The sequence below is a fragment of the Marinobacter daqiaonensis genome (genome assembly GCF_900115285.1).
In the GTDB taxonomy this organism is placed as follows: Bacteria; Pseudomonadota; Gammaproteobacteria; order Pseudomonadales; family Oleiphilaceae; genus Marinobacter; species Marinobacter daqiaonensis.
On sequence record NZ_FOYW01000001.1, the window covers coordinates 1,771,272 to 1,828,942 of the forward strand.

Annotated in this window: 49 protein-coding genes and 1 other RNA gene (1 of these 50 only partly in view); 16 read left to right on the forward strand and 34 right to left on the reverse strand. The window is 59.6% G+C overall.

Annotation, left to right across the window (positions count from 1 at the left end; all coding sequences use genetic code 11):
- Window positions 1-105: 105 nt before the first annotated feature.
- The 4 genes from dapB to grpE all read right to left on the reverse strand — a co-directional run bounded on the left by dapB (window position 106) and on the right by grpE (window position 4,830).
- Window positions 106-912, reverse strand: a complete 807-nt coding sequence (gene dapB, locus BM346_RS08100) for a 4-hydroxy-tetrahydrodipicolinate reductase (protein WP_092010642.1) — start codon at window positions 910-912, stop codon at window positions 106-108.
- Window positions 913-920: 8 nt separating this feature from the next.
- Window positions 921-2,048 (reverse strand): molecular chaperone DnaJ, encoded by a 1,128-nt coding sequence (gene dnaJ / locus BM346_RS08105; RefSeq protein ID WP_092010645.1) that lies wholly within the window; start codon window positions 2,046-2,048, stop codon window positions 921-923.
- Window positions 2,049-2,182: 134 nt separating this feature from the next.
- Complete coding sequence (gene dnaK, locus BM346_RS08110; protein WP_092010648.1) at window positions 2,183-4,102, reverse strand: molecular chaperone DnaK; 1,920 nt, start codon at window positions 4,100-4,102, stop codon at window positions 2,183-2,185.
- A 125-nt stretch (window positions 4,103-4,227) separates the two neighbouring features.
- Window positions 4,228-4,830 (reverse strand): nucleotide exchange factor GrpE, encoded by a 603-nt coding sequence (gene grpE, locus BM346_RS08115; protein ID WP_092010651.1) that lies wholly within the window; start codon window positions 4,828-4,830, stop codon window positions 4,228-4,230.
- 209 nt (window positions 4,831-5,039) lie between these two features.
- On the opposite strand from grpE, the gene recN reads away from it, so the two are divergent.
- Window positions 5,040-6,716 carry a DNA repair protein RecN gene (gene recN / locus BM346_RS08120; RefSeq protein WP_092010655.1) on the forward strand — a complete coding sequence of 559 codons (1,677 nt, stop codon included), beginning with the start codon at window positions 5,040-5,042 and terminating at the stop codon, window positions 6,714-6,716.
- Window positions 6,717-6,861: 145 nt separating this feature from the next.
- On the opposite strand, the gene fur is transcribed toward recN, so the two are convergent.
- Window positions 6,862-7,275, reverse strand: a complete 414-nt coding sequence (gene fur, locus BM346_RS08125) for a ferric iron uptake transcriptional regulator (protein WP_092010658.1) — start codon at window positions 7,273-7,275, stop codon at window positions 6,862-6,864.
- A gap of 103 nt (window positions 7,276-7,378) precedes the next feature.
- Between fur and BM346_RS08130 the strand changes: the two genes are divergently transcribed.
- The gene (locus BM346_RS08130; protein ID WP_227662857.1) at window positions 7,379-7,714 is read left to right on the forward strand and encodes an outer membrane protein assembly factor BamE; all 336 of its coding nucleotides are present in this window, start codon (window positions 7,379-7,381) and stop codon (window positions 7,712-7,714) included.
- 8 nt (window positions 7,715-7,722) lie between these two features.
- Here BM346_RS08130 and BM346_RS08135 read toward each other — a convergent pair whose 3' ends face one another.
- The 3 genes from BM346_RS08135 to BM346_RS08145 all read right to left on the reverse strand — a co-directional run bounded on the left by BM346_RS08135 (window position 7,723) and on the right by BM346_RS08145 (window position 10,059).
- Window positions 7,723-8,004 (reverse strand): RnfH family protein, encoded by a 282-nt coding sequence (locus BM346_RS08135; protein ID WP_092010661.1) that lies wholly within the window; start codon window positions 8,002-8,004, stop codon window positions 7,723-7,725.
- Window positions 8,004-8,462, reverse strand: a complete 459-nt coding sequence (locus BM346_RS08140; RefSeq protein ID WP_092010664.1) for a type II toxin-antitoxin system RatA family toxin — start codon at window positions 8,460-8,462, stop codon at window positions 8,004-8,006. The genes BM346_RS08135 and BM346_RS08140 overlap by 1 nt, the downstream gene beginning before the upstream one ends.
- A 91-nt stretch (window positions 8,463-8,553) precedes the next feature.
- Window positions 8,554-10,059, reverse strand: coding sequence for a sodium-dependent transporter (locus BM346_RS08145; RefSeq protein ID WP_092010667.1), 1,506 nt, complete (start codon window positions 10,057-10,059; stop codon window positions 8,554-8,556).
- Window positions 10,060-10,215: 156 nt separating this feature from the next.
- Here BM346_RS08145 and smpB point away from each other — a divergent pair, with 156 nt between their 5' ends.
- The 5 genes from smpB to BM346_RS08170 all read left to right on the forward strand — a co-directional run bounded on the left by smpB (window position 10,216) and on the right by BM346_RS08170 (window position 15,758).
- Entirely contained in the window at window positions 10,216-10,698 is a 483-nt protein-coding gene (smpB, locus tag BM346_RS08150; RefSeq protein WP_092010670.1) for an SsrA-binding protein SmpB, read from the forward strand.
- Window positions 10,699-10,784: 86 nt separating this feature from the next.
- Window positions 10,785-11,142: a transfer-messenger RNA gene (gene ssrA / locus BM346_RS08155) on the forward strand.
- Window positions 11,143-11,617: 475 nt separating this feature from the next.
- A complete protein-coding gene (locus BM346_RS18260; protein WP_092010673.1) occupies window positions 11,618-12,451 on the forward strand; it encodes a VWA domain-containing protein in 834 nt (277 codons plus the stop codon).
- A gap of 192 nt (window positions 12,452-12,643) precedes the next feature.
- Window positions 12,644-14,533, forward strand: a complete 1,890-nt coding sequence (locus tag BM346_RS08165; protein ID WP_227662856.1) for a methyl-accepting chemotaxis protein — start codon at window positions 12,644-12,646, stop codon at window positions 14,531-14,533.
- A gap of 112 nt (window positions 14,534-14,645) precedes the next feature.
- Window positions 14,646-15,758, forward strand: coding sequence for an S-(hydroxymethyl)glutathione dehydrogenase/class III alcohol dehydrogenase (locus BM346_RS08170; protein WP_092010676.1), 1,113 nt, complete (start codon window positions 14,646-14,648; stop codon window positions 15,756-15,758).
- 29 nt (window positions 15,759-15,787) lie between these two features.
- Here BM346_RS08170 and BM346_RS08175 read toward each other — a convergent pair whose 3' ends face one another.
- From BM346_RS08175 to mqo, 3 genes are all read right to left on the reverse strand, one after another.
- Window positions 15,788-17,782 (reverse strand): hypothetical protein, encoded by a 1,995-nt coding sequence (locus BM346_RS08175; RefSeq protein WP_092013476.1) that lies wholly within the window; start codon window positions 17,780-17,782, stop codon window positions 15,788-15,790.
- A gap of 87 nt (window positions 17,783-17,869) precedes the next feature.
- Window positions 17,870-19,105, reverse strand: a complete 1,236-nt coding sequence (locus tag BM346_RS08180; protein WP_092010679.1) for an ATP-grasp domain-containing protein — start codon at window positions 19,103-19,105, stop codon at window positions 17,870-17,872.
- 231 nt (window positions 19,106-19,336) lie between these two features.
- A complete protein-coding gene (gene mqo, locus BM346_RS08185; RefSeq protein WP_092010682.1) occupies window positions 19,337-20,827 on the reverse strand; it encodes a malate dehydrogenase (quinone) in 1,491 nt (496 codons plus the stop codon).
- 388 nt (window positions 20,828-21,215) lie between these two features.
- Here mqo and BM346_RS08190 point away from each other — a divergent pair, with 388 nt between their 5' ends.
- Window positions 21,216-22,220 carry a calcium/sodium antiporter gene (locus tag BM346_RS08190; RefSeq protein ID WP_092010685.1) on the forward strand — a complete coding sequence of 335 codons (1,005 nt, stop codon included), beginning with the start codon at window positions 21,216-21,218 and terminating at the stop codon, window positions 22,218-22,220.
- A 43-nt stretch (window positions 22,221-22,263) separates the two neighbouring features.
- Here BM346_RS08190 and msrB read toward each other — a convergent pair whose 3' ends face one another.
- The 3 genes from msrB to chrA all read right to left on the reverse strand — a co-directional run bounded on the left by msrB (window position 22,264) and on the right by chrA (window position 24,733).
- Entirely contained in the window at window positions 22,264-22,686 is a 423-nt protein-coding gene (gene msrB / locus BM346_RS08195; RefSeq protein WP_092010688.1) for a peptide-methionine (R)-S-oxide reductase MsrB, read from the reverse strand.
- 70 nt (window positions 22,687-22,756) lie between these two features.
- Window positions 22,757-23,383, reverse strand: coding sequence for a peptide-methionine (S)-S-oxide reductase MsrA (msrA, locus tag BM346_RS08200; protein WP_092010691.1), 627 nt, complete (start codon window positions 23,381-23,383; stop codon window positions 22,757-22,759).
- A gap of 186 nt (window positions 23,384-23,569) precedes the next feature.
- Window positions 23,570-24,733, reverse strand: a complete 1,164-nt coding sequence (gene chrA, locus BM346_RS08205) for a chromate efflux transporter (RefSeq protein ID WP_227662854.1) — start codon at window positions 24,731-24,733, stop codon at window positions 23,570-23,572.
- Between the two features lie 127 nt (window positions 24,734-24,860).
- On the opposite strand from chrA, the gene BM346_RS08210 reads away from it, so the two are divergent.
- On the forward strand, window positions 24,861-25,832 hold the full coding sequence (locus BM346_RS08210) for a metallophosphoesterase (RefSeq protein ID WP_092010693.1): 972 nt from the start codon (window positions 24,861-24,863) through the stop codon (window positions 25,830-25,832).
- A 59-nt stretch (window positions 25,833-25,891) separates the two neighbouring features.
- Here the strand turns inward: BM346_RS08210 and BM346_RS08215 are convergent, their stop codons facing one another.
- From BM346_RS08215 to pqqA, 8 genes are all read right to left on the reverse strand, one after another.
- A complete protein-coding gene (locus tag BM346_RS08215) occupies window positions 25,892-27,676 on the reverse strand; it encodes a hybrid sensor histidine kinase/response regulator (RefSeq protein WP_092010695.1) in 1,785 nt (594 codons plus the stop codon).
- Window positions 27,660-28,823 carry an alcohol dehydrogenase-like regulatory protein ErcA gene (gene ercA, locus BM346_RS08220; protein ID WP_092010697.1) on the reverse strand — a complete coding sequence of 388 codons (1,164 nt, stop codon included), beginning with the start codon at window positions 28,821-28,823 and terminating at the stop codon, window positions 27,660-27,662. The genes BM346_RS08215 and ercA overlap by 17 nt, the downstream gene beginning before the upstream one ends.
- Window positions 28,824-28,923: 100 nt before the next feature.
- Window positions 28,924-30,690, reverse strand: a complete 1,767-nt coding sequence (locus tag BM346_RS08225) for an alpha/beta hydrolase family protein (RefSeq protein ID WP_092010700.1) — start codon at window positions 30,688-30,690, stop codon at window positions 28,924-28,926.
- A 64-nt stretch (window positions 30,691-30,754) separates the two neighbouring features.
- Window positions 30,755-31,897: a pyrroloquinoline quinone biosynthesis protein PqqE gene (pqqE, locus tag BM346_RS08230; RefSeq protein ID WP_092010702.1), complete on the reverse strand. Its 1,143-nt coding sequence runs from the start codon at window positions 31,895-31,897 to the stop codon at window positions 30,755-30,757.
- On the reverse strand, window positions 31,894-32,157 hold the full coding sequence (gene pqqD, locus BM346_RS08235; RefSeq protein WP_092010705.1) for a pyrroloquinoline quinone biosynthesis peptide chaperone PqqD: 264 nt from the start codon (window positions 32,155-32,157) through the stop codon (window positions 31,894-31,896). The genes pqqE and pqqD overlap by 4 nt, the downstream gene beginning before the upstream one ends.
- A complete protein-coding gene (gene pqqC, locus BM346_RS08240) occupies window positions 32,157-32,915 on the reverse strand; it encodes a pyrroloquinoline-quinone synthase PqqC (protein ID WP_092010708.1) in 759 nt (252 codons plus the stop codon). Before pqqC ends, pqqD begins: the two co-directional genes overlap by 1 nt.
- Window positions 32,912-33,841, reverse strand: a complete 930-nt coding sequence (gene pqqB, locus BM346_RS08245; protein ID WP_092010711.1) for a pyrroloquinoline quinone biosynthesis protein PqqB — start codon at window positions 33,839-33,841, stop codon at window positions 32,912-32,914. Before pqqB ends, pqqC begins: the two co-directional genes overlap by 4 nt.
- A 53-nt stretch (window positions 33,842-33,894) precedes the next feature.
- A complete protein-coding gene (pqqA, locus tag BM346_RS08250; RefSeq protein WP_072678119.1) occupies window positions 33,895-33,966 on the reverse strand; it encodes a pyrroloquinoline quinone precursor peptide PqqA in 72 nt (23 codons plus the stop codon).
- A 227-nt stretch (window positions 33,967-34,193) separates the two neighbouring features.
- Between pqqA and BM346_RS08255 the strand changes: the two genes are divergently transcribed.
- Complete coding sequence (locus BM346_RS08255; RefSeq protein ID WP_092010714.1) at window positions 34,194-36,314, forward strand: NosR/NirI family protein; 2,121 nt, start codon at window positions 34,194-34,196, stop codon at window positions 36,312-36,314.
- Between the two features lie 243 nt (window positions 36,315-36,557).
- Here BM346_RS08255 and exaC read toward each other — a convergent pair whose 3' ends face one another.
- From exaC to pedF, 4 genes are all read right to left on the reverse strand, one after another.
- Window positions 36,558-38,078 (reverse strand): acetaldehyde dehydrogenase ExaC, encoded by a 1,521-nt coding sequence (gene exaC / locus BM346_RS08260; RefSeq protein WP_092010717.1) that lies wholly within the window; start codon window positions 38,076-38,078, stop codon window positions 36,558-36,560.
- A gap of 314 nt (window positions 38,079-38,392) precedes the next feature.
- Window positions 38,393-40,171: a PQQ-dependent methanol/ethanol family dehydrogenase gene (locus BM346_RS08265; RefSeq protein ID WP_092010720.1), complete on the reverse strand. Its 1,779-nt coding sequence runs from the start codon at window positions 40,169-40,171 to the stop codon at window positions 38,393-38,395.
- Window positions 40,172-40,363: 192 nt separating this feature from the next.
- Window positions 40,364-41,320: a substrate-binding periplasmic protein gene (locus BM346_RS08270; protein ID WP_092010723.1), complete on the reverse strand. Its 957-nt coding sequence runs from the start codon at window positions 41,318-41,320 to the stop codon at window positions 40,364-40,366.
- Between the two features lie 74 nt (window positions 41,321-41,394).
- Window positions 41,395-41,823 carry a cytochrome c-550 PedF gene (gene pedF / locus BM346_RS08275; RefSeq protein WP_092010725.1) on the reverse strand — a complete coding sequence of 143 codons (429 nt, stop codon included), beginning with the start codon at window positions 41,821-41,823 and terminating at the stop codon, window positions 41,395-41,397.
- A gap of 262 nt (window positions 41,824-42,085) precedes the next feature.
- On the opposite strand from pedF, the gene BM346_RS08280 reads away from it, so the two are divergent.
- The 4 genes from BM346_RS08280 to BM346_RS08295 are packed head-to-tail and all read left to right on the forward strand — an operon-like array spanning window position 42,086 to window position 45,818.
- On the forward strand, window positions 42,086-43,258 hold the full coding sequence (locus BM346_RS08280; protein ID WP_092010728.1) for an ABC transporter substrate-binding protein: 1,173 nt from the start codon (window positions 42,086-42,088) through the stop codon (window positions 43,256-43,258).
- Between the two features lie 43 nt (window positions 43,259-43,301).
- The gene (locus BM346_RS08285; RefSeq protein ID WP_092010731.1) at window positions 43,302-44,270 is read left to right on the forward strand and encodes a YVTN family beta-propeller repeat protein; all 969 of its coding nucleotides are present in this window, start codon (window positions 43,302-43,304) and stop codon (window positions 44,268-44,270) included.
- Between the two features lie 13 nt (window positions 44,271-44,283).
- A complete protein-coding gene (locus BM346_RS08290) occupies window positions 44,284-45,012 on the forward strand; it encodes an ABC transporter ATP-binding protein (protein WP_092010734.1) in 729 nt (242 codons plus the stop codon).
- Window positions 45,009-45,818 carry an ABC transporter permease gene (locus tag BM346_RS08295; RefSeq protein ID WP_092010736.1) on the forward strand — a complete coding sequence of 270 codons (810 nt, stop codon included), beginning with the start codon at window positions 45,009-45,011 and terminating at the stop codon, window positions 45,816-45,818. Before BM346_RS08290 ends, BM346_RS08295 begins: the two co-directional genes overlap by 4 nt.
- A 77-nt stretch (window positions 45,819-45,895) precedes the next feature.
- On the opposite strand, the gene BM346_RS08300 is transcribed toward BM346_RS08295, so the two are convergent.
- The 3 genes from BM346_RS08300 to BM346_RS08310 are packed head-to-tail and all read right to left on the reverse strand — an operon-like array spanning window position 45,896 to window position 48,304.
- Window positions 45,896-46,555, reverse strand: coding sequence for an ABC transporter ATP-binding protein (locus BM346_RS08300; RefSeq protein ID WP_092010739.1), 660 nt, complete (start codon window positions 46,553-46,555; stop codon window positions 45,896-45,898).
- The gene (locus BM346_RS08305) at window positions 46,548-47,309 is read right to left on the reverse strand and encodes an ABC transporter permease (protein WP_092010742.1); all 762 of its coding nucleotides are present in this window, start codon (window positions 47,307-47,309) and stop codon (window positions 46,548-46,550) included. The genes BM346_RS08300 and BM346_RS08305 overlap by 8 nt, the downstream gene beginning before the upstream one ends.
- Window positions 47,306-48,304 carry an ABC transporter substrate-binding protein gene (locus BM346_RS08310; RefSeq protein WP_092010747.1) on the reverse strand — a complete coding sequence of 333 codons (999 nt, stop codon included), beginning with the start codon at window positions 48,302-48,304 and terminating at the stop codon, window positions 47,306-47,308. The genes BM346_RS08305 and BM346_RS08310 overlap by 4 nt, the downstream gene beginning before the upstream one ends.
- Before the next feature lie 375 nt (window positions 48,305-48,679).
- Here BM346_RS08310 and BM346_RS08315 point away from each other — a divergent pair, with 375 nt between their 5' ends.
- Window positions 48,680-49,354, forward strand: a complete 675-nt coding sequence (locus BM346_RS08315) for a response regulator (RefSeq protein ID WP_092010752.1) — start codon at window positions 48,680-48,682, stop codon at window positions 49,352-49,354.
- Window positions 49,355-49,411: 57 nt separating this feature from the next.
- Here BM346_RS08315 and BM346_RS08320 read toward each other — a convergent pair whose 3' ends face one another.
- The 5 genes from BM346_RS08320 to BM346_RS08340 form a co-directional block, all read right to left on the reverse strand.
- Window positions 49,412-52,027 (reverse strand): PAS domain-containing hybrid sensor histidine kinase/response regulator, encoded by a 2,616-nt coding sequence (locus BM346_RS08320; RefSeq protein WP_227662853.1) that lies wholly within the window; start codon window positions 52,025-52,027, stop codon window positions 49,412-49,414.
- Window positions 52,005-53,174 (reverse strand): nitric oxide-sensing protein NosP, encoded by a 1,170-nt coding sequence (nosP, locus tag BM346_RS08325; RefSeq protein WP_227662852.1) that lies wholly within the window; start codon window positions 53,172-53,174, stop codon window positions 52,005-52,007. The genes BM346_RS08320 and nosP overlap by 23 nt, the downstream gene beginning before the upstream one ends.
- A gap of 503 nt (window positions 53,175-53,677) precedes the next feature.
- On the reverse strand, window positions 53,678-54,157 hold the full coding sequence (locus BM346_RS08330; RefSeq protein ID WP_092010758.1) for a CDP-archaeol synthase: 480 nt from the start codon (window positions 54,155-54,157) through the stop codon (window positions 53,678-53,680).
- 15 nt (window positions 54,158-54,172) lie between these two features.
- Window positions 54,173-55,552, reverse strand: coding sequence for a class II fumarate hydratase (locus BM346_RS08335; protein ID WP_092010761.1), 1,380 nt, complete (start codon window positions 55,550-55,552; stop codon window positions 54,173-54,175).
- Between the two features lie 139 nt (window positions 55,553-55,691).
- Complete coding sequence (locus BM346_RS08340; protein WP_227662851.1) at window positions 55,692-57,122, reverse strand: WSD1 family O-acyltransferase; 1,431 nt, start codon at window positions 57,120-57,122, stop codon at window positions 55,692-55,694.
- A 254-nt stretch (window positions 57,123-57,376) separates the two neighbouring features.
- On the opposite strand from BM346_RS08340, the gene BM346_RS08345 reads away from it, so the two are divergent.
- A protein-coding gene (locus BM346_RS08345; RefSeq protein ID WP_092010764.1) for an alpha/beta hydrolase crosses the window boundary here: on the forward strand, window positions 57,377-57,671 show its beginning. Its footprint extends 635 nt past the window's final position; only the first 295 of its 930 coding nucleotides appear in the window; it begins with the start codon at window positions 57,377-57,379; the stop codon falls past the right edge of the window.

Consider the following 57,671-nt stretch of genomic DNA (forward strand, 5'->3'; position numbering starts at 1 on the left):
CGTGCCCGCCAGAGCCGAGGCGGCCTCTTCGCTGGCAGGCCAGCTCCTACAGCGGAACGCCGGGAAAATGGGGTCTTTTCCTTCCGTGGATTCCGTGGCAAAAATTCAATCTTTCAGAGACAGCACATCCTGCATATCGTAAAGCCCGGCCGGCTTGCCCTGGAGCCAGCGGGCGGCGCGGACGGCGCCCTTGGCGAAGGTCATGCGGCTGCTGGCCTTGTGGGTGATCTCGATGCGCTCGCCCATGGTGGCGAAAAGCACCGTGTGGTCGCCCACCACATCGCCGGCACGGATGGTCTCGAAGCCAATTTCCTTGCCGGAGCGTTCGCCGGTGAAGCCCTCGCGGCCGTACACCGCGCACTCCTTCAGGTCGCGGCCAAGGGCATCGGCCACCACCTCGCCCATGCGCAGCGCCGTTCCCGAGGGGGCATCCTTCTTGTGACGGTGATGGGCTTCTATGATTTCCACGTCGTAGTCGTCTCCCAGAACCGCAGCGGCGGTCTTGAGCAGATTGAGGACCACGTTGACGCCGACGCTCATGTTCGGGGCAAAAACAACGGGTATTCTCTCCCCCACCATGGCCACCTGCTCTTTCTCGGCGTCTGTCATGCCGGTGGTGCCGATGATTACCGCCTTGCCGGCGCGACCGCAGAATTCCAGGTTCTCCAGGGTCAGATCCGGAAACGTGAAATCAATCAGCACATCGAAGGCGTCCCTGACGTCGGCTATATTACCGGCCATGGCCACTCCGTTCTTGCCTATACCCGCCATCTCGCCGGCATCAACCCCGATCAGAGAGCTTTCAGGGTGGACGATGGCCGCACCGAGAGTGAGATCGTCGGCCTCGTCGATGGCCTCAATCAGCACCTTGCCCATACGTCCGGCAGCGCCGGTTACTGCAATCCTTGTCATGACAGACCTCAGAATTTCATTTCGTCAAAAAAGTTCTTAACGCCTTCAAACCAGGAGGTTTTCCGGGGTCCGTGGTTGTTGCCGTTGCTGTTGTCCAGGGTTTCCTGGAACTCCTCCAGCAGTTCTTTCTGCCTCTTGGTGAGGTTGACCGGCGTTTCCACGATCACCCGGCAAAGCAGATCCCCCGCAGGGCCACCACGCACCGGGGAAACCCCTTTGTTACGCAGGCGGAACAGCTTTCCGGTCTGGGTCTCGGCAGGAATCTTCAGCTTCACCCGACCATCCAGGGTGGGCACTTCCAGTTCGCCCCCGAGGGCCGCGTCCACGATACTGATGGGCACTTCGCAATAAAGGTTGCGGCCGTCCCGCGTGAAGATGGAGTGCTCGCGAACCGCCACCTGGACATAAAGATCCCCGGCCGGTCCTCCGTCAATTCCCATTTCTCCTTCGCCGGAGAGACGGATGCGGTCGCCGGTATCAACACCTGGCGGAACCTTGACCGAGAGAGTCTTTTCTTCCTGCAGGCGGCCAGCGCCGTGGCACTTGCTACAGGGGTTGCTGATAACCTGACCGCTGCCACGGCAGGTCGGACAGGCCTGCTGGACGGTGAAGAAACCCTGTTGCATGCGCACCTGGCCCATGCCTTTACAGGTACCGCAGGTTTCTGGCCTGGACCCCTTCGCAGCCCCGCTGCCCTCACAGAGGTCACATTCCACGTGACCTGGCACGCGGATCTTGACGGTGGTGCCGTGCACGGCCTCTTCCAGGTCCAGCTCCAGGGTGTAGCGAAGGTCGGCGCCGCGATTGCTGCGACCGCGCGGTCCTCCGCCGAAAATATCACCGAACACATCGCCAAATATGTCGGAGAAGCTGGCGCCACCTCCGCCAAAGCCTCCGCCGCCGGCCTGGCCATCCACACCGGCGTGACCGAACTGGTCGTATGCGGCACGCTTGTTGACGTCCATCAGGACGTCGTAGGCTTCCGTGGCCTCCTTGAACTTGCTTTCGGCTTCAGCATCGTCCGGGTTACGGTCCGGATGGTACTTCATCGCGAGCTTGCGATAAGCCCGTTTGATTTCCTTCTCGTCCGTATCCCGGGCTACCCCGAGAACCTCATAGTAGTCACGTCTGGCCATACTGGAAAACCCTGTGTAAAAACCTGTCTGTACCTTTCGGTCCGGGACATTACGAAGGCAAAACCCGGTGTACTTAAACGCAGAAAACGCGGAGGCCGGAACCTCCGCGTTTTGGCTGCGCTATCTTCTCACAATTAGCGCTTGTCTTCGTCCTTCACTTCCTCGAACTCGGCGTCAACCGCGTCATCGGAACGGCTGCTGGCCTGCTCCTCGCCACCGGCCTGGGCCTCTTCACCCTGCTCGGCGTACATCTTCTGGGCCAGCTCGCCGGAAACTTCGGTCAGTTTCTGGGTCTTGGCCTCGATGTCTTCCTTGTTGGAGCCCTCCAGCGCTTCCTCGAGATCCTTGATGGCAGCTTCGATGTTTTCCTTTTCGCTGTCGGTGACCTTGTCGCCCGCTTCCTTCAGGGTCTTGCGCACGGTATGAACCATGGCATCACCCTGGTTGCGAACCTGCACAAGTTCTTCGAACTTGCGATCCTCCTCGGCATTGGCCTCGGCATCGTTCACCATCTTTTCGATCTCATCATCACTGAGGCCGGAAGAAGCCTTGATGACGATGGACTGCTCCTTGCCGGTAGCCTTGTCTTTGGCCGAGACGTTGAGGATACCGTTGGCATCGATGTCGAAAGTCACCTCGACCTGAGGAACGCCGCGGGGTGCCGGCGGAATGTCCGCCAGGTCGAACCGGCCCAGCGATTTGTTCTGGGACGCCTGCTTGCGCTCGCCCTGCACCACGTGAATGGTAACCGCGGTCTGGTTGTCTTCGGCAGTCGAGAAGGTCTGCGACTTCTTGGTCGGAATCGTAGTGTTCTTCTCGATCAGCGGTGTCGCCACGCCGCCCATGGTTTCGATACCCAGGGTCAGCGGAGTAACGTCCAGCAGCAGAACGTCTTTCACGTCACCGGACAGTACCGCGCCCTGAATGGCGGCACCGATTGCAACCGCCTCATCCGGGTTGACGTCCTTGCGGGCCTCTTTGCCGAAGAAGTTCTTCACTTTCTCCTGCACCAGGGGCATCCGGGTCTGGCCGCCCACCAGGATAACCTCGTCAATCTCGTTCGATGACAGGCCGGCATCCTTCATCGCCACCTTACAGGGTTCAAGACTGCGGTCGATCAGCTCTTCCACCAGGGACTCGAGCTTGGCCCGGGTCAGCTTCACGTTCATGTGCTTCGGACCGCTCTGATCCGCCGTGATGTACGGCAGGTTCACGTCGGTCTGCTGGCTGCTGGACAGCTCGATCTTGGCCTTCTCGGCGGCTTCCCTCAGGCGCTGCATGGCCAGGGAGTCGCCACGCAGATCAATGCCGCTGTCTTTCTTGAACTGGTCTGCCAGGTATTCGATGACCTTCAGGTCAAAGTCTTCACCACCCAGGAAGGTGTCACCGTTGGTGGCCAGAACCTCGAACTGGTGCTCGCCATCCACATCGGCAATTTCGATGATGGACAGGTCAAACGTACCACCACCCAGGTCGTAGACAGCTACGGTTCGGTCACCGCTCTGCTTGTCCATGCCGTAGGCCAGTGCGGCGGCGGTCGGCTCGTTGATGATCCGCTTCACTTCGAGACCGGCGATCTTGCCGGCATCCTTGGTGGCCTGACGCTGGCTGTCGTTGAAGTAGGCCGGAACGGTGATGACCGCCTCGGTGACCTTCTCACCCAGGTAATCTTCCGCGGTCTTCTTCATTTTCTTCAGCACTTCGGCGGACACCTGGGGTGGTGCCATTTTCTCGCCCTTCACTTCCACCCAGGCGTCACCGTTGTCGGCCTTGGTGATCTTGTACGGCACCATCTTGATGTCTTTCTGTACCACGTCGTCTTCAAAGCGACGGCCGATCAGACGCTTGATGGCATGAAGCGTGTTGTGGGGGTTGGTGACCGCCTGGCGTTTCGCGGACTGACCAACCAGGGTCTCGCCGTCGTCGGTGTAGGCGATAATGGACGGCGTGGTGCGATCACCTTCGGCGTTTTCGATAACCTTGACCTTGTCACCGTCCATGATGGCGACGCAGGAGTTGGTTGTGCCCAGGTCGATACCGATAATCTTGCTCATGTATACACTCCAGTTATCTGTTCAGACCGGATACTCTCGGATCCGGATTTGCTGATTCATGACCGGCCTGCTGTCGGGCCAGTGCTTGACGGTTACCTGCCTATATTGGCGCCGGCGTTTACTTTTCAAGCCTGCTCGTCAATTTTTGGTCCGCCTTCAGCCTTGGCGACCACGACCATGGCAGGACGCACCAGACGCTCGTTAAGGGTGTAGCCCTTCTGGACCACCGCAACCACGGAGTTGGGCTCTGCATCAGGTGCAGGCACCATGGACATAGCCTCATGCACCTGCGGATCGAACGGCTCGCCGACCGGATTGAGCTGCCGGACGTTGAACTTCTCGAGACTCTTCAGGAACAGGTCCAGAGTCATCTCGACTCCTTCCCGGATGGAAACCACGAGCTCATCCCGGCTTTCCTGACTCTCGGTGCTTTCTACCGCCTTCTCAAGGCTGTCCGCCACAGGCAGCAGCTCCCGGACGAATTTTTCGAGGGCAAACTTGTGAGCCTTCTCTACATCGATTTCGGCCCGGCGGCGGACATTCTGCATTTCCGCCTGGTTTCGCAGCAGCTGATCTTTCAGCTCCTGCATGCGGGCTTCCATGGAGTCGGGATCCCGCTCAGGAGAGGAGGTTTCACCGGGCTGCTCCTCGGTAACCGGTTCACCGGCCCGCTCTTCCGCCTTCAGCTCTTCGTCGACTTTCTCGTTGCGATTCTCGTCAGCGCTCATCTGCTACTCCCGCTTGTCTCTGGCTGCGCGGCAAGCCGCGCCACATCTGGGTAAGAAAACTTGCCAACGGATATGGGGCCCGAATCGGCACTTTCAACCATGCAGGGTTCACACAAATCCGCGAAAGGGGTTTGCATCCGGAAAAATCACTGTATATATTCACATGTACTGTATACCTTAACAGTGTTTGCGACTCAGGGAGACGCCACATGCTGACTCAACTCACAGTTTCCAATTACGCCATTGCCGAAAGGGTGGAACTTCAGTTCCAGAAGGGGATGACCGCCCTGACCGGAGAAACCGGCGCCGGCAAATCCATCGTGCTTGATGCGCTTGGCCTGGCCATGGGAGGCCGTGGCGATGCCGGAGCTGTACGACACGGCGCGAAGCGGGCGGACATTACCGCGTCCTTTGATATCTCCCGCATCCCTGACGCCCGGCAATGGCTGGAGGATCAGGATCTGGATGACGGCAACGACTGCATCCTGCGACGGGTCATCAGTCGCGATGGCCGCTCCCGGGCCTATATCAACGGCCAGCCCTGCCCCCTGAACCAGCTCAAGGAACTGGGCGCCTCGCTGATGGACATCCACAGCCAGCACCAGCACCAGTCGCTACTCAAGAAGGAAACCCACCGCCGGCTGCTGGATGAATTCTCCGGAGCGGAGGATCTGGCCATCAAAGCCCGCCTTGCCTGGAAACAGTGGCACCAGGCCCGCGAACGCCTGACAAGCCGGCAGCAGAACGCGGATGAGTCCGAGGCCCGCCTGCAGCTGCTCCGCTATCAGGTAGAAGAGCTCGACCGACTCGCCCTTGAGGCAGGAGAACAGGAGCGGCTGGAGCAGGAACAGGAGCAGCTGAGCCATGCGGAGACCGTCCGCCAGCACAGCCATCATGCAGCCATGCTGTGCTCCGAGGGCGAGACCAGCGCCGCCGACCTGGTGCGCCAGGCACTGCAACAACTGGAGCAGCTGCCGGTGGAAGTGCCGGCACTTGCGGATACGCTGCAGATGCTGAACGAGGCTCAGATCCAGCTCACCGAAGCCGGCAGCAACCTGCGCCATTTTGTCGAGGATTATGAAGCGGATCCGGAACGGCTTCAGGAAGTGGAAGAACGGCTCAGCGCCATCTATCAGCTGGCCAGGAAACATCGCATTCAGCCGGAGGAACTGCCGGATCTGCATCAGACCCTGGACAGGGAACTGGCGGGACTCGATGGCAGTGAGGGCAGCCTCGAACAACTGGAAGCGGACGTGGAAAGCTACCGCAAGGCCTATCAGGCAGTGGCCGACAAACTTTCCGAAGCCCGCCGCCTCGGCGCAGTGGCGCTCGACGAGCGGGTTGGCGCCGAGCTGGCGGAGCTGGGCATGCCCACAATGCGCTTTATTACCCAGCTGGACACCAGTGACAGCGAGCCAAGCCCTGCAGGCAACGAAGAAATTGAATTCCTGATCAGCGCCAACCCTGGCCAGCCGGCGCGTCCGCTGGCCAAGGTGGCCTCCGGTGGCGAACTGTCGCGGATCAGCCTGGCCATTCAGGTTGTGGTCGCCCAGACATCAACCACCCCGACCCTGGTGTTTGATGAGGTGGATGTGGGCATCGGCGGGGGCACGGCGGAAGTGGTCGGGCGCCTGCTTCGGTCCCTGGGGGAAAGTGGCCAGATTATCTGTGTGACCCATCTGCCGCAGGTGGCGGCCCAGAGCCATCAGCACCTGTTCGTCAGCAAGTTCACTGAAGCGGAGGCCACGTTTTCCCGGATTGAAACCCTGAATGATCAGGGACGCATCAGTGAAGTGGCACGGATGCTGGGCGGTCTGGATATGACCGAACAGACTCTGGCTCACGCCCGGGAAATGTACACCAAAGGTCAGGCAACCCATCACTGACCGTTAACTGACGCGAAAAAGGTTTTTGCTCTCGTCGAACTCCCTTCTCACCTGAGAGCCTCGGAGCGCCATTGCGGCGCTCTTTTTTTTGGCATTGATTGCCCAGGGCAGCCATCCCCGGGCGCACACCCCTGAACCTGGGGGATCAGGACTTCTTCAGCGGCTTCACGTAAAGGATGAGGCTGTGGTCGACAATCTCGTAGCCGTGTTCCTTGGCGATCTTCTGTTGCCGCTCTTCGATCACATCGTCCACGAACTCGATCACCTCGCCGGTCTGGGTGCATACCATGTGGTCGTGATGATCGTCGCCCGCCATTTCAAAAACCGCGTGACCACCCTCGAAATTATGGCGGAGAACCAGTCCGGCCGCCTCGAATTGGGTAAGCACCCGATAGACCGTCGCCAGGCCAACATCGTCACCCTGATCGAGGAGCTTTTTGTAGACATCCTCCGCGCTCAGGTGATGCTCCTTGGCACTCTCCAGGATGTTAAAGATCTTCACCCGGGGCAACGTAACTTTCAGGCCAACCTTGCGCAGTTCGGCGTTTTCAGATGACATAATGCTCTTCGCTCTTTGGTGTATTCAGTGCTTCCGGTATTATAGCGCCTAATTTCCTGTCATAAACCGTTTCATTCCCGGCCAAAAAGGACGTCTGTCCCTGATGCACCCGATTCGAAAGCTTGTTCCCGCCCTCCTGCTGCTTACTCTGACAGGCTGCGTGTTCCCCGGCGTTTATAAAATCAATATCCAGCAGGGCAATATCGTTACCGAAGAAGAGCTGGCGCAACTGGAGCCCGGCATGACCCGGGCCCAGGTCCACTCCGCCCTGGGGACTCCACTGGTACTCAACCCGGCCGACACTTCGGTGGAATATTACGTTTACACCTTCCAGGAAGCAGGCGGCGAGATACGGGAGCAGAAGGTGATCGTCCACTACGACAACGACACCTATTCCCATTCAGAAAAGCAGCTGCTGGATGATCTGCCGGCTTACTAGTCTGCAGACTAGCCCTGCTTCTTTTTGGCCCGGTTCAACCGGGCCTGCTTGGGATCGATCTTGAGGGGCCGGTAAAGCTCAACCCGGTCTCCCTCCCGCAGAACATGATCGGCAGGGGATTTCACGACTTTGCCGAAAATCCCCATGTCCGCGACATCCGGATCAAGACCGGGAAACAACTCTTCAATGCGGGACAGGCGGACCGCCTCCAGCATCGTCGCTCCCTCCTCCACGAGCACCGGCACGATCTCCTGTTTCTCCGGTGTTGCGTACGCCACCTCCACCCGCATCAGCGCTTCTCCGAACCCGAAGACCTGGGGTAGACCTCATCAGCACGACGGCAGAAAGCCTCGACCATGGTGTTGGCGGCCTGACTGAAAACCGGGCCGAAGGTCATCCGCGACAAGGGCCCGGAGAAATCGAATTCCAGCTGAAGGATAACCTTGCAGGCGACTTCATCCAATGGCTTGAAATGCCAGTGGCCCTTGAGATTCCGGAAAGGACCGTCAACCAGTTGCATGTCGATCCGCTCCGGGGTCATCCGGAGGTTCCGGGTGGTCAGGCGATGGCGCATCCCCCCTTTGGCGACCTCAAGGGAGGCAATCACCTCGGCCTCGGTGCGCTCGTGAACCTCGGCACCCGCACACCACGGGAGGAACTGTGGATAGCTGCCAACGTCGTCGACCAGGAAAAACATCCGCTCTGCCGAATGCAGGACCAGTGCGCTTTTATCAATCTGATGGGGCATGAAACTCCCGATTCTTTTCCTAACCAGAAACCCATGATATCGGATTTCAGATATTTTTTCGGCCCGGCACTGATCCGCCAGTCTCCAGGTATCAGTATTCCGCGGCCTTGCCAGGGCCGGGGCGACTGTTCGGACCAGGACTCCTTTCACTCCCTGTCATTCCCTGAGCCCCCACCTCATGGGCCGAAGGCGCACACCACCCCAGGTCGCCGTTCTGGCAAAGCAACTGCAGGGAAACGACTGAATAACTCAACCCCACGGCCGCCACCACCAAGGGTAAAAGGTATCGCAAAATCAGGTGCCAGAGCATGACAAGCCATTCAGGGGCATCGCCGAGCAGCCTGACCAGATACCCCGGTGGACCTCTCCAGCCAAGGAAAATGGCCAGAGCCACCGTTACCGCTGGAATAAGGAGGCCGCTGGTCACCAGTTCGATCCAGCGGAATGGAGTCAGCCCTGCCAGTTCGACACTGGACCAGATATTGAACGAGAAAAGAGTGACCAGGCCCACCAGCCAGGCGGACACCAGCACAAGCAGGACGGAAGCCCACCTGGGAGCCACCACCCACTCCCGGAGCCAGCCAACCACCGATTCGCTCAGGGCAAGGGCCGAGGTCCAGGCGACCAGCGTAATGACCGTGAACAGGGCTGTAGCCATGAACTGGTGCCCTGGTTGCTCCCCCAGACCCACGGGCAAAGCCACGAACACCAGACCGAATCCCTGGGCACTGCTTGCCCCGATGGCCGTTGAAGCAAGGCCATAGATTACAGCGCCGGCACACACACCAACCAGGGTATCCATCAGGGTAACTGCGATAACAGAGCGCTTGAGAGGGGTGCCAGGCGCCATCATGGCCCCGAAAACAGCCCACACGCCAAGACCGAGGCCCAGTGTATAAAAGGCATGGGATAACGCCAGCCAGACACTCTGGAGTGAAACATCCTCTGCTCGCAGGGCCGTCACTGAGGCCAGCGCCTGCGCTCCCCGTCCCTCACGAAAGACCCACCAAAGCAAGCCGGCAAGGACCAGAAGGATTATCGGCATCACTAACCGGAACGCGCGCTCCACAACGTTTCCGCGAATGGCCACCGCGCCCACGAGGATGATGAAAAACAGATGCCAGGCCATGAAACCGCGATACTCATGGGTGTCTTCCACAAGCTGGCTCAATAAATGCGTCATGGCGGCCGTGCTGGCGTTGTCGAAATGACCCAGGGCCCCGTAGAACACATAGGCCAGACAGATCGAGCCGATCACCAGGGTCATCGAAAGCACCAGGAAACCGGCCAGGATGCTGAGCCGGCCCACCCAGCGCCAGCGAGGCGACTGCCGGATGGCAGCGGCCTCTGCCGCCATCGCCAATACCATGCTGTGCCTTGAATGACGGCCAAGGGCTGTCTCGGCAAGCATCAGGGGTAGCGTGACCAGCAACAGGGAGCCCAGGTAAAGCAGAACGAAATAGCCGCCGCCGAACTGGTTCGCCAGCCAGGGAAATTGCCACAGGTTCCCCAGACCGATGGTTGCGGCCGTGGCTGCCCAGAAAAACGTGGATCGATTTGCCCAAAGGCCAAGGGTCGCGTTAGGAAGTACCGACATCCAGATCCCTGCTTACAATGAATCCGCCATTCTAGCGGAAATGCCACGTTCGTCGCCCGTTTCGTGACCCCTAACGGGACCTGCGTTACAATCCGACCCTTGTCTGTGGCCGGATCAGCCCCATTACAGACCCTGAATATCCAACGGAACCAGCGAATGAGCAAGAAAAAACCGGCAAACTCCGGGGGCACCATTGCCCTCAACAAAAAGGCGCGCCACGAGTATCACATCGAGGAGCGCCTCGAGGCAGGCGTCCAGCTTCTGGGCTGGGAGGTCAAATCGCTGCGTGCCGGCAAGGGCCAGATCACTGAGGCCTACGTCCTGTTCCGGGAGGGCGAGGCCTTTCTTTTCAACGCCCAGATTACGCCCCTTAACACGGCCTCCACCCATGTCATCGCCGATCCGACACGCACGCGCAAACTTCTGCTGCATGCCAAGGAAATTGCCAGACTCATGGGCAAGGTAGACCAGGCGGGCCATACTTGCGTACCCCTGGCGCTCTACTGGAAGAAGAACAAGGTGAAGTGCGAGATTGCTCTGGTGAAAGGCAAGAAGCTGTTCGACAAGCGGGCCACCGAGAAAGAGCGGGACTGGAACCGCCAGAAGCAGCGCATCATGCGGGAAGGTAACGCAGGCTGAATACGTGGGCATGGGTGTAACTACCGACCCGGGTTTCACGAAAACCCTTGAAGTCCCGGACTTCGGACCCATATACTTGATCAAGAGGGGACGACATGGCTTCGACGCTGGTGACGAACCCTTGAGTGCATGTCGAGATGGCAGCGAATCTCGTTAATCCAAAGCTGCAAGCAATAGTCGCAAACGACGACAACTACGCACTGGCGGCGTAAGCCGCTGGTTGTCCTGACCCGGGTGCCTGTAAACGGGTATTTCAGGACATCATAGCTAACAGGCTGCTCCTTTAACCAGAGCTCACTGGTTGAAGGATAAGATTCAAAGAGCTCGCCTCTTGCACCCTGGCTCTCGGGTCGCTTGAGGTTAAACGAATAGAGAGACGCTAAACATGTAGAGCTCAAGGCAGAGTACTGGCGGACGCGGGTTCAATTCCCGCCGTCTCCACCAAACTCTCAGAGAAAAGCCCCTGATTTCAGGGGCTTTTTTTTTGCCTGCGAATCTTAAAATCTGAAAGCACCCTTCGCCATGCAAGGCATCTGTCAATTTTTTTTACAGTATTTCAAAAATACTGCCGATCTCCGCTGGATGGACTTAAATTATTGATATGCATAAGGTCCCAGCGTGTCCTTCTCGACAGAGTCTGCGCTATCTCCAGTACTCTCAGATCTGAATCCCGACTCTGGCACCGCTTTATTTCCCCTCTCCCGTGCACAGCGTCGAGTCCATTTACATCTGCAGCTGGAACAGCCTGGCCAAAACCGAACGGACCCGTCTAGTCGCCTGATTTTAGCGTTTAAAAAGGTAATGGTCTGGATTGTGCTTTTACGTGAGGTGGTGGGGAACAGGTCCATTCGATGTACGGATCTGCTCCTTCGAGGATGAACCACACTTCTTGTGCAACTTGGAGACTGGAGGTCTCGTTATGATTCTTAAAAAAATAGGTACTGCGCTGACGCTGTGTGGCGCGCTTATCGCGGCGCCACTGAACGCCGCCCCTATCCTCAGCGACCTTGTGTTCGTCGTGGATGAGTCCGGCTCCATGGGCAATGTGCAGGCCAACCTGCGCGATAACATTGGCCTGTTCGCAAGCATCCTCACTGGTACCGGCCAGGTGAATGCCCAGTACGGCCTGGTGGGCTACGGCAGTGGCAACCCTGCCCCACGGATGATTACGGACCTGACCAATGACACCGCTTTCGCCAGTGCCGCCCAGAACCTGGTCGCCAGCGGTGGTACCGAACCCGGCTACACGGCCACGGCTTTCGCTCTGAACGCATTGGACAATCAGTCACCCACGTTCTCGTTCCGCTCCAACGCGATCAAGAACATTATCATCCTGACGGACGAACCCAGCAACGGCGACCGGACCTTCTTCGGCACGGTTGGTGGCCAGGCGGTTTCAGAAACCATCCTGGACGGCGTGCTGACCAACAACAACGCGCTCTATAATGGCGTACTGGCTGGCTCGAGCACCATTTCGTCCTACCAGTCGCTCATCACCTCTCATGGTGGCTCGGTGTTTGATCTGAACCAGTTCAACAGCACGGACACCTCCGTTGTTCAGGGCTTCGTAACTGCGTTCGCAAACGCCAAACTTCAGGAAACTCTGGATTTCTGTCAGCTCAATCCCAATGATCCGGCCTGTGGCGGCAACGGCGGAACCCCGGTACCCGAGCCCGGCTCCCTGGCACTCCTTGGCCTGGGTCTGACCGGCCTGGTGGCCATACGCCGTCGCAAGATGGCGGTCGAGGCCTGAGGCCGACAACGGCCGGTGACGTCGAGTCACCTCATCCCTGTCCGGCCAGATTCAACTGGCCGGACAATTCCTCCCTCCCCTGACCCGCCATTGCACTACATCCGGCAACAAACCGTTTCAAGAAAAAATCCGTTCAGCCGATAGTCTTCATTATAGTGACGTGTCTGCAGATATTGATGAGGAGCATCGGCCGTGGGGCTTTTTTCCCTTTCCTGGAAACAGAAATTCTGGCTTTTGATCGCCGCGACGTTTGTCGGTCTGGTGCTGTTGGCAATGGCCGCCCTGAGGGGCCTCGAACAGGTCTCGGACTCCTACGAGGCCCGCTCCGACGCCAGAGCCTATCAGGCCGCTTCCCTCTCCCTGTTCTCGGACTGGCTCAAGGTGGAGAGCCGCAGCTCTAACCTGGGGCCCGAGACCGTCGCTCCCTATCAAGGGTCGCTGGCTCAGCTCCAACAGCAGGCCGACGAGCTCATAGTGCTGGCCGGCGCCCTGACCGCAAAGGAGGTTGCCGAAACCGCGGGCACCATCGAGGGCATGGTCGACCAATATGTCCAGCTCCGGCAGACCTGGCTTGAGCTGCAACAGACCCTTGGCCTGAACAATTCCGACGGCCTTCGCGGTGAACTGGCCACGGCCATGGATGATGGCTTGCGGCAAATCAGCATCTCGATTCTCAATGACGACATTGAGCTGGCCAGAACCGCCTATCCGGATTACCTCGCCACCTACAACTCAGAGTCGGCGTCCATCGCGTATGAAGCCATTGAAGGGATGCAGAATGTGGTTTCCGACATGGGCTGGGAGGATAACGAGCTGGGCCAGTCGGTTCAGGCCTTCGCCAATGCCTTTCGACAGGCGAACCAGCAGATTGAAGTCATCGTGGAGACCGAGCAGCGTCTGGAGCGTCTCGGCGAGGAACTGGAAACCTTTATCGAGGATCAGAACCAGTCCCTGCGCACCGGCCTGATCGAGGAGACCCGCGCACAGGCCGAGCAGGCCAAAGAGTCATCCACCTGGCTGATTATCGTGGTATCCACCATTGTCGTGGTGGTGCTGGTGTTGACCCTCACCCAGGCCTCACGCACCCTCGTGGGACGGCTGCACGATACGGTCGATCTGCTTTCCCGGGTGGCTGGAGGCGATCTCACGGGGCGCCTTCGTCCGGGCAGCAACCCACGGGACGAGTTCAACACCCTGGGCGAGGCCTCCAATCGCATGACCGAAGACATGTCAAAGGTCATCCGCGAGGTCATCGGCGGCAATCGCGACCTGTCCCGGCTGCAGGGCGAACTCGAGCAGTTGATGCTGCAAATGAGCAACAACAGTGAGCAGGTGGAAGGTCAGACCGAGCAGACTGCGGCGGCGGTGCAGGAGATCTCACATACGACGACCGAGATCGCCAGCCTGACCAACACCGTCAATCACTCCGCGCAGGAGGCTAACTGCGCCGCCCAGGACGGTGCCCGGGTCATCAAGAGCAGCGTCAGCAGCATGCACGAGCTGTCCACGAGGATCCAGCAGACTCACGAGCAGGTGGGGCGCCTGAGCCAGACCGGGGAAAAGGTCAACTCCATCGTCGACACCATCAACGGGCTCGCGGAGCAAACCAACCTGCTGGCACTGAATGCGGCCATTGAGGCGGCCCGCGCCGGCGAAGCCGGACGGGGCTTCTCGGTCGTCGCTGATGAGGTTCGTTCACTGGCGGAGAAAACCGTGGCGGCCACCAGTGGCATTGCGAACATCGTCGATGCCCTGAACCGGGAAACCCGTGAAATCTCCACGCTGATGGAACAGGGTATGAAACAGGCGATTTCCGGTGAAAAGAGCGCTGAGGAAGCTGCGTCGGTGATCGACCGCATCACCCACTCCATCAACAGCCTGGCCGGCGACATGGAGCAGGTGGTCAGCTCGGTTGAAGGCATCTCAACCACGACCGAGGAAATCGCCCAGAAGGTGGAACAGATTCATGTCCACACCCAGGAAACAGGGATCATCCGCAAGCAACTGGACGAACATACCCGCCAGCTGGCGGCTTGCTCTGACAGCCTCAATGAAACCTCCGGGCGCTTCCGCCTTGGCTGAGCCCTGCCAATGACCTCCGGGGCCCCGCTTTTTCGGGGCTCCGGTGATACAAAACCGCCGCTTTCCTCTATCCTTTCCGGAAACCCCCCGAAACAGAAAGAGGAGATGCACTGTGATCAAATCCCGTGCTGCGGTCGCCTTTGAGCCAAACAAGCCCCTGGAAATTGTGGAAGTGGATGTGGCGCCTCCCAAAGAGGGCGAGGTCCTTGTCCGTATTGTTGCTTCCGGTGTCTGTCACACCGATGCCTATACGCTCTCAGGGGCCGACCCTGAAGGCATATTCCCCGCTATTCTTGGCCATGAAGGCGGCGGTATCGTCGAGCAGGTCGGGCCGGGGGTCACCGGCCTCGAGGTAGGGGACCACGTCATTCCGCTTTACACCGCGGAATGCGGCAAGTGCAAGTTCTGCACTTCGGGCAAGACCAACCTGTGCGGGGCCGTGCGGGCCACCCAGGGCAAGGGCGTGATGCCCGATGGAACCCCGCGCTTTTCCTATAAAGGCCAGCCCATTTACCACTACATGGGCACCTCCACGTTCTCCGAGTTCACGGTGTTACCGGAAATATCCCTGGCTAAAATTCCCAAGGAGGCCCCCCTGGAAAAGGTCTGTCTTCTGGGGTGCGGGGTCACAACCGGTATCGGTGCGGTACTCAACACCGCCAAGGTGGAGGAAGGGGCAACCGTGGCGATCTTCGGGCTGGGCGGTATCGGTCTGGCGGCCATCATTGGCGCCACCATGGCGAAAGCGGGGCGCATCATCGGGATCGACATCAATCCGGAGAAGTTCGAAATCGCCCGCCAGCTGGGCGCCACCGACCTGGTCAACCCGAACGATCACGACAGACCCATTCAGGAGGTGATCGTCGAGATGACAGACGGCGGCGCTGACTACACTTTCGAGTGCGTCGGCAACGTCAAGCTGATGAGGGCCGCGCTGGAGGCGTGTCACAAGGGCTGGGGAGAATCCACCATCATTGGCGTGGCCGGTGCCGGCGAGGAGATCAGCACCAGGCCATTCCAGCTGGTAACCGGGCGGGTCTGGCGCGGCTCCGCCTTCGGCGGAGTCAAGGGCCGCACCGAACTGCCCGATTATGTGGCCAGGGCCCAGGCCGGAGAGATTCCGCTGGACGTTTTCATCACCCACAACATGCCCCTGGAGGACATCAACAAGGCCTTCGACCTGATGCATGAAGGCAAGAGCATCCGCTCCGTCATTCATTTCTAGTCGTCGGCTCGGAAGGCGATGCGGGTCCCTCAGACGGGCCCGCTATCCGCCTGCAGCCCTTCCGCCGGAACCCTGTCCGCACCCCAGCTCCGGTACACCATATCGGTAATCCGGGCGATGTCCTCGGCCGGCACGGCGTCGGGATTCCCCCGCTCCAGGGGGTCAAAATGGAAAATGTACAGCCGCGAGGCGAATTGCTCGAACGGCAGTGAAGCTTCCCCGAAACGTTCACCGTTACCCGAGGTACTGACCACGATGTCGTCCCCCCAGTTCTGACCGCTGTCGTTATTGGGGTTGAAGAAATAGACCCGCATCCTGTCCTGCTGATCGAGACTTACCCGGAGGATGGTGAGGGCATGCCAGCCGATGAATCGGGCGGCACTGTCAGTCACCGCGATCCCGGCTGGCTGGGGGTGGATAAGCGGCTGGTTCCCGTTGTAATAAGGGTGATAGGTAATGTAGAAATGCTGGAGAAAGCGTTCCAGATCCAGGAGATTTCCGGTGGCCACATCCACGTTGATACTGAAGCCGCGGCCGGACCACCAGCCATGGAACTCCGGGTTGACCCAGCGATGGGGGTCGCCTTCCCGGCCGATACACATCCTGCCCATTTCCGCATAGATCCGGTCGAGGTGGGGCACCACCAGCAACGAGACCGGATCAAGGTCGAGAGTGATCTCCGCCGCCACCCCTGACGCGCTGTTCCGGGATGACACCGGCTCGCCCTCGAAGTGCATGATGATCTCATCGTCACGGGCGGCCCAGGCCACCATCTGCAGGAGATAGTCCGGATCGTTGTAGGCCCACATGGACAGCGCCCGGGCCGATTGACAGGTCGGATTGTTCCCCTGGCCGACACCCAGAGGCTGACCCAGCATGGACAGGACCCCCTGGATCAGCCATGCCCTGGGCTCCGGCGTGTCGCCAAACGCCAACCTGATCCTTTCCCGCGCATTGGCCGAGAGTGGCAGCTGAACCTGGCGCCAGAGTGCCGGTGCAACCGGTGGCTGGTACATGATCCCCCGCTCCAGCATCAGCGCGAGACCATACAGCCCCTGGCAGGTTTCCGGGAAAATCCCCTGCTGGATCAGGGCATGCACCAGGTCCTGATAGCACAGCAGACAGTCGCGGCCGGTGCTGGAGAGGCCCAGCGCCTCCGACAGCAATGAAGGCGACTGCTCGCGAAGGTACTGGACCAGCGCCGCGTGATACGGCGAGACCAGGCCAGTGTCGTGCATGGCCCTGGCGCAACCGGTGGCTTCGCTTTGCAGGGCGGCCTGGTCCATGGCCTGGATACGCTCCAGGTAGACCCCCACCCCGGGGTCCTCCCGGCAGGCCTGGGTGGGACCGAACAGGCTGCTGATCAGGCGGTCTGCCCCCTGACCGCTGCCTCCGAGGTCGATATCCGGATTGTTCCTGCAGATGGCGATCTGAGTGATCATCTGGCGCACATCCGTCACCTGGATAGGCCTCTGGTTCACAATGCGCCAGATCTCGTCGATCAAACGGTCGATGATGTGCTCGTAGCCGATGCGGTTGGCCAGATGACGGATAACCGCCCGGCTGATCGTGGCCAGGCGCCCCTGCTGTTCCCGCTCCGCCTCAGAGGGCGTACCGAACAGCAACTCCAGATTGATGGCCAACACCTGGGCAAGATAGTGGTGGGCCTGTTCTGCGGACATGCGGGGATGCTCGTACCCCCCCTTTGCCACCGCCAGCAACCGCAATTCACTGAGAGCCTCGATCACGACAGTGTCGGAATAGGGACTGCGCAGAGAAAGTCGGGTAAGGGATGGAATCAGAATCTGGGGGTCGGCCCAGTCGGACCCTTCAAAGATACCGGTCTGTTCAATCGACCGTGCCCGGGCTTCCACGACGGCGCAGCCGCCCTCCAGCATCAGCACCTGGCGGATGCTCTCGATGAGCCGGGGCATTTTTGTCAGGCGGGAAAAAGACGGACTGGACGACGCCACCTCGATGGCATCGTCCAGCCGTTGCGCCTTGATGGCAAGCTTGTGTTCCAGCTCGCCCGAGGGCGATGTTTCATTGCTATACGTCAAACCTGAAATCCTTAGAGCTGTCGGCAGCCCTTTAGCAGTTCTTCAGGCTGATTATACATAGAAGTCCAGCTCTTCCTGATGTTTCAGAAGATCCCGCATGCGATACGGGTCATCCCCGAAGAAATAGACAAGGCCCCAGTGGGTGCCAAAAGCCGTCCGCTTGGTAACAGTTTCCTCCATGGGTGCCGTGAGCTCGTGGGACTCGAAATAGTCGTGATCCTCCGTTTCCTCGGGGATTTCCAGCTTGCTGACCACCCGGCGGCGTGGATAGACGCCGAAGCATCCGGCATAACCTTTGGCATCCTCCACTTCCTTCGGGAAGAAGGCTTTTACTTCCTCCTCGGTGGTCTTGGGGTCAAAGGTCATGATCAGGGCCTGATAGGCGTTGAAGCCATAGGCGCGCTCAAGGAGTTCGAACACCTTGAACCCCGGCGGACGATAGGCCACTTCCCCGAAGTACATGGTTCTGTCGCTGGTGACGAAGTACTCGGGGTGGATGAAACCGAAATCGATATCGAAGGTCTTGATGAGCTTCTCGATCTCACCCTTGATCTGCTCACGGTACTTTTCCAGATCCGGTGTTGCCGGTACGAATACCGAGTAACCCAGAGTCACGTATTCGGAGATATTGAGGAATGCCACCTTGCCGTTGTGAATCCAGGCTTCCACTGCGAACTCCCAGCCATCAAGGTGGGATTCCATCAGGACGGGGAACTCTTCCTCGGGGATAACGTCCACTTCGTCCGGGGTGCGGATCACCCGGTGGCCCAGGCAACCTGCCTTGTCGAAAGCCTTCAGGTGAATCGGGTCATTGGGGTCGCCGTCGAGTTTCAGCAGGGTCTGGTTAACGCGCTTGAGAAAACGGATCACATCGCCTTTGTCGTGGGCCTCCTCAAAGATGCCGACCCGTATGCCGCCGAGCTGTGCGCGACGCTTCATCAGCGCCTTGTCCCGCAACAGCATGGCCTGGCCGAACAGCCTTGGCTTGTCCATCAACACCGAGTTGATTGCGCCGGCCCATTCCACGGTTTCCTCAAACAGCGGGATCGCCACATCGACGCCCATTTCCTGCAAAGTCTGGGCGATTTCCACGGAGCGATCATTCAGACGTTCGAAGTTCCAGGGCACGTAGGGAATGTTATGTTCTTCGCAGTAGGCCTCGGCCCAGTCCGGTGCCACAACCACATAGCGACGATCAAACTTCTCCGCGGCCTCAACGGCATTGAGGCTCCAGCCGAGCAGCGCCACGTACCCTTTTTCCGGATTAAACTTCGACTCACTGTTCATGATAGCTTCTCCTTGACCAACATTTACTTCTTCAACCTACACAATAATAAGTTGCATTCAGTAACAGGGCTTCTCCAAAAAACCCGAAACTTGACATACAGGTCATTGTTTTAAAATCGATTTTTGATTATCGAGAACAGGTAGATCGATTTGATCTAATAGGAGAGGAACGATGCCTCAGAGACATTACGGACAGCACTCCGGCCAGGGAAACCCTGGCCGGAGTCTGGATCAGGCGTCTTCCCGCAGACGAAGGGTGGACAGCGTCCGCTCGCGAACTCTACGCAGCAGGGCTTCATCCTCCACCAGGGACTGGCCGTAGGAGGGAACCATCTCCCGCAGGCGCTGCTGCCATTCATCGGTTTTGAGCTTCTCGGGAAAACAGCGCTCAATCACATCAAGCATGGCGTGGGCCGCGGTGGAGGCACCCGGTGAAGCCCCCAGCAGGGCTGCCAGCGTCCCATCCTTGGCCGCCACGATCTCGGTACCGAATTCCAGCTTGCCGCCCCCGTCCTTGCTTTTCTTGATGATCTGGACACGCTGCCCCGCGTCCTGGAGCTTCCAGTCCTCTTCCCTTGCATCCGGAAAGTAATTGCGAAGCGACGCCACCCGGTCACTGTGTGACTGGAAGACTTCACCAATCAGATAGCGGGTGAGGTCCATGTTGCTCTTGCTGACCGAAAGCATGGGGCGCAGGTTGGTGGGCCTGACGGAGCCGAACAGGTCGAACACCGAGCCCTGCTTCAGGAAACGGGTGGTGAAACCGGCGAACGGTCCGAACAGCAGCGCGGGTTTGCCGTTGATGATCCGGGTGTCGAGATGGGGCACCGACATGGGAGGCGAGCCAATCGGCGCCTTGCCGTACACCTTGGCGCGATGCTGTTTGACGATTTCCGGCTTCTGGCAGACCAGCCATTGGCCGCTGACCGGGAACCCGCCATAACCCTTGGCCTCGTCGATGTCGGATTTCTGCAGCATCGGCAGCGCACCGCCGCCGGCACCGAGAAAGACAAAGCCCGCTTCCAGCTTTCTGGTGACACCGGTCTTCTGGTCCTTGACCCGGACTTTCCAGCGGCCATTATCGCGCTTGGCAAGATAGGTCACCGGGCTGCTCAGCATCAGCTCGAAATTCGGTGTCGTCTGCAGATACTGGACCATGCTGCGGGTTAGCGAGCCGAAGTCCACATCGGCACCGTGACCGATCCGGGTTGCCGCCACCGGCTGCATCGGATCCCGGTTCTTGACCACCAGGGGCATCCACTCTTCGAGGACACGGGGCGACTCGGTATATTCCATTTCCCGGAACAGGTGGTGGGCTTTGAGTTTCTCGTAGCGACGCTTGAGGAACGCAATGTCCTTCTCACCCCAGACAAAGCTCTGGTGAGGCGTGCGGTTGATAAACGACCTGGGATCCGAGAGCATCCCCTGCTCCACCAGATAACTCCAGAGCTGAAGGGAGACCTCGAAGGACGCATTGATCGTCAGCGCCCGGTCAATGGTGACATCACCATCTTCGGTCTCGGGAGTGTAATTGAGCTCGCAGTAGCCGGCATGGCCGGTTCCCGCATTGTTCCATCCATCCGTGCTTTCGTGGGCAACGTGATCAAGACGTTCCACCATGACGATGTCCAGGGACGGATCGAGCTGCCTGAGCATCAAGCCGAGTGTGGCGCTCATGACGCCACCACCGACCAGCACCACGTCTGCCTGTCTTACAGCCATTTGCTAGTCACCTTAGCGAGTTATCGAACCTGTCGGGCCGCCACGATCAGCAGCGAATCCCTTACTGAATGATTATCCCGGTTTTGGCGGGAACAGAAAAAGTCCGGCCATACCAGGTCAGCCACCTGTCACTGGCCATGCCCTGAATTACCCGCGGGCATTTGGGGGCATCATCATGCGTATGAATACGTACGGAGTCACCGCAACTTTAGTCGGATACTCAGCGAAAACGCCATTCCCTTCCATAGGGGATTACCCTGTGCTTACCTTTGCATGAGATATGCGGTAACGTCTGCGCCGACAATTGTCTACGGTATGACGAACTGTTTCGTTCACCCCCGGTTCTGGACCGGGACTTTTCACAAAGCATTTTATACAGGAACGATCGATGCTGCTTGCACTGCTGGCAATTGCCGCGGGTCTCATTCTTCTGGTCTGGAGCGCCGACCGCTTCGTCGAGGGCGCTGCGGCGACCGCTTCGCATCTTGGCATGTCGCCACTGCTGATCGGCATGGTGGTCATCGGCTTTGGCACATCGGCTCCGGAGTTGGCGGTCTCGGCCATCGCCGCCTCTGATGGCAATCCGGGTCTCGCTCTGGGGAACGCCTACGGCTCCAACATCACCAACATCGCCCTGATTGTCGGGCTGGTGGCCCTGGTCAGTCCCATCAGCGTGCACTCCCAGATTCTCCGCAAGGAGCTGCCCGTGCTGCTGGGTATCTCCCTGCTGGCCGGCTGGCAACTCATTGATGGCTCCCTGTCCCGTCTGGACGGCTGGGTACTGCTGGCGGTCTTCGCCGTGGTAATGACCTGGTCAATCGTGCAGGGCATGCGTGGTACCGGCGACCCACTGGGTGGCGAAATCGAGTCTGAACTGGCCGCTCACCCGATGCCCCTGAAGCGGGCCATCATGTGGCTGGTGGTGGGTCTGGTGCTGTTGCTGATCAGTTCCCGCATGCTGGTCTGGGGCGCGGTCTACGTTGCCCAGGGCCTGGGCGTCAGCGACCTGATCATCGGTCTTACCATCGTGGCCATCGGCACGTCCCTGCCGGAACTGGCGGCTGGCCTGGCCGCGGTTCGCAAGAACGAGCACGACCTCATCCTGGGCAACATCCTGGGCTCGGGAATATTCAATACCCTGGCGGTGGTGGGCATTGCCGCCACAATCGAACCCATGGCCGTGGAATCAAGCGTGCTCTACCGCGACTGGATGGTAATGATGGCGCTGACCGTGGCCCTGTTCGTGATGGGATTCGGGCTGTTTGGGGGCAAGCGCATGGTCAACCGTCCGGAGGGGGCGATCCTGCTCGTTGCCTATGTGGCCTACACGGGTTATCTCGCCAGCACGGTGATTTCCGCAGCACGGGAAACCGGCCTTCCGCCGGTACTCTGAGAACATCATGGCGCAGGGCCCGGCCGGGCCCCGCCTGCTGAGCTTATCGGGGCCTGAAGGTCAGGGCTACTGAGTTCAGGCAGTAACGCTGACCGGTAGGCGGCGGGCCGTCCGGAAACACGTGACCGAGGTGGCTGTCGCAGCGGGGGCAGCGGACCTCGGTGCGAGTCATCCCCAGACTGTTATCCTCAATGTAACGAATATGATCCGGATCGAAGGGCTCGAAGAAGCTCGGCCAGCCCGTACCGGAGTCAAACTTCGACGATGAACTGAACAGGGGCAGCTCACAGAGGCGGCAGTGGTAGACGCCGTCCTGCTTGTTATCCAGCAGCGTACCGCAGAACGGACGCTCGGTGCCGTGATCCAGCAGGACCGTTCTTTCTTCGGCCGTCAGTTCAGCCGCTTTGGCATTGATGGCCTCTCTGGACCAGGGAGTCAGGTCGTAGCCTGCTGCCGATTTGCTCATGGGAATGACTCCATCGGGAAACGGGGAATGAATTGTCGGTACGCCCCTGCGTTCCTCGCGAATCCGGAGCTCAGGCCTGCTTGAGGCGGTCCGGAAAGACTTCCCTGACTTTCTTCAGCTTGGGGGCGGCCACCGCCATGATATAGGGCTGCCGGGGATGCTTGCCGGCAAAGTTCTGGTGATACTCTTCCGCAGGATAGAACTCCTCCAGCGGCTCCAGCGAAGTGACGATGGGCTCCGGGAAGACATCTGCCTCCTCGAGCTGACGGATGTAGGACTCCGCCACCTGGCGCTCCTCCGGGGTACTGTAGAAAATGGCCGAGCGGTACTGGGGACCGCGGTCGTTACCCTGCCGGTTGAGCTGGGTCGGATCGTGCGCAACCGAGAAAAAGATCCGCAGCAATTCCCCGTAGCTGATCGTCGCCGGGTCGTACTGGACCTCCACCGCCTCGGCGTGGCCGGTCTGGCCGCTGCACACAGCATCATAGTTGGCGGTCTCGCGATCACCACCGGCATAACCGGAAACAACCTGGTGTACACCCTCAAGGGTCAGGAAAACCGCTTCCACACACCAGAAACAGCCACCCGCCAGAACCGCCTTCTGTGGTCCGGCCCCCTCGGGCGTCAGATCTTTCTCCGGAACCGGGAAACGATCCCGCGGCACGGTCAATCCGGAAACACTGCAGGACATGCTCATCGCCGGTTTACTCCCTCATCAGACCGATTCTGACAACTTCTCCGGACTCCGGTTCCAGACCCGAGCCCGATTGATTGCCACTGTATGATCATTCTGTAACCTTTAGTTCAGCTTCACAACCTGTTTAGGCGAACCTGTGAGCCGGTAGTGGCATCCGGTGAGGGTCAGGCCACAGGTGTGCTCAAGTCAAAACAGCAGCGCCCCGGCGCCAGCGCTCAGGGGCGCCAGAACCCACACAGGCACCCTCAGGACAGCCAGCGCGCCCCACAGCAGGATAACCAGTGCAAACCCACCAGAACCTTTTACGGCGGAGGTCCAGACCGGATCATAGAGCGTGGCCAGTAACAGGCCGACAACACCCGCGTTGACGCCCGCCAGCGCCGAGCGGGCCCTGTCGTGGTTTCGTACCCAGTGCCACAGCGGCAGGCCGGCAAAAACCAGCAGGCTGCCGGGCAGGAACACAGCCACCAGCGCAATGACCGCACCGGCCATACCGTTTCCGCTGGCCCCCAGAAAAGCGGAGAACGTGAACAGTGGGCCCGGGACGGCCTGGGCTGCCCCATAACCGGCAAGGAAAGTATCGGCGGACAGGTAACCCGAAGCCACGAAGCCTTCCTGGAGCCAGGGCAGCACCACATGCCCGCCACCGAAAACCAGCGCACCGGAGCGATACATTTCGGCCGCCAGCCAGGGCAGAGTGCCAGTGGCCAGTGGCCAGAAAGACAGCAGCAGAAGCGCAGCGAAAAGCACCGCAAAGACCATCGGCCGGCGCCCCTGAACAGGCAGCGTCAGCTCCCCGGAAGCCTGGTCCCGCGGAATCCCCAGAACCAGTCCGGCCATCCCCGCCACCGCCAGCGCAAGGATCTGCATCACCGCCGACCCCGACACCACCAGGAAGGCCGCCACCAGAATCGCCAGTCCGCGGCGCCTGGCATCCGGGCAGAGGGTACGACCCATCTGCCACACAGCCTGGGCCACCACAGCCACCACGAACAACTTGAGGCCGGTCACCCAGCCCCCCTCGGCGACCCCGGGCCACAGGCCCAGACCCAGGGCAAAAAGCATCAGCAGGATCGCCGATGGCAGGGTGAAACCCAGCCAGGCCGCCAGGGCGCCCCGGTAGTGTCCCCGCAGGAACCCGATAGCCAGCCCGACCTGACTGGAGGCCGGCCCCGGCAGTAACTGGCACAGAGCCACCACCTCGCCATAGGCGGCGTCGGTGAGCCATCGGCGCCGATAGACGAATTCGTCGTGAAAATAGCCCAGATGGGCCGCCGGCCCACCGAAGGACGTCAGGCCAAGTCGCAGGAACACCAGAAATATCTCCCGGAACGAGGGTCGGGGCGTCACCAGAATCTCCTTCAGGCAATGAACCGCCGGTGGTCGACATATCACAGCGGCATTTTACGGGGCCCGCTGAAGGGACCATACTCGTGCTGCAGAGTCACAAACACTATCAGAGCCAGGCAATAATCGCATGACGGCAAGAGAGCCCGACCCCGACAACGAAGATCTGCTCCGGTACCGCCTCAGCCTCCGGCTCGGGCCGGTCCACGCCCGGCAGCGCCTGAGCATTGAACAGGAGGCGGAAGCGCGCCTCACCGGCCGCGATCACCGGTCCTTTCACCTGGAAAACTTCTATTCCGCCCACGGTTTTATCCGTAACTGTCTGCGCCTAGCGGGCCTGCTGCGGCGCGGCCAGGACAACAGTCGCCGCCTGCGCACTGTCGAGCACCGGTTCCCCATAACCTCACTGCCAGAGGCTTTTGAAGGTTACCGGATCCTTCACCTGACGGACCTCCATGTGGACATGGACCCGGCCAATCTGGAGGCCGTGATACGTCAGATCGAACCGCTGGAATACGACCTCTGCGTTCTCACCGGCGATTACCGCAAAATGACCTGGGGGCCGGTGGATGCCGCTCTGGAGGGAATGGCCCGTCTCAGGGAGGCCATCCGGGGCGAACCTTTGGCGGTACTGGGCAATCACGACAGCATCAGAATGGTACCGGGGCTTGAGGACATGGGCTATCGCCTGCTCCTTAACGAGCACATGGTCATCGAGCGGGGAGACCAGTCGCTGTTCATCGCCGGGGTCGACGATGCCCACTTCTACAAGGTTCACAACCTGCAACGGGCCGGAGACGACATCCCCGATGGCGCTGTCAGCCTGTTGCTGAGTCATACCCCGGAAATCTGGCGGGAGGCTGCCCACGCCGGCTACGACCTGTTCCTCTGCGGCCACACCCACGGTGGCCAGATCTGCCTGCCGGGCGGCTTTCCGGTCACCCTCGATGCCGATTGCCCCCGCGCCCTGGGCCGGGGCTACTGGCAGCACAATGGCATGCAGGGCTATACCTCACCGGGGTCTGGCACGTCGGTGGTCAACGTGCGATTGAACTGCCCCCCTGAGGTCACCCTGCATACTCTTACCCGGGGGCCGGGTTAGGCAGGGATCCCAGGAAATTTTTTTGGCATGCCCTACGGAGTCGCCGGTAAAGCCCCAAGTCATGCTCCGGCCCGCAATCGAGCCCCCGTTGTCACCAGGCTGGAAATCAGCGCTCGTAAACGGTTGGGCTTTATCGGCTTGTTCAGAACCGGCAGGCCCTCGTTCTTCAGCATCCGACTCACCGCATCACTGCGGTCCGCGGTGAGGATAGCCGCTGGAATATCTGCTCTGAGCGACCGACGCAACGCGTGAATGGCCTCGCGGCCAGTGAAATTGTCATCAAGGTGATAGTCGGCCAATATGGCCTGCGGAGGGCCCTCTGCCTGGCATGAGAATAGGGCTTCGGCCTGACTGCCGGCTGTCTGGACAATACAGCCCCAACGAGACAGCAGCGCTGTCATGCTCTCCCGGATGTCAGGTTCGTTATCGATCACCATCACGCGACAGCCTTCCAGCGACCCATGTGTCCCATTCTGTACAGAATCGATTGGGAGCTGTTGTCTTATCGGTTCGATCGCCGCCAACGGCAGATCAAGCGCAAACCGGGACCCGCGGCCGGGACGGGACTTCACTTCCACTCGGCATCCCAGCATACCGGCCATGCGCTCGACGATGGCCAGCCCCAGGCCGACGCCCGTGCGCCCCCCGGACTCCGGCGACATCAGCTGGTGAAATTCGGCGAAAATCTCCTCGAGCTTGTCTTCTGCAATGCCGATGCCGGTGTCCCAGACTTCCAGGCGCAGGTAGTCCGTGCGCCTCCTCATGGCCAGTAGCACACTGCCGGAGTGGGTGTAGCGAAAGGCATTACTGAGCAGGTTGCGCATGATCCGGGTGAGCATGCGCGGGTCAGTGAGCAAAGTGGCGGGAACCAGGTGGCTTCGAAATTCCAGTGAGGCGCTGCGGGCCACCGGCTCGAATTCCTCCAACAGGCCGGCCATCAGGTTCTCCACATCGACACGGGCCAGATCAGGCTGCATCGCCTGCTGGTCCAGTTTGGAGATATCCAGGAGGTCCGCCAGCAGATCCTCGGCACCTTCCAGGGCCCGGTGGACCCGTTCAATCAGGCGGTTCTCGTAGTTGGGAAGCTTACTGGCCTGCAGCGTGGAGACCAGCAACCGGGCGGCATTAAGAGGTTGCAGTAAATCATGGCTGGCTGCGGCCAGGTACTTGTCCTTGCTCCGGTTAGCTTCCTCGGCGGCCTTGATCGCCACTACCAGCTCCCGCTCAACCTTCTCGCGCTCTTCAATCTGATAGCGCAGGCCGACATTGGCGTTCTGCAGGGCTTCGGTACGCTCCTCTACCCGCCTCTCCAGGTCGGTGTTGAGCTGCTCCAGCCTTACCCGGGCCATGTGCCGCTCGGTAATGTCAGCAACGAAGGCCTCCACCACCTCCGCCCCCAGGTCGGGGCGCCTCAGCAGAGTGATCGCAACATGAACAGGCCGGCCGTCTGCTCTTCGCAAGCGGGTTTCGCGAACGTTGATGTGCCCCTTGTCCAGCAGCTCATCGCGCAATTCCTCAAATTCATTGGCGTCCCAGAAAAACTGCTCTCGCAGTCGGACCACGCAGCCAATCAGCGCCTGCGGGCTGGGATAGCCGCAAATTCGTGCCAGGGCGGGATTCACGGCGAGGAAACCGCCGTTCAGATTACCTTGAAAGATACCGTGGAGCGCATTCTCAAATAACCACTTATAGCGGTTTCGCTCCCGCTCCAACTCCTCCAGTCGTTCCTGCAGAGCCGGATAATAATTCTTGCGGACCGAATGACTCCCAAGACCCAGCAGATCGCCTACGTCGTAACGATCTGAACTTTCGTCGCTCGTTGGTGCTTCAGAGCGCTTCTTCATACACTACTTCAACGTCCCGCTGATTGGACTTGCGGGGATTGGTCACGATGCAGGGATCCTGCATGGCGTAACTGGACAGGGACGGAATATCCGAACTGCGTACACCCAGGGACGCCAGCTTGGCTTCCAGCCCCACTGTCTGCTTGAGCAGAATCACCCGCTCCATCAGTGCTTTCTTGATCGCAGGAGCAGCCATGCCGCGGGTGTCGATACCCATGGCTTCCGCCACCCGCTTGAAGCGCCCCTCTGCAGAACTGAAGTTATAGGCTATGACATGTTCCAGCAGCAGGGCGTTACACAATCCATGGGGCAGGTCCAGAAACCCACCCAGGCTGTGGGACATGGCGTGCACGGCGCCCAGAATGGCATTGGAAAAAGCCAGGCCTGCCTGCATGGAGGCGAGCATGATCTGCTCCCGCAGATAGCTGTCGCCAGGGCTTTGCACCAGCGGCTCGAGGTGATGACTGATCAACCGGATGGCCTCCAGGGCATGGCTGTCGGTCAGGGGGCCGCTACCAGTGGAGACGTAGGCCTCAATGGCATGTACCAGAGCGTCTACCCCGGTACAGGCCGTGAGGAATTCATCCATGGTTTCGGTCACCTCGGGGTCAATCAGCGATACATCCGGTACCACCGCCTTGCTGATGATGGAGAACTTGAACCGGCGCTGAGGATCCGAAATTATCGCGAACTGTGACACATCGGCTGAGGTGCCGGCGGTCGTGGGGATCAGAATGAGGGGTGGTGAGGGCACCCGGATGGTGTCCACTCCCTCGAACTCCAGAATGTTCCGACCGTGGGCGCTGACAATGCCTATGCCCTTGGCGCAGTCCATTGGGCTGCCACCGCCGATAGCAACGATAACATCGCATTCAGCCGAGCGGTAAAGCTCAGCCCCGGCCATGACTTCCTCAACTTTGGGGTTAGCTGAGACGCCGGTAAAAGTAGCGTACTCCAGGCCGGCTTCCCGTAAAAGCTGCTCTATCTCGGCGACCCAGCCGGCGGACTGGACACCATGATCCGACACCAGCAGAACCTTCCGGGCACCAAAGTTGCTCGCAAAATTGGCCACCGCCTTGCGTGATCCGGCACCGAAGACAATCTCCGGCGAAACAAACTTGCGCAGCGAAGAAACGTCGTAGCTCATGACCGCTCTCTGGATTCTTGTTTTGGCCTGCCCTGTTCCCGGGAGCGATTCCCGTCACAACAGAGTGTACTTTAACCAGTTGCGTAATGCAGGTAATTTGTCAATGAGCGTTATAGAATTCCAGCAGGGTCTGCAGCAGAAAGGCCTGGCGTTCAGCACGCCGGAACCCGTGACCCTCTTCTGGAAAGAAGTGATAGCTCACTGACTGTCCGTTAGCCTCCAGAGCCGCCACCATCGCCTCGGTTTGCTCGGGAACCACCACTCTGTCCTGGCCGCCCTGAAAAAAAATCATGGGCCGACGAATCCGGTGCCCCTGGCTCACGGGCGTACGCTCACGCCAGCGTTCTGGGTGGGATTCGGGATCGCCCAGCAGCCAGTCCAGGTAGCCGGACTCGAAGCGATGCGTCATGGCCCTCAGCCGGCTCGGATCACTCACGCCGAACAGGCTCGCCCCGGCCCGGAACCGGCTGTTATCGAGCATTGCCATCAGAACCGTAAAGCCACCCGCGCTGCGACCCTGTATGAATGCCCGATCCGTATCCACCACCCCCTTGCGGGCGAGGAAGTCCACCGCCGAGTGAATATCTGCCACATCCAGCTCGCCCCACCGCCCGGCAAGGGCGAGGCGATAGTCCCGGCCAAAACCGGAGCTGCCACGATAGTTGACGTCCACTACCGCAAAGCCCCGCTGCAGCCAGAACTGGGCCTGAGGATCGAAGACCGGATAGGCCGCTGAGGTGGGCCCGCCATGGACACGGAGAATCACAGGCGGCGCCGCATCAGCGGCGGATATCGGCGGATAATGGAAGAGCTGCACAGCGGAACCGGACTCCACAGGCACAACCATACTGCGCGGTCGAACGCACTCCTGAGCCGGAATGGGCCGCTCGCCGCCGGCAAGGCGACGGCAGTACCCGGTCTCGGGCCTGATCTGCCATACCGAGTCCATGGCGTCGGTGTGGCGGGCAACGCAGAAAATGTCATCCCCCCGGCTCTGCAGGGAACGAAAATCGACACAGTCGGGTAACAGCCTTCGCGGTTGCGAATCCCATTGGCTCCGCCACCAGAGCTCGCCATAGCCATGCTGGTAACAGACCCAGGCGCGGCCGCCGCCGGACAGGGATACGCCGTGCTGCTCGGCCAGTTGCCAGGGCGCGTTGCCATGGTCTGCCTGGCGGTCTTCGAGGCAATTCCAGACCACCCCCGCACCGCCCTCAGAAACCAAAAAAGGCTGCCACCAGCCATCGTGGTCCGAGAGCACCATCAGATTTCCATCAGCAAAGCGGGGCTGCTGCACCGAGGCCGTGTGAGGGGGCTCCAGCGATCTGACCGACGCCAGCTCTCCCTGCTCGGTTACATCCGCCCTCCATAGCCGCGTGGCGAACCAGGGCATATCTGGCAGCGACCAGCTGATCCAGGCCAGTGAGCCGCCGTCTACGGAAATGGCCGGCGCTCCGTAGAAGTCCTCGCCTTCAGCCAGCACGGTGAGGTGACCGGTAACCGGTGCAATGGCCACCAGTTGCTGCCGGCCCTCTCTGCCCTCGCCTCGTTCCTCCCGAACCGCAAGCACTCGACCCCGCATGGAATCCCAGACAAGGCCTCCGAACTGGCTCAGTGGATCTCTGGTGATCTGTTGGCGTGTTCCCGTCCGGCAGTCAATACGCACCACCTGCTGGGTATCGTGCTCGACGACATACGCCGTATTTCGATCCAGGCACATGGCCCCCCCACCATAGCCATTGACGGCACTACGAATGCTGAAGGTGGCAGCGGTGAGCCGGACAGGGTCCCCCTTTCTCAGACACCAGAGCTGGTTGACAGCCTCGCCCGGGTCATATTCGAGCCAGGCGATGGCAGTAGCGGACACACGCAGGTTTTCCCGCTGTCGCAGGGCTGCCGCAGCCTGCGCCGCGCTCAGCCGGACCGGCCTTTCAACCGCGGAAGAAGAGTCGTGAATTTCGGGCGTTTCGATAGGTCAGTTCCTCAAGGCCTGCCGTGGCATGGTCAGCTGCCCGGCGGGCCGCAAGAATGCGATCGTGGTGGGGCGACTTGTCACAAACCGGATCCGCGTTATCAGCATCACCGGTGAGCAGGTAGGCCTGGCAGCGGCAGCCGCCGAAGTCCCTGTCTTTTTCATCACAGGAGCGACAGGGTTCGGGCATCCAGCTGTCACCCCGGTAATGATTGAAGCCCGGACTGTCGTACCATATCGATTTCAGGGACTGGTCTTTGACATTGGGGAACTCGATAGGAAGAAGCCGTGCGCTGTGGCAGGGGAGCGCGGTGCCATCTGGCGCGACTGTCAGGAACAGGCTGCCCCAGCCGTTCATACATGCCTTTGGCCTTACCTCATAGTAATCCGGTGTCACAAAGATCAGCTTCATGGCGGAGCCGGCCTCCGCAAGGGTCTGGCGCCTGGCGTTTACCTCGCGCTCGGCCACCTCCAGCTGGGCAGCCGAGGGCATCAGCCCCTCACGATTTTTGAAGGCCCAGCCGTAATACTGGCACGTGGCCAGCTCAACGTAATCAGCGCCCAGACGTTCGCACAGATCGATAATATCCTCCATCTGGTGGATATTGTGGCGATGGATCACGAAATTGAGCACCATGGGATAGCCGGCATCCTTCACCGCCCGTGCCATGGCCAACTTCTGCTCGAACGCCTTGCGGGAACCCGCCACGGCATTGTTCAGTTCCGGGTCGGAAGCCTGGAAACTGACCTGGATATGATCCAGCCCGGCTTCGCGGAAGGACTCGACTTTGGCCTCATTGAGGCCAATGCCTGAGGTAATGAGATTCGTGTAGTAGCCCAGCAGGCGGGCTTCGGCAATCAATTCCGGCAGATCCTGCCGCACCAGGGGCTCGCCGCCGGAAAAGCCCAACTGAGCCGCGCCCATGGCCCTCCCCTGACGCAGCACACTGACCCACTGTTCGGTGGATAGCTCCTGATCGCTTTGGGCGAAGTCGAGCGGATTGGAGCAGTAAGGGCACTGCAGGGGACAGCGATAGGTCACTTCGGCCAAAAGCCACAGCGGCGGCCCGACCTGCGCTCGGGATTCCTGGGCCTGGCTCATACCATCATGATCCAGTGCTGCTGTCGGGCGTCGTCCAGGAATTCGCAGACATCACCTTCCAGCGCGCCGGCCTCCGGAAAGCGGTTTTCCAGGCGCTCGACAATCTCGGCCACGGTGCTCTCGCCATTTACTTCGGACAGGATCGCCGAAGCGCTTTCATTCAGCTTGACCATACCCTCGGGATACAGCAGCACATGGGCGTTCTGTACCGGCTCCCACTGGAAACGGAAGCCAGGCCGAAGCTTTGGAATCTGGTTCATCACAGCCCGAGCCCCCTATGGTAGACCTGGTTTTCAGTAACAGTGTGATAAGGCGGTGTGTGGTGAACATAGGCCATGGTGAGGGCATCCAGCATGGTCCAGAGAATGTCCAGCTTGAACTGCAGGATTTCAAGCGCCCGCTGCTGTTCTTCACCGGTCCGGAAGTAATCCAGGGTAATACTCAGGCCATGCTCTACATCCCTCCGGGCCTCCGACAGGCGCTTGCGAAAATAACTGTAGCCTTCTGTCCTTATCCAGGGATAGTGCTGAGGCCAGCTGTCCAGCCGGGATTGATGGATCTCCGGGGCAAACAGCTCGGTCAGTGAGGAGCAGGCAGCCTCCTGCCAGGTCGCCCGTCGCGCGAAATTGAGGTAGGCATCCACCGCAAAGCGGACACCGGGTAACACGTGACGCTGGTCAATTACTTCCTCACGACTCAGTCCCACAGCTTCGGCCAGCGACAGCCAGGCCTCGATTCCACCCTCATCATCGGTGTGACCGTCGTGATCCAGTACCCGCTGTAGCCATAACCGTCTGACCGAAGCCTCCGGACAGTTGGCCATGATAGCGGCGTCCTTGCGGGGAATGTTGATCTGGTAGTAGAAACGGTTGGCCACCCACCCGCGGATCTGTTCCGGCGTGCACTGGCCGCCATACATCGCCTTATGGTAGGGGTGATGGATGTGATAATACTGTCCTTTGGCCCGCAGGGCCTGCTCGAATTCCGCCCGCCCCATGGCCGATGCAATAGCGCTCATTTATACCCCGACAGATCCAGGTGCATGCCATCCCGGGCGACTTCGATTCCATGCCTGGCCAGTTCGGCCCGTTCAGGCGAATCTTCGTCGAGAATCGGGTTGGTGTTATTGATGTGAATGAGAATCTTGCGCCCGGCAGACATGGTGTCGAGTACCTCGATCATGCCACCCGGTCCACTCTGGGCAAGATGACCCATGGCCTTACCGGTCTTCGTGCCAACTTCCTGGCGGATCATCTCGTCATCGTGCCAAACGGTTCCATCCACCAGGAGGATGTCGGCCTTGTGCATCCAGCCCAGGATCCGCTCATCCGGCTGGCCCAGTCCCGGCGCATACAACACCGTTGTTCCGGCCCCGATATCCCGGATGAAAATCCCGATGTTGTCACCAGGGTGAGGGTTGTCGCGACGGGGTGAGTACGGCGGCGCGTTGCTCAGCAGCGGAATGGCGGTCATCCGAATCGAGGGAGCGCAGGGAATGCTGAACTCGACCTGTTCGGATGCCTCGATTTCACGCCAGTTGAGCCCACCGTTCCAGTGCTTCAGCATGGAAAACAGTGGAAAACCAGCGCTGAGATCATCGTGTACCTGCCGGGTGCACCATACATCCATTGGCAGACCCTCGCGCAGGGACAGCAGACCGGTGGTGTGATCCACCTGACTGTCCATCAGCACGATCCCGTTGATACCGGTATCGCGCAGTGCGCGGCCCGGCTGCATTGCCGGGAACGACTCCAGCTGGGCACGGATATCAGGCGAGGCGTTAAAAAGAATCCAGTGTTCACCGTCTTCGCTGACAGCAATAGAGGACTGAGTGCGGGCCTGTGCGTTCAGGGTGCCGTTGCGAAAGCCCGCGCAGTTACTGCAATTGCAGTTCCACTGCGGGAACCCACCACCTGCGGCGGAACCAAGAATGTGAATCTGCATGGGAACAGTTCGGAGGGGAAACGGCCAGCGCAACCGCGCCGGCCGACCCTCGCTCAGCGGTTAGCGAAGTACATGGTGACTTCAAAGCCGATCCGCAGGTCTTCGTAGGCTGGTTTAATCCACATAATGCTCACCTCTTGTCATTGATTGTTAGCGCATTGGGCACATGTACCGGCAATACCGACTACACAACTTCATCGTAGCCACAGTCGAACATGGCCAACATGATACTTTAGGACCATTTTCTTCCCCCCCGAAAAGTAGCACCGCCCTGGCCCCGAGGTCGAATTGAGGTGTAATCCCTTCCTCCTAATATAGACCATGGAAAATAATAACTTTTAGGAGCCTCCTGATGGCCATCCGGTTCGTGCTCTTCCTGGCGTTTCTTTACCTTTTCCCGGCGGCCGTTCAGGCCGAAACTTCCGACGCCAGGCAAGCGATTATTCACCAGCTCTTCCCTTCCGCTACCGTGATCGGTGAAAAACAGAAGGACTTTCCGGTATGGCCCGTTTACCAGCTGCAGGAATTGCTGGGCTACGCCTACGAATCCACCGACCTCAGCCGACTCCAGGGCTTTGCCGGCAAACCGATACGGATGATGATCGGGCTCGACACCCAGGGGCGCTTTACCGGAGTGGAAATTCTGGATCACCACGAACCAGTATTCCTGCATGGACTGGGAGAAGAACCACTATTCGAGTTTGTAGACCAGTACGAAGGCCGGTCCCTGCGGGAGCAGATCATAGTGAGAACCTCAAATTCCTCGCGATCTGGCAGAAACAGCGAGGGCGACGTGGTGTATTTCGATGGCGTCAGTAAAGCCACGGTGTCGGTCCTGATTGTCAATGACACCGTGCTCTCTTCCGCATTAAAGGTTGCACGCCAGAAGCTGGAGACCTTTTCTCAAGCCGCCCCCACCCGGGCCAAAACGGATTTTTTTGAACCGATGAACTGGAGGAACCTGATCGATCGTGGCTATGTGGGCCATAAACGTCTTGCCGCCAGCGATGTCGAGCAGGAACTGGGACGCCCGCTTACTGACTACCCGGAGGACCTTGAGCCTGCGGCCGGGGAGCCATTCACCGAAATTTTCTTTGCCTACATGAACTCGCCAATGGTTGGCCGGAACCTGCTTGGCGATGACGGCTATCAACGTTTCATGGACCGACTTGGGGACAATGATCAGGTTCTGATGGTTGCATCCCGTGGCGTATTCCCGCATGTAGACACCGACTTCACGCCTGGCAGCGCGCCCGACCGGATCGGCCTTGTTCAGAACGACCTCGCCGTGGAAATGCGTGATCTGAACTGGCTGGACCAGCAACTTCGCCTGCAGGCCGGGGGCCTGCCAGACTTCGACGCCGCCCACCTGTTCCGGGTTGGCGGCAATGCCGGCTTCAACCCCGGCGCCGAGGCCACACTGAAACTGCAAATCAAGCTGGCGAGAAATCATCTGATTTCAGATACAGCCACCCTGAACATTCCCGTCGCCTTCAATGATGACCTGTTTGAAACGGTTGAGATTGCCGCATCGCCAGAGTCGACTCGAACGCCGGTCTGGGTGGGCCTCTGGAAGGAACGCTGGGCCCAGATTACCCTGCTGGTTGCCGGACTCACCGTGCTTACTGTCGTTTTCGTCAAACAGAAGACTTTTAGCAAGCACCCGAAAATGCTGCATCGATTCCGTTGGATCTTCCTGTTTTTCACCCTGTTCTTTATTGGTTTCTATGCTCAGGGCCAGCTTTCTGTGGTGAATATCTACACTCTGTTGCTCACGCTCTGGGACGGATTCTCACTCGATGTATTCCTGCTTGATCCGATAATCTTCATCCTCTGGACCTACACCTTCATCACCCTGTTTATCTGGGGGCGTGGCCTGTTTTGCGGCTGGCTCTGCCCCTTTGGCGCGCTGCAGGAGATGTCTGCCTGGCTGGGTGAAAAGCTCCGGTTCCGGCAGATCAGGGTCCCCGAACGCTGGCACCGCAGGCTGATACTGCTGAAGTATCCAATCCTTCTGGGGCTGGTCGGAACAGCTTTCTACTCTTTGACACTCGCCGAGCAGTTGGCGGAAATCGAGCCATTCAAGACCAGTATCACCCTCTTCTTCTGGCGCTACTGGCCGTTTGTCGCTTACGCCGTAGGCCTGCTGGTAATCGGCATGTTCATCCACAAGTTCTACTGCCGTTATCTTTGCCCGCTCGGTGCCGGACTGGCAGTGCTTGGGCGGTTCCGGCTGTTCAGCTGGCTGGACCGCATTGAGAGCTGCGGGTCGCCCTGCCAACACTGCAAGAACGAGTGCGGTATCAATGCCATCCGCAAGGACGGCCGAATCGATTATGACGAGTGTATCCAGTGCCTGGAGTGCGTGGTGATCCTCCGCGACGAAAGTCAGTGCGTGGACAGCATCATCCGCAACAAGAAAGAGCAGAAGCAGCGGGCCCGGATTCTGGCGACCGATGCGGCGGGGACGTAAGGTCCGGTCCAGTCAACTCAGGGAAATCGCGTCAGCTCCTTGAGACAGGCCATATAAAGTGGTTTGTCCAGACCAGGTCTTCTGAACAGGTGCCATGATGGGCTGACTGAAGATGGAGCGCTTTCTGGCACCGGGCTCCGGCCACAAAAAAGGCCCCCGAAGGGGGCCAAAAGAGTAATTACTCACATCTGTGCAGGAACAGGGGATGCGGGCCTGGAGGGCCCGCGAACCGAGGATGACGGATCAGAAGAAACCCAGCGGGTTGGTATCGTAGCTCACCAGCATGTTCTTGGTCTGCTGGTAGTGCTCAAGAGCCATTTTGTGGGTTTCACGGCCTACACCGGATTTCTTGTAACCGCCAAACGCGGCATGAGCCGGGTAAGCGTGGTAGCAGTTCATCCAGACGCGCCCTGCCTGGATTGCACGGCCAAGACGGTAGGCCCGATTGGTGTCACGGGTCCAAAGGCCAGCGCCCAGACCGAATTCGGTGTCGTTGGCAATCGCCAGGGCTTCCTCTTCAGTCTTGAAAGTGGTAACACCCACTACCGGCCCGAAGATTTCTTCCTGGAAGACGCGCATCTTGTTGTCGCCCTTGAACAGGGTGGGCTGGACGTAGAAGCCGTTGCTGAATTCACCTTCCAGCTCTTCGCGACCACCGCCAATGAGCACCTCAGCGCCTTCCTGTTTGCCGATTTCCAGGTAGGACATGATCTTGTCGAACTGCTCTCGGCTGGCCTGGGCGCCCACCTGAACGTCTGTGTCCAGCGGATTGCCACGTTTGATCTGTTTGGTGCGCTCGATCACCTTGGCGATGAACTCGTCGTACATGTCTTCCTGGACGAGAGCCCGTGACGGGCAGGTACAGACCTCACCCTGGTTGAAAAACGCGAGTACCAGACCTTCAACACACTTGTCGATGAACTCGGGCTCGGCATTCATCACGTCCGAGAAATAGATGTTGGGGGACTTGCCACCCAGCTCCACGGAGGACGGAATGATATTCTCGGCGGCACACTTCAGAATGTGCGAGCCAACCGGGGTGGAACCGGTAAACGCGATCTTGGCGATGCGCTTGCTGGTGGCCAGCGCATTACCCGCTTCGATCCCGTAGCCGTTAACAATATTCACCACGCCCGGCGGCAGCAGGTCGCCGATCATTTCCATAAGCATCAGAATGGTGGCGGGGGTCTGCTCCGCCGGCTTGAGTACGGTGCAGTTACCGGCCGCCAGGCAGGGACCAAGCTTCCAGGCAGCCATCAGCAGCGGGAAGTTCCAGGGGATGATCTGACCGACGACGCCCAGGGGCTCATGGAAGTGATAGGCCACCGTGTTGGCATCGATTTCACCCATGTGGCCTTCCTGCGCACGGAGGCAACCGGCGAAATAACGGAAATGATCGGCGGCCAGGGGAATGTCGGCATTCAGGGTCTCACGGACTGCCTTGCCATTATCCCAGGTCTCGGCGACGGCCAGCTTTTCCAGATTTTCCTCGATGCGGTCGGCGATCTTCAGCAGGATGGTGGAGCGTTCCTGGACGGAGGTCTTGCCCCAGGCCGGAGCGGCCTTGTGGGCGGCATCCAGCGCCAGATCGATATCTTCAGCGGTGGAGCGAGGAATCTCGCAGATTACCTCACCAGTGACCGGCGTGATGTTCTCAAAGTACTGGCCTTTTGCCGGCGCTACCCACTCGCCGCCAATGTAATTCTCATAACGTGATTTGAACGAAACGACGGAACCTTCTTTACCCGGATTTGCGTAGATCATGATAGTGGCCTCTTGTTGTGTTTTGACGCAGTAGACGCGGTTTTCGCGTTGACCTTCCCACTGTAAAACCCGTCACCGGCCGCCGAAATGATCCCTTGGAGGCGTAAAACTCGTCATTTGGTAGTAGATGCCAGGGTCGCGCCTTATTCCTTCCTTGATCTACCGGGCCCTGGACGTGGGAGCTGAGACGGAGGTGACGTCAACGAACCAACCCGGTGGACTTGAGGATCGGAAACGGTGACGCCCGGTCTCTCCGTCCGCGCACAAACGAAAAGAGGGGCCGCTGGCGGCCCCTCTGCGCAAATCAGCAGCTGTCAGTTAGCAGCCGCCACCCGGTCCTTCGGCAGCTTGAAGGTCCACACCATGCCACCCTGGTTGAAATCCTTTACCACCTTGGCGACCTCGCCACCCCACAACGGTACCGCGCCACCCCAGCCGGAAGACACGGAGACGTATTGCTCGCCGTCCATGGTCCAGGTAACCGGTGTACCGACAACACCAGAACCGGTATTGAAGCGGTAGAGCTCTTCGCCGGTCATGGCGTTAAAGGCCTTCAGGTGGCCTTCAGGCGTACCCGTGAATACCAGATTGCCGGCGGTGGTCATGACGCCGCCCCACAGCGGGGCCGGGTTTTCATAGCGCCAGACTTCCTTGCCGGTTTTCGGGTCCATGGCCCGCAGGACGCCGATGTAGTCGTCGTTAGCCGGCTTGATAGTAAAACCCGCACCGAGGAAGGCGGCGCCTTTTTTATAGGACACCGGCTCATTCCAGATATCCATGGACCATTCGTTGGAAGGCACGTAGAACAGACCGGTATCCTGGCTGAACGCCATGGGCATCCAGTTCTTGCCGCCGAGGAAGGCCGGCTGGGCTACCACAACCTCACCCTTGCCGCCCTCCATGTCCGCCGGGTTGCCCGGGCGCCCGTCCTCGGCAAAGATCGGACGGCCGGTCTCCGTGTCCAGACCCTTGGCCCAGGTGATTTTGTCCACGAACGGGAAACCACGGATGAAGTCACCGTTTTCCCGGTTCAGCACGTAAAAGAAGCCGTTACGGTCAGCGGTGGCAGCCGCTTTGACGGTTTTTCCACCCTCTTCATAATCGAAGGAAATCAGCTCATTGACACCGTCATAGTCCCAGCCGTCATTGGGCGTGGTCTGGAAGTGCCACTTGATGCTGCCGTCATCCGGATCGATGGCCAACCGTGAGGAAGAGAACAGGTTGTCGCCGGGGCGCAGGTGGGAGTTCCAGGGAGCCGGGTTACCGGTTCCAAAGAACAGCGAATCAGTGTCCGCATCGTAGGTTCCACCCAGCCATGTGGCGGCACCGCCGTTCTTCCACATCTCGGCCGGCCAGGTCTTCCCGGCTTCACCGCCGGAAATGCCGTTTTCGATCTTCTTGCCGCCTTTCCAGACGTAGCCCATATGGCCTTCAACAGTGGGACGGGTCCAGACCAGGTCGCCAGTGTGGGCGTCATAAGCTTCAACCTTGCCGACAATGCCGAATTCACCACCGGAAACGCCGGTAATGACCTTGCCTTTCACCACCATGGGAGCGGCGGTGATGGCATAGCCGGCCTGGTAGTCAGCCACTTTCTTGATCCACACCGGTTTGCCGGTATCCTTGTTCAGGGCCACCAGCTTGGCATCGAGGGTGCCGAAAAAGACTTTGTCCCCATAGATGGCAGCACCACGGTTAACAACGTCACAGCAGGGCATGATGCCGTCCGGCAGACGCGCATCGTACTGCCAGATTTCCTCACCGGTCCTGGCGTCCACGGCGTAGATCCGGGAGTAGGACGCGGTTACGTACATGACCCCGTCTTTAATGAGAGGCTGGGATTCCTGGCCCCGCATTTTTTCGCTGCCAAACGAAAATGCCCATGCTGGCTGCAGGTGCTGAACATTGCTGGTGTTCAGATCAGCCAGGGTGCTGTACCGCTGACCCTGGGTTCCCATGCCGTAGCTGACGATATCTTCCGGCGTTTTATGGTCGTTCAGAATCTCTTCGTCGGTCACCGCATGGGCCCCGTAGGATACGGCCAAGGCCAGTGCGCTGGCCGCAATGCGAATCCCGAACTTGTTGGTTGTCATGGTTACGCTCTCCAATTCTATTGTTTTCAGTTCTCTTGGTTCCGTTTCAGGGCGAACCGGGTACTTTTCCCGCCTCTGCTACGATTCTTCGCTCTTGGGGAACTACCGACAATTACTCCCCGGAGCAGGTTTCCTCATCACTTGGTAGTACTACTTCGAAAGGCACAGCCCGCCGGACAACGGGTTTAGCCATTACTCACCGCCCTCGGCCCGGGCGATCGCCTCGTCGTCGAGGAAGGCACGGTAGTATCCGGGCACGCTGTAGCGCAGCTCATGCCCGGCGAATAGCTCATTGAGTTCACCGGACGTGACCATGCGGTCAACGATGGCCTCCAGGGCGTAGCCCAGTTGCCGGTGGGTGTGCTTGATCGCCATTCCCACATCCCACACCTGCTTCAGCAGACCGGGGAAGCCGTTACTGGCTCCCCGGAAGCTGCCGTTTTCCGGCTTGGCCAGTTCGTGATCAATCTGCGCCCGCATTCCCATGACCGCGCTCACCTCGCCCCGACGCATGGCATCAAACGCATCGCCCACCGACGGGAACTGACGAACCTGTTCACGCATCCGTCCGTTCAGTGACGACGTCAGATAAAAATCCGGCAGGGTGTCGATCTCCACTCCGACCGGGTTGTACTGGAATACGGCCACTGTCTCGACGCTCTCCAGCTGGCCGGGATCGTAGGCGATCTGCCAGGTCTCCTGCTGGTAGGGACCAAACAGCACCACCTGTTCGTTGATGTACTCACCGGTGGAATCCTGCATATAGGCGTACTGCTTGTCGTAGGGCACACGAAGCATCACATCCGCCAGGCGCTGTTTGTCCAGGTAATGGCCTTTCCAGACGTTGTTTCTCAGATCATCGCCCAGCTCTTCATCGGGGGTGATCCAGTGCACCATGAATCGCACGCCCATTTCCTCGGCAATCCGCTGCCCCAGCGCCACATCGATCCCCCGGGGCTCACCATCCACCTCATAGGAATAGGGCGGAAAATCCCGGTACACCCCCACTTTCAGATAGCCGGAATCCAGGATGATGTCGTAGGTCCGGTCTGCAGGACGATTGAGCAACTGAATGCCATCATTCACGTCCTGGGCGGCGGCCAGCTGAACAAGCAGAAACAGGGCAAGGATTCGAGACACTATTTTCATTGTTTTCTCCCAACACCTCCGGACCGGCAAAAGGCCAGCCCGGGTTCAGGCATCACAGCGAAAGGGAAGCCCCGTCATTCCGGCTTGGGCAGGGATTCGACGTAGGTCCGGATGGCCCACATGGCATTCTGGTCCATGCTGTTCTTGAAAGCGGGCATGCCGCGATCAGTACCGTTCATGACCCTGTTGATGAAATACTCATCATCCCATTCCGACAGCTCGCGAAGATCCGGTGTCAGACCGCCGGACATGGCGCGGATGCCGTGGCAGGCAGCACAGTTGCCGGAGTAGGCGCTTTCGCCCACTTGAACTGCCTGAGCGTTGTACTGGTCCAGCTCATTGCCCTCACGAAACGGATTCTCCATGCGCACCTCATCGCCGAGTTCAGGCAAGTTGCCCGTGTCCACTTCCTGCGGCGTGACATTTCCGTGGGCGAACGCCAGGCCAGCCAGGCCCAGCAGGGTGGCAGCGAAAGACGCTTTTAGTGAGAAGGACGTTGCCATTGGTGCTACCTCTGTTTTTTTGAATTCCCCATGGTTGGCTATTGGATTTGTCAGGCGCCAACTTGCTGACCTCCAGTCTAGGAATGTCGCGACCCATTCCGTATGCCACTTTGGGGTTTTTGGCTTAGTTCCTTGGTAGTACTTGCGCCGCCCGGCCTGAAAAATCTCATCCTTTCGTACTGCCTGATTGCGACTTTATGAATATTTCCGGGACTGGCCCCCTTGCTTAAGCTGAAGCCACAACAACAAGCCGGAGAACCCCATGCCTTTGCTATCCCGGACAGCGGCCGCTTCTTTGATCTTCCTGATGGCGATCAGCCCGCTACAGGCGGAGTCCCTTGGCGTGCGCATCGGCTACCTGCAGTGGGTTCCGGATCAGGGACCGGTTCTTTCTAACGTCATTCCCGAGCCGGAAGACGCCGGTCTGCGGGGCGCCGAACTGGCCATCAACGATAACAACACCACCGGCCGGTTCCTGGACCAGACCTATTCGATGCAGCGAGAAGTGGCCGATTCCCCAGATGCGGCGCTGGCCGCCTTCGACGCCATGCGCCAGAGCGGGATTGAACTGTTCGTGGTGAATGCTCCAGCCCAGACTCTCAGGACTATCGCCGGCGCAGCCGGTGAGAACACCCTGATTTTCAATGCCGGCGCCAGGGATAACGCCCTGCGCACGGGGCAATGCCACGTCAACCTGCTGCACACCTTGCCCAGCCACGCCATGCTCACTGATGCTTTGGGCCAGTGGCTGAATCAGCGACGCTGGAACGAAGTGTTCCTGATTACCGGCCCCACTGAGGCCGACAGGGGCTGGGCCGACGCCTTCCGTCGTTCCGCCAAGCGCTTCGGCCTGAAGATCGTCGAGGACAAGCCCTGGACTTTCGACGCCGACCTGCGCCGGACCGCCGCCAGGGAGCTGCCGCTGTTCACCCAGGCCAGGGACTATGACGCCGTGGTGGTGGCCGATGTGCGGGGGGATTTCGGCGAATACGTTCCCTTTAACACCTGGTTGCCGCGCCCGGTGGTCGGCACCCAGGGCATGACGCCGGTGACCTGGCATTGGGTGGTGGAAAGCTGGGGGGCGGCGCAACTGCAGAACCGCTTTCGGGAGCTGGCTGACCGGCATATGAACAGCGAGGACTACGCCGCCTGGGCCGCCGTTCGTTCCATTGGCACCGCGGTCACCGCACTCGGCACCGACGACCCGGAAGAAATCCGAAGCTTCCTGTTCAGCGACAGTTTCCAGTTAGCCGGTTTCAAGGGCCGCAAACTCACCTTCCGCGACTGGAATGGCCAGCTGAGACAGCCCATTCCTCTGGTGCACCCCAGGGGAATTGTGGCGCGGGCCCCCTTCGAGGGGTTCCTGCACCCGAATACCGATTTGGATACCCTCGGCTTCGACAGACCAGAAAGCGAATGCCGGATCAACGGCTGAGGCCGACAGTCTATTCACTTTCAAAACAAGAAGGATTCACACCATGAAATCCCTGCTCAAGCAGATATCCCTTGCCGCCATGGTCGGCCTGTCCACTCCGGCACTGGCCAGTCTGGCCTACGTGTCCAACGAGAAAGACGACACCCTCTCGGTGATCGATATGGAGACCCTGGAGGTGGTTGAAACCATCGATGTCGGCCAGCGCCCCCGGGGTATTCTGCTGTCCAAGGATTACACCAGGCTGTACATCTGCGCCAGCGATGATGACACCGTCCAGGTGCTGGACCTGGCCACCCGTAAGATCGTGGATACTCTGCCCTCCGGCGAAGATCCCGAGCAGTTCGCCCTGCACCCGAACAACAGGCACCTCTACATCGCCAATGAAGACGACGCCATCGTGACCGTGGTGGACGTGAATACCAAGGACGTGCTCGCCCAGATCGACGTGGGTATCGAACCGGAAGGCATGGCTGTGAGCCCGGACGGCAAGTGGGCGGTGAACACCTCCGAAACCACCAGTATGCTTCACTGGATCAACACCGAGACCTTCGAGATCGAGAAGAACATCGTGGTGGGCCAGCGCCCCCGCCACGTGGAGTTCAGCAGGGACAGCAAGATCGCCTGGGCCTCCGCGGAAATCGGCGGTACCGTGCACGTAATTGATGTGGACAGCCTTGAAGAGATCAGGAAGCTGGAGTTCAGGGTCAAGGGGGTCAACCAGGACCGGGTCCAGCCGGTGGGTATTGAGCTGACCTCCGACGGTCGCTATGCTTTCGTGGCTCTGGGCCCCTCCAACCATGTTGCGGTGGTGGATGCAAAAACCTATGAAGTTCTGGATTACCTGTTGGTGGGCAGCCGCGTCTGGCAGCTGGACCTGAGCCAGGACGAATCCCTTCTGCTCACCACCAACGGCGTCAGCGGGGACGTTTCCGTGATCGACGTGGCGGACCTGAAGGTCACCAAATCCATCAAGGTGGGTCGCTATCCCTGGGGCGTGGTGATCGCGCCCTGATTCGAGGTAACCGATGAGCTTTGAAGCCCGCCAGATCAGCTTCCAGTACGGCAGCAAGCCGGTACTCAAAGAGGTCAGTTTCACGCTGGCCTCTGGTCGTTTCCACGCCCTGCTGGGCCCTAATGGTGCTGGCAAATCCACCCTGTTCGGGCTGATGACCCGCCTGCTGGCACTGCAAACCGGTGAGCTGCTGCTCAACGGCCAGTCCCTGCGCAAGCAGCCCGCTGAGGCCATGCGTCAGATCGGCGTAGTCTTCCAGCAGAATGCCCTGGATCTGGACCTGACAGTGCGTCAGAACCTGTACTATCACGCCGCCCTACACGGCCTCTCCCGCAAAGAGGCCCGCAAGCGCGGCGACCTGGAGCTGGAGCGGTTCGCCCTGGTCGAGCGGGCCAACGATCCGGTGCGCCAGCTCAACGGCGGTCACAGGCGCCGGGTGGAGATTGCCCGGGCATTGCTGCACCAGCCCGGCCTGCTGCTGCTGGATGAGCCCACGGCGGGCCTGGATGTGGGCAGTCGTGCCGGTCTCAACGAGCACGTGCGGCGACTCTGCGAAGAGGACGACCTGACGGTGCTCTGGGCCACCCATCTGATCGAGGAAGTACAGCCGGATGACCGGGTGCTGATTCTCCACCAGGGCCGCCTGCTTGCGGACGGCGAGGGCCGAGCCATCTGTGCTGATCAGGGCCAGACCAACCTGGCCGACACCTTCCATGCCCTGACCGGAGCGGGACACTCATGACCCTGGCGCAATACTGGCATTGTTTCGTGGGCATACAGGTGCGGGAATGGCTGCGTTTCTGGCAGCAACGCACGCGGTTCTTCAGCGCCCTCGTGCGACCGCTGTTGTGGCTGGTGGTGTTCGCCGCCGGTTTCCGGGCGGTGCTGGGGGTTTCGATCATCCCCCCCTACGACACCTACATTACCTATGAGACCTACATTGCCCCCGGCCTTTGCGGGATGATTATTCTGTTCAACAGTATGCAGGGCGCGCTGTCCATGGTGTACGACCGTGAGTTGGGCAGTATGAGGGTACTGCTTATGAGCCCGCTGCCCCGCCCCTTTCTGCTGGTTACCAAGCTGCTGGCCATGGGCATGGTTTCCATGGCCCAGGTCTACCTCTTTCTGCTGATCGCCAGGCTACTCGATGTGGAACCGCCAGACTGGGGTTACCTGGCGGTGTTACCGGCACTTCTGCTGACATCGCTGATGCTGGGTGCGCTGGGTCTGCTGATCGCGACCTGGATCAAGCAGCTTGAGAACTTCGCCGGCGTGATGAACTTCGTGATTTTCCCCATGTTCTTCCTTTCTTCGGCACTCTATCCTCTCTGGCGGATGAAGGAGGCCAGTCCCTGGCTTTACTGGATCTGCCAGTTCAACCCTTTTACCCATGCGGTTGAGGCCATACGGTTCGCGCTCTATCTCCAGTGGAACCCACAGGCCTTCGGAATCACCGTCCTGGTCGCTGTTGTGCTGGCAGTGCTGGCCACAGCGGGTTTCCGGCCCCAGCGTACCCGCATTCTGTCCTCTGGCGGCAAAGCCGGTTAGTGATTATCTGAAAAATGCCGATCGGTCAGGGAGGTGGCCCGCAGCGCTCACTTATCGCTGCCACGGATGGCTTCCGCTCAGGCCGACTGGCGCAGTCGACCAACGATTCTCGCCGCAGTGGTGGCATCGGATATCCGGTCATCCAGCTGCAGTTTCGCCGGGCATCCATCCAGGTACCAGATCCGGTTCGCCAGCTCACCAACATCTTCTGCATCGTGGGTGACACAGATCATCACCATTCCGGTGTGTCGATTGAGCAGGCTTGCAATCAACGCCCGTAATTCCACAGCCCGATGGTGGTCCAACGAAGCGAAGGGTTCATCCAGTAACAGCAGGTCGGGCCTTACCGCGAGGCAGCGGGCCAGCGCCGCCCGCCGCGCCATGCCAAGAGAAAGCTGATCCGGGAAGTGGTCGCCATTGCCTTCCAGACCCACCTCTGTCAGCAGAGTGTCAACTTCTCCGGGACTCGCACCCACCAGGGCAAGGTTCTGGCGCACAGTACGCCACGGCAGCAGCCGGTGTTCCTGAAACAGATAGCCCACTCGAACATCCTCGCGACCGAGAATGGCCTGGGCCGAGATTGCCGGGTCCAGGCCTGCGATCGCGTTGAGCAGGCTGGTTTTACCAATACCCGACGGCCCGAGGAGACAGATGTGATCACCCGGGGCCACGGAAACGAAAATGTCCCCCAGCACCGGATGGCCCTGACTCTCTCCCTCGATTCTGAGATCAAGCATGGCCGAAACCAATCTTGCGCCAGCGCGAGGCGCGACTCTCGAGAGGCTGCAGCAATACCAGCTCGATCAGCTGCACCACCAGAATGAACGCCAGGCTGTAAGCCAGGATGCCGGCCACATCGAAGACCTGGAAAGCCATGTGAAGCTGGAAGCCGATACCATCGGAGCGGCCCAGAAGTTCCACCACCAGGACGATTTTCCAGATCAGCGCCAGGCCACCCCGGGTAGCTGCCATCAGGTAGGGAAACAGTTGCGGTGTCCAGATGTGAGCGATTCGCTGCACAGGCGTAAACCGGTACACCTGAGCCATCTGTTCAAGCTTCGGATCAATGCTACGGGCGCCTTCCCGCACCGTCACTGCCACGTTGGGAACCTTGTTGATCACTACGGCGAATATCGCGGCAGCCTCCACCAGACCGAACCAGACATAAAGCAGGATAATGGTGACCAGGGCCGGAAGATTGAGAAACAGCACCAACAGCGGGTCCAGCAGGGCATTGGCGGTGCGGGAACGGCCCATAAACACACCCAGAGCCGTTCCCAGGGCCATGGCAAGAATGAAGGCAATCAGTACCCGGCGCAGAGTGACACCCAGATGATGCCAGAGCTCACCGGTCTCCGCGGCCTGGATCAGGGTGCCCATCACATTCAGCGGCGAGGGCAGCAGAGAGTTATCCAGGATTACCGCAAGCACCGCCCACAGCAGCACGCCAACCGGTAACGCAATCCAGTAGGTCCAGCGTGGAGGGCTCATTGCCCGGACCGGTGGAATAGCGACGCCGGCATTACCTGTCTCTGGTCTGTACCGGTGAGAATCAGCAGGCGATGGAGATCGTCGATACGATTTTCGGTCAGGGGATCTGGGGTGCCCTTGATAAAACCGGACCGAAGTTCGTCGAAGACGGCGTCGTCCTCTGCCCGCATCAGGGGTCGAATGGCCTGCCAGTGTTCCGCATTGGTGGCGAGTTCCGACTTGGCAGAGGTTAGGGCCCGGCTGAACCGGGCCAGGAGAGCGGGGTTCGCCTCAGCCCACTCATTCCTGAAGACATAACCCAAAACCGGGAGGTCCCGGTCAAATCCCAGTGTCACCAGCAGCTCTTCCATCCGGAATGCGGTTCGCGCCCTGCCATCGGCCCGGAGACGGGCCGCGAAATGCCAGTACGTGATCAGCACATCCACCTGGCCCCGGATCAGTGCCTGGCTAAGCAGGGGCGGTGCTGCATACTGAACCCTGGCCTGTCGTTCGATATTGATACCCTCACGCTGGGCTACTTCCTGCAAGAGGATCCACCCCTTGCTGAGGGGGCTGCCCGCAACACCAATACGCTGGCCCACCAGGTCGCTGATTTCGTCAATGTCGGAATCGGGTGACACCAGGACATCACCGATCTGGGACGAGAAAGGCAGATAAAGGAAGGGGTCACCGTTTTCGTAGCGTGACTGGACCCAGAGGAGGTCAGCCACAGCGCCGTCCACCTCGCCGCTTGAAACCGCCAGCCTGGAGGCCGGCAGATTGGCCACCAGCCGCACATCCAGCTCAAATCCCTCGGCCGTGTCCAGGCCGGCTCGCTTGAGGTGATACAGTTCCCAATGGGCGGTCCCGTATTGCAGCACGCTCACCGACAGGCGTGGCAACTCTGGGGCTGCCGTAGCCGAAGGGGCCGGTGTCCCCAGAGCAGCGACCAGCATGCCCAGGCATAGCAGCGTGTAATAAAGTCGAGGCGAAGTCAGGATCGTTGGCAGCATCATGGCTTCACCATACGAACCACAGGGAGGCGTAAGAATAGTACTTTAGTGCTTCTTTTTTTGTGCGATGGTCGCATTCAACTGCCACAGCCCATCACGTGTAATGGCTACATGACAACCTTGACCATAGTCCCGCGCCCGCAAGTGCTGATGGCTATAGCCGGCTGTTCTGGTATAAAGATGGTATCGGCACCTGGGAGAACGCGGCGCTGCCGATCAGCGCGGCGGAACGGTTACTTTCCGTATTCGATTCCTGACCGGCACCTGTCGACGGCTGACCACATTGACTTGTCAGCCATCGCAGAAAAACAAAAAAGTGACCAAGCTGGCCCATAACCGCCAAAGGACAAGACCAGCCACAAACAGGTAAACCCATTCATGGAACCGGTATACAAGATTCTGATTGCGGACGACCATCCGTTATTCCGCGAGGCCATTACCAGTGTCATCGAGTCCGGCTTCACCGGCAGTGAGGTGCTGGAGACCGCCGACCTTGAGAGCGCGATGGCCCTGACCCGCGAGCATGATGATCTCGACCTGATCCTGCTGGACCTGAACATGCCCGGCATGAATGGCCTGAACGGTCTGATCACCCTTCGCAATGAAGCCCCGACCATTCCGGTTGTCATCGTTTCTGCGGAGGAGGACAAGCAGATCGTGCTGCAGGCCATCACCTACGGTGCAGTCGGCTTCATTACCAAGTCCTCGCCCCGGAGCCAGATGACCGACGCGATTCAGCAGATTCTCAACGGTAATGTTTATCTGCCCTCGGACATCATTCGCACCGGCAAGGAGAGCCATCGCCGCAGTCGCCACGAAGACAACCCGATTTCACCGGAACTTCTCAATGCCCTGACCCGCCGTCAGCTGTTGGTGCTGGAACGCATGTCCAAGGGCGAGTCCAACAAGCAGATTGCCTACAACCTCAATATTGCGGAAACCACTGTGAAAGCCCACGTTTCCGCTATCCTGAGAAAGCTGGGAGTACATAACCGGGTGCAGGCCATACTCTCCGCCAGTGATGTCGACTTCAGTCAGTACCTGAAACGCTGACAGACCAGCTTTTGGCAAAAAAGTCCGGGCCATCCGGACTTTTTTCTGTACGGTACTCTAACGTCGCTGCAGCAGGTGATTCAGGGCGCTGCGGAGCTTCAGGGGTTTTACCGGCTTGTTCATCAGCAGGTAACCGTGGTTGCGGATGTGCTGTTTGAGGTCATTGCTGTAATTGGCGGTGATCATCAGTACCGGTGCTGCCACGGCTCGTCGTCGGTTGACCTCGGACACAACATCTACGCCGTTATCCCCGTTGTCCAGATGATAGTCGGCCAGGATGACATCGCAGCGCCCCCCGGCAACGTCCACCTTGGCCTCCAGATCTTCCAGGGAAACCGCTGTGACGGCACGACAACCCCAGCCCTCCAGCAGGGTTTCCATCCCGCTGCAGATAGCCCGGTCATTATCCACTACCCATACCCGAGCCCCGTTCAGGCTATTGTCAAAGCCAGGGTTGTCCATCTCCTTCGGCACATTGTCGGGCTCCAGCTTACCCAGGGGCACTTCTACCCGGAATACTGAACCACGGCCCTCAACGGAATCCACGGTCACACGATGTCCCAGCATGCGGGCGATCTTGTCCACAATGGCAAGACCAAGGCCCAGCCCCTTGTCTGCGGGAGAGCCCGCCGGACGGATGCGTTTGAACTCCTGGAAAATCTCTGTGAGCTTGTCCTGGGGTATGCCCGGGCCGGTATCCCAGACCTCCAGTAACAGGTGGTCACCACGATGTCGGCAACCGAGCAGGATGCGCCCGTTGCCGGTGTAGCGGATTGCATTGGTGAGAAAATTGCGAAGGATCCGCGCCAGCAGCTGGGAATCTGACCTGACGACCGCTGAAGAAGGCACGAAAGAAAACCTGAGACCGTCGGCCAGCGCCATCTGCCGGAATTCGCGGGCGATGTTGTTGAGCAGATCCCGCAGATCGAAAGCGGTCACATCGGGCTTGATCACCCCCGCATCGAGCTTGGAGATGTCTACCAGGGTGCCCAACAGGTTCTCGACATCATCCAGGGAAGTGCTCACCGAACGCACCAGGCCTTCCGCCCGGGGGCCGAATGAGTGCTCCAGCAGGGCGCTGGTAAAGAGACGTGCCGCATTGAGGGGCTGCAACAGGTCGTGACTGACCGCCGCCAGAAATTTGGTCTTTGAGAGGTTGGCCCGTTCGGCCTCGAGTTTGGCGTCCCGCAGTCGCGACTCCACGGCTGCACGTTCGTTGATCTCCTGACGCAGCTGGCTGTTGAGACCGCTCAGGGCCGAGGTGCGCTCCTTGACCCGTTGTTCAAGATTGTCGTAGGCCTGCTGAAGGGCCACGGCCGTACGGCGGCGATCGGTGATATCCCTGATCATCACGAAAAAACCCACCACCTCGCCGTGGGAATCCAGATTGGGCACATAGGAGCGCAGCATGTAGCACTGCTCGCCCCGACTGTTGGACTCTTCGAATTCGAACGTCACGCTCTGGCCCGCCAGCGCCTCACGCATGCGCGGGAGCAATCGCTGGTAGAGTTCAGGCGAATGGATCTGGCTCAGGGACCGACCCAGCAGGGGCTCACCTCCGGGACTGTACCAGGCCTCGTAGACCTTATTACAGAACTGAATGGTCTGGTCCGCTCCTACATAGGCAATGAGAGCCGGCACGTGGTCGGTCACCACACGGATCCAGCGTTCGCTTTCCTTGAGCGTTTCGGCGTAACGGTAGCGCTCAGTAATATCCGTGTAGGTATTAACAAAGCCCCCATCCGGCATGGGATGGGTCTTGATTTCAATCACCGTGCCATCGGGGCGGCGATGGACTTCCTCAATCGCCCCCCTCTGGGTAGCGGCGGGGGTTGAGGGGCTCAGCAAAGGCACGTCGGATGAAGCCATCCACTGAGTGAACGTCTGGTCGGCACTGATACTCCCGGCGTCCAGGCCAATCAGGCTCAGAAAACGCTCATTCCAGATCTCTGGGACGCCCTCCCGGTTCACCAGTACAACACCCTGGGACAGGTTATCAACGGTAGACTGGAGCAATCGGGTTTTCTGCGCCAACGCCTCTTCGCGGCGCGCCGTCTCCGTATTCTTGACATCAGTAATATCGGAATAGAGCACCACCAGACCACCTTCAAGGGTCGGCCTTTCCGTCATCTGAACCCAGCGATCGTTGGACAACAGGTAGACCGATCCCTCGGCGGCGGGGTCGGTGTGTTCCTCTACAATCAGGCCGGAACTGAATGCAGCGGCCTTTATGTCAGCGATGGCAGTACCTTCCACAATGTCGAGGCCGGCACTGCGCCAATAACTCCGGAAACGGCTGTTGGCCTGAATCAGGCAATGGCGATGATCAAAGAGCACGAAACCGTCTGCGATGCTCTCGATGGCATCACCGAGACGTTGACGTGCGGTTTCCGCTTCATCCCGGGCGCGATTGAGAGCCTTATTGCTGGCTTTGAGTTCATCCATGGCAGCATTAAGTGCTTCGGTGCGCTCCCGGACCTGCTCCGCCAGGATCACCGAATGCTCGAAAGCAGCATACGGCTCCGGTTTGTGGGGCGCGCTGGATTCCACCCTGGTAATCAGAGCATCCCTGATCCGTTTGAGGCGATTGTTTTCCGCTTCGAGCTCAGCGATTCGCTGATCGCGTCCGTCAAGCTCTTGCATCACCGCGTCAGCGCCCTGGGTCGGCGGCATCAGGCTGGCCAATGACCACCCCCGTGAAGGTCTGGTTGATATGGACGCCCTCAAACTGCTCGCCATAAGTATTGAAACCGATCACCTTATGGGCTTTGAGGAATTCGGACGTTTCTTCTGCCACGCCGGTCAACTCGGCCTCGAGTCGCCGCAGGAAACAGTCACAGCCGATGGTAACCAATGGCTGTCCCACGGCGGCCTCAGCTTCTTCCAGCTGCTCCCGAAGGTTCGCCAACAGGGACCCGGGGTGCATGGCAGTCATGACAATGCCCGTCTCCACGGCACAATAGAAAGTCAGGCTCTTATCGGGATTTACCTGCTGCACCGATCGAAGGAAGTAATGATCGCCGATTCGGACCGCCATGGGCCGCAAGGCAAACACCTCCCGATCGAGTCTTTCCAGCGATACCCCCACAGCCCTGGCATAGGCCTCTGCAGCCGGCTCGGCATTGAGCTCATAAACGGTTCGGGTATCGCTGTCAGCGGCTGTCACTACGAGTTTCTCCCCCGGTTCTATCATGTGGTGCGTTGAGAAGACCCGAAAATCCAGAGACGTGTTGACCAGCAATACCGTGGCCGCCCGGCTGTGAAACTGACCTTTGTGAAATACATGGGTATTTGCGAGCTGCTCGTCGTCGCCGGCGGAACCACCAAAATGAGGGATGGTGCCCAGGGCCGAGTTCAGCGTCGCCAGCAACAGCTCTTCCCTGCTTGAAAGACCGTCGAGCAAGGTGATGGCGAAGGTGTTTCCCTTAACCGGGGCCAGCCGCGGGTTACGGCAGATACTCAGGAGATCATCAATCAGGTCCTGGGCGCCCTGAAGAGAAAAGCTCTCCAGCTCGCTGATCAGACCACAGCCGATGGAAAAATAACGCCGGTCAAAGCCGATGGCGGTGATACATCCACGGCCATAACCATGCGGGGTGATCTCGCCGGCGGAGGTACAACCGAAAACCTCGGTACCGGAAAATACATAGTCCAGCGCAATGCCCAGCCGATCGAGGTCGTATTCGGCGGAGCAGAAAAACAGCACGGCCCCGAGATGATCATGGGTCAGCTGGCTGGCCAGGTTTGTGGCTGCCAGCATGGGATCACGAGCGTTGGAGCTTGCCACGCGCACGGCTGGATAGGTTATCTCAGGACTCATAGGCACCAGTTCCGGCAAGACGGATTCTGACTCCAATTCTACGGGGTCTGCGCTCTGGGCCAATGCGACTTGAGTGCTTTTAATCGGCGCGCCAAATCGTTCGTAAGTCATTGTTTCTTATAACCTGAGAAAATGATCCCATGATAGCGCTACAGTAGCGGCATCGGTAAAGCAGCACTTTAGTGCCATTCCGGCAGCAACACTAAAGGCGGCATCCGCAGTCCCGGACCGCAAAAGCGGCCCTTGCCCTATTTTCATCTGCGCATTTCATCGGTTGGAGTTGCTGTGGCTTCCTGCCCGTCTGGACGGTGGTAGCAGGTTCTCAGTCCCATTGTGGGTGAAATCCATGGACGGGGGAATCCGTCCAGCGAGCAGGTTGTATGCTTATTTAGGAGGCGCGAAAGACAGTACTTTGGGATTAAGACTTTTCGGACTGGTGGGAACTGATAATGCTCTATTCCTGGGCGATGGAGGGGCATCCGACATGAGCAGATGTCGCCACTTCAATGAGGCTGCTTGCGGATACCCAGGCGGAAGAGAAGGGGTGAAAGAAGCACATTGGTAGCGACAAAAAGAACCACCACGGCCACGGCCTGCCACACCTGAATCGGCAGCCAGGCCCAGGCAAACACTACGGGCAATGTCGACTCCGGCAGTTGGTCAAGCCCGGCGGCCCTGGCGCTTGCAGCCAGTCCCATACGCCTTTTGGCGAAACTGCTGAGAAGATCCCCCAGCAGCGCCAGCGCCCCGAAGGCAACCCCGAAACCCACCGACAGCCCAGCGATCGGCGCCACCAGGGCGCAGGCCAGGATTCCCGCCACCAGGCCCCGCCAGGTCTTGCTCTTACCCAGCAGGGGACGACCATCGCGCCACAGCCGGCCGTTGTCTATCGGCGCGGACCAGCGCTGCCGGAGCAGGCGGGCGGCAATCACCGGGGCGCCGTTGGCCAGCGTCAGCAGCACGAACAGCCAGACTGTGGTCATTCCATCACGACTCCATCAGGACTTCAGGCCCCCCTTGGTCAGATCCAGGGGATCGAGCAGCTTTTCCAGCTGCTTGCGGCTAAGACCACTCTTTTCTTCTGCCACTTCCATGATGGAACGGCCGCTGGCATAGGCCTCCTTGGCAATTTCAGCAGCCTTGGCGTAACCGATTTCCGGGTTCAGGGCGGTCACCAGTACCGGATTTTTACCGACAGCCTCATTCAGGGTGTCTTCGTTGACAGTGAAGCCGGCGATCGCCTTCTGGCCCAGCATATCGGCTGACCTGGCGAGCAATCCGGTCATGTCCAGCAGGTTGGCTCCCACCAGAGGCAACATGACATTCAGCTGGAAATTGCCGGACTGGCCGGCAATGGCCACGGCGCTATCCAGACCCATAACCTGGGCGGACACCATGGCGACCGACTCCGGAATAACCGGGTTAACCTTACCGGGCATGATGGAGCTGCCCGGCTGGAGCGCTGGCAGACTGATTTCCGCAAGACCATGGATGGGACCACTGTTCATCCACCGCAGGTCGTTGGCAATCTTCATCAGGACAATCGCCAGGCCCCGCAACTGGGCGGAGTAGTTTACGGCGGCATCAACGGCGCTCTGGCCGACAAATTTGTGTTCCATTTCCCGGAAGCGGAAGCCCGTCAGCTCGTGCAGGGTCTTGCTCACCTCGCCGCCAAACTTGCTGTCCGCATTGACCCCCGTGCCAACCGCGGTGCCGCCCTGGGGAACCGCCAGCAGCTCCTCGCCGGCCTGTTCCAGCCTCCGTCCGGCGCCCTCAAGTTGCTCCCGCCAGGTTCGTAACTCCTGACCAAGAGTGACGGGCATGGCATCCATAAGATGGGTGCGGCCGGTCTTTACCTGGTTGGTGAGATGATTCTCCCGCTCGTAGATCGCACCTTCCAGCTGGGTCAGTGCCGGTAGCAGGTCCTTCTGAAGCGCGATGACAGCGCTGACATGAATCGCCGTCGGGATCACATCGTTGGAGCTCTGGCTCATATTGACGTGGTCATTGGGGTCGACCTCAAGCTCATCGGTACTGGCCAGATGGGCAATGACCTCGTTCACGTTCATGTTGGTGCTGGTGCCGGAACCGGTCTGGTAGCGGTCCACCGGAAACTGGTCGTCCATCCCATCCTCGAGGATGCGGTCACAGGCATCGGCAATGGCTGTGTAGCGTTCGCTGTCCAGGAGGTTCAGGCGGTTATTGGTTTCCGCCGCGGCTTTCTTGATCAGCACCACCGCTTTGATGAATCCCGGTGGCATTGGCTGCCCGCTGACCGGAAAGTTGTCCACGGCGCGCTGGGTCTGGGCGCCCCATAGTGCGTTGGCAGGCACCTTGACCTCGCCCAGGCTGTCTTTCTCGATGCGTGAGTCGCTCATTCCTGACCTCCTGTGATTTCTCGCGTAAAACGTTCTCGTAAGATCCCTACGGATAGTTTTAGTTGTTGGGTTATCCGGAGGCAATGACAACCCTTGACCTGGCTTGAAAGGGACACCGCGCAGATACCCGGAAAGCGGGTCAGTCCCCGGCCAGCAGGTCGAGTTCTTTCAGGCAGCAGTTCAGGAATGCGTCCGGATCATCCAGGACGGCCTCATCCGCCACCACTCCGAACTGCACGTTCCCGGCGTAGCTCACGATACTGACGCCCAGGCCGATATCCCCGGCCTGGGGAACCCAGAACATCTGCTCGGTCACCTTATGCCCCGCCAGATACCGTGGCTCCCGGGTACCGGGCACATTCGACACCACGGCACTGGCCTTGCGAAAGAACAGATCGGAGATGGGCTTGCGGAGGGCTGTCGGCAGCAGTGAGGAAAGTCCCACCAGCCCCCACGCAATGGCGGGCTGCCAGCTGCGCTTGAGACGACGGGTTTCATGCTTGATGCGCCACAGCCGCTCCAGGGAGAAGCCACCATCCACCGGCAAAGGCACGAACACTGTGCCGAAGAAATTGCCCGGCCCGTGATCCGCACGCTGCAACGACGCCGGCAGGCTGCGGCGGATGTCCACCGGCACCGCCGCGTGAGCCACAGCCTGATTCAGTTGCCGGGCGGGCAGCGCGAGACTCTCTCTCATGGCCGCGGTGACGCAGGCCAGCAGAACATCATTGATACTGCAGCCGCGGCGCCTGGCCACCGACAGGAACCGGCGCAGGGCCACCGCCTCGGACCAGCGGCAATGGCGGCGCCCCAGCAGAGACCGCTTCAGGCTGGACGCGCTGTCTTCCGGTTCAGTGACCATGCCGGTGATTTCGTTGATCGCCCGCAGGCCATTCATCGTGGCCTTTTCGAGGAGCGCGGGATGCCGGCTTTCGGGAATGGTATCGTCCCACTGGGGACCAGACGTTTTCTCCGTCTGCGTGGGTTCGACTTCCGTGGTACGAAACCCGGTTCTGATGGCATCGCGGCAGGCCTGGATGACGTCTGTCACCCGGGATGCGTTCCGGGACTCGGAGCACCCGTAGTGTTCGGGGATGTCGCCGGGATTACGGGTACAGATGCGGTCGAAGACATCCAGCAGCGACATGCCGTCGCCGTAACAGTGATGAATCCGCAACAGCAGCGCGGCCCCGCCCTCGGCACGGGGCACCAGCCAGAACCCCCAGCGGGGCCGCCCCCCGGGGAGGGGCTGGTTGAGGCGGGCGGATACCCACTTCTGCAGTCGCTCCACCGACATCGCCTCGTTGACCGCCACCAGGTGGTGGGCGAGATCGAAATACCGGTCCGGTTGCCAGCACCAGCCACAGGATTTTTCCACCGGCATCATCCGGAACCGGTCCCACGCCAGCCAGTACCGCTGCAGGAAGGCCCTGAGTTCGGGCAGAGTGAGCCCGTCCACTCGCATCAGCACAGTGATGGTCAGCGGATTCTGTGGACTTTCAAGCGTCAGCCAGGCCGAATCCATCGGCAGCAGTCGCAGCGTATCCCTGTCATTGTCGGCGTCATTCAAGGCGTATGATTCCGGCTATCCTGATGGGGTGTGATAAACGTCTGAAATTTGCAGACTCCGCATTGTGACAGAGGGGGGAAACCTGCTCCACTCCGATGACCGGTCTCGGACCCGCCATGGACTGGCATTAACAATGCTTAAGGCATCCAGTATGTCGAGGGACAGTTCATTCACCCCCCGAGTGTTCTTTATCAGCCTTCCGGCCGTATACTCGAGGTAAGGGCAGCACCTGAGGCCCGCAGGAGGTGGCGACAATGAAGCCAAGCCATGAGCGCAAACTGATCAAGCCAGTGGAAATCGCCTATTCGGAGATGTTCTCGGGACGGGTATTCCACGTCGGCAGAGGTGCCGTTTCAGTGCGCAACCACAGCGGAGAGGCACTCCATACGGTCATCGGGGTACACGGCTACCTGGAAAACCACTGCTATTTCACCCACACCTACGACGACCCCACTACCGAACTGATCCTGCTCACCTGCAGCAATTACCACATTCCGGTAAACGGGGTAACGCCGGAAACCCCCGAGTGGGAAATGGAAATCGACGAAG

Bases quoted from the DNA above. Each gene is read 5' to 3' on its own strand.
- BM346_RS08285 (WP_092010731.1), top strand. From the start codon at position 43,302: ATGAAATCCCTGCTCAAGCAGATATCCCTTGCCGCCATGGTCGGCCTG.
- fur (WP_092010658.1), bottom strand. From the start codon at position 7,275: ATGTCATCTGAAAACGCCGAACTGCGCAAGGTTGGCCTGAAAGTTACG.
- BM346_RS08265 (WP_092010720.1), bottom strand. From the start codon at position 40,171: ATGACAACCAACAAGTTCGGGATTCGCATTGCGGCCAGCGCACTGGCC.
- msrB (WP_092010688.1), bottom strand. From the start codon at position 22,686: ATGAGCAAATCGGCAGCAGGCTACGACCTGACTCCCTGGTCCAGAGAG.
- dapB (WP_092010642.1), bottom strand. From the start codon at position 912: ATGACAAGGATTGCAGTAACCGGCGCTGCCGGACGTATGGGCAAGGTG.
- grpE (WP_092010651.1), bottom strand. From the start codon at position 4,830: ATGAGCGCTGACGAGAATCGCAACGAGAAAGTCGACGAAGAGCTGAAG.
- pedF (WP_092010725.1), bottom strand. From the start codon at position 41,823: ATGGCAACGTCCTTCTCACTAAAAGCGTCTTTCGCTGCCACCCTGCTG.
- BM346_RS08190 (WP_092010685.1), top strand. From the start codon at position 21,216: ATGCTGCTTGCACTGCTGGCAATTGCCGCGGGTCTCATTCTTCTGGTC.
- BM346_RS08310 (WP_092010747.1), bottom strand. From the start codon at position 48,304: ATGATGCTGCCAACGATCCTGACTTCGCCTCGACTTTATTACACGCTG.
- pqqD (WP_092010705.1), bottom strand. From the start codon at position 32,157: ATGAACCAGATTCCAAAGCTTCGGCCTGGCTTCCGTTTCCAGTGGGAG.
- BM346_RS08295 (WP_092010736.1), top strand. From the start codon at position 45,009: ATGACCCTGGCGCAATACTGGCATTGTTTCGTGGGCATACAGGTGCGG.
- BM346_RS08305 (WP_092010742.1), bottom strand. From the start codon at position 47,309: ATGAGCCCTCCACGCTGGACCTACTGGATTGCGTTACCGGTTGGCGTG.
- pqqE (WP_092010702.1), bottom strand. From the start codon at position 31,897: ATGAGCCAGGCCCAGGAATCCCGAGCGCAGGTCGGGCCGCCGCTGTGG.
- BM346_RS08255 (WP_092010714.1), top strand. From the start codon at position 34,194: ATGGCCATCCGGTTCGTGCTCTTCCTGGCGTTTCTTTACCTTTTCCCG.
- BM346_RS08215 (WP_092010695.1), bottom strand. From the start codon at position 27,676: ATGAAGAAGCGCTCTGAAGCACCAACGAGCGACGAAAGTTCAGATCGT.
- msrA (WP_092010691.1), bottom strand. From the start codon at position 23,383: ATGAGCATGTCCTGCAGTGTTTCCGGATTGACCGTGCCGCGGGATCGT.
- BM346_RS08130 (WP_227662857.1), top strand. From the start codon at position 7,379: ATGCACCCGATTCGAAAGCTTGTTCCCGCCCTCCTGCTGCTTACTCTG.
- BM346_RS08280 (WP_092010728.1), top strand. From the start codon at position 42,086: ATGCCTTTGCTATCCCGGACAGCGGCCGCTTCTTTGATCTTCCTGATG.
- BM346_RS08140 (WP_092010664.1), bottom strand. From the start codon at position 8,462: ATGCCCCATCAGATTGATAAAAGCGCACTGGTCCTGCATTCGGCAGAG.
- mqo (WP_092010682.1), bottom strand. From the start codon at position 20,827: ATGGCTGTAAGACAGGCAGACGTGGTGCTGGTCGGTGGTGGCGTCATG.
- nosP (WP_227662852.1), bottom strand. From the start codon at position 53,174: ATGAGTCCTGAGATAACCTATCCAGCCGTGCGCGTGGCAAGCTCCAAC.
- BM346_RS08290 (WP_092010734.1), top strand. From the start codon at position 44,284: ATGAGCTTTGAAGCCCGCCAGATCAGCTTCCAGTACGGCAGCAAGCCG.
- BM346_RS18260 (WP_092010673.1), top strand. From the start codon at position 11,618: ATGATTCTTAAAAAAATAGGTACTGCGCTGACGCTGTGTGGCGCGCTT.
- BM346_RS08330 (WP_092010758.1), bottom strand. From the start codon at position 54,157: ATGACCACAGTCTGGCTGTTCGTGCTGCTGACGCTGGCCAACGGCGCC.
- smpB (WP_092010670.1), top strand. From the start codon at position 10,216: ATGAGCAAGAAAAAACCGGCAAACTCCGGGGGCACCATTGCCCTCAAC.
- BM346_RS08300 (WP_092010739.1), bottom strand. From the start codon at position 46,555: ATGCTTGATCTCAGAATCGAGGGAGAGAGTCAGGGCCATCCGGTGCTG.
- BM346_RS08135 (WP_092010661.1), bottom strand. From the start codon at position 8,004: ATGCGGGTGGAGGTGGCGTACGCAACACCGGAGAAACAGGAGATCGTG.
- dnaK (WP_092010648.1), bottom strand. From the start codon at position 4,102: ATGAGCAAGATTATCGGTATCGACCTGGGCACAACCAACTCCTGCGTC.
- pqqC (WP_092010708.1), bottom strand. From the start codon at position 32,915: ATGAGCGCTATTGCATCGGCCATGGGGCGGGCGGAATTCGAGCAGGCC.
- BM346_RS08145 (WP_092010667.1), bottom strand. From the start codon at position 10,059: ATGTCGGTACTTCCTAACGCGACCCTTGGCCTTTGGGCAAATCGATCC.
- BM346_RS08320 (WP_227662853.1), bottom strand. From the start codon at position 52,027: ATGCCGCCGACCCAGGGCGCTGACGCGGTGATGCAAGAGCTTGACGGA.
- ercA (WP_092010697.1), bottom strand. From the start codon at position 28,823: ATGAGCTACGACGTTTCTTCGCTGCGCAAGTTTGTTTCGCCGGAGATT.
- exaC (WP_092010717.1), bottom strand. From the start codon at position 38,078: ATGATCTACGCAAATCCGGGTAAAGAAGGTTCCGTCGTTTCGTTCAAA.
- BM346_RS08180 (WP_092010679.1), bottom strand. From the start codon at position 19,105: ATGAACAGTGAGTCGAAGTTTAATCCGGAAAAAGGGTACGTGGCGCTG.
- pqqB (WP_092010711.1), bottom strand. From the start codon at position 33,841: ATGCAGATTCACATTCTTGGTTCCGCCGCAGGTGGTGGGTTCCCGCAG.
- BM346_RS08335 (WP_092010761.1), bottom strand. From the start codon at position 55,552: ATGAGCGACTCACGCATCGAGAAAGACAGCCTGGGCGAGGTCAAGGTG.
- dnaJ (WP_092010645.1), bottom strand. From the start codon at position 2,048: ATGGCCAGACGTGACTACTATGAGGTTCTCGGGGTAGCCCGGGATACG.
- recN (WP_092010655.1), top strand. From the start codon at position 5,040: ATGCTGACTCAACTCACAGTTTCCAATTACGCCATTGCCGAAAGGGTG.
- BM346_RS08210 (WP_092010693.1), top strand. From the start codon at position 24,861: ATGACGGCAAGAGAGCCCGACCCCGACAACGAAGATCTGCTCCGGTAC.
- BM346_RS08270 (WP_092010723.1), bottom strand. From the start codon at position 41,320: ATGAAAATAGTGTCTCGAATCCTTGCCCTGTTTCTGCTTGTTCAGCTG.
- BM346_RS08315 (WP_092010752.1), top strand. From the start codon at position 48,680: ATGGAACCGGTATACAAGATTCTGATTGCGGACGACCATCCGTTATTC.